Origin of the sequence: Nitrosomonas sp. (assembly GCF_022842015.1) — a bacterium.
GTDB lineage: Bacteria > Pseudomonadota > Gammaproteobacteria > Burkholderiales > Nitrosomonadaceae > Nitrosomonas.
On record NZ_JALHQJ010000024.1, the window covers coordinates 1 to 40406 of the forward strand.

The following is a 40406-nucleotide window of genomic DNA, read 5'->3' on the forward strand; positions in this document are numbered from 1 at the left end:
ATCTTATTTCGCCAGTGACGCACCCCACCGCAAGTGGCAGCAAACTAAACTCATAAAAGATTCTTCTTGTATTATGAAATAGAAAACTCAATCTGCCGATCAAATAACAGCAGTTTCTTCTTCAAATAACAATACTACTTTGCTATCACTATCCATATCAATCGTCACTTTACCACCATTGACTAAGCGTCCGAATAATAATTCGTCGGCAAGCGCACTACGAACTGTATCTTGGATTAAGCGCTCCATAGGCCGCGCACCCATTAATGGATCGAAACCATACTGCGCAAGATATTTACGCAATCTCTCGGTAAATGTTGCTTCGACTTTTTTCTCTTGCAACTGATTCTCAAGCTGAATCAAAAATTTATCAGAAACCCGCTGAATAATTTCCTGGTCCAATGCAGCAAAAGAAATAACCGCATCCAGTCTATTACGAAATTCAGGAGTAAATAATCTCTTTATATCAATTAATTCATCGCCAGCAGAATTTGATTTTGTGAAACCAATTGATGTTTTCGTAAGCGCTTCCGCACCTGCATTTGTAGTCATGATAATAATGACATTGCGTAAATCCGCTTTACGTCCATTATTGTCAGTCAATGTGCCATAATCCATAACTTGCAGAAGAATATTAAAAATATCTGAATGCGCTTTCTCGATCTCGTCCAATAATAAAACAGAATAGGGATGTTTGATCACAGCCTCAGTTAACAACCCACCCTGGTCATACCCTACATAACCAGGCGGCGCACCAATCAGCCGGGATACCGCATGACGTTCCATATATTCGGACATATCAAAACGATGCAAGTAAACGCCCAAAGCATAAGCTAACTGTCTTGCCACTTCAGTTTTCCCAACACCAGTCGGACCTGTAAAAAGAAACGAACCAACCGGTTTTCTTGGATTACCTAACCCGCTTCTTGCCATTTTAATAGCCGCTGTCAATGCATTAATCGCATTGTCTTGACCAAAAACGACCGCTTTCATATCACGCCCCAAGGTTTTCAATTTACTACGGTCGTTAGTAGAAATGTTCTGCGATGGAATTCTTGCGATCTTAGCGACCACACTTTCAATCTCTCCTTTACCAATAACTTTTCGTTTCTTCGATTTCGGCAATAATCGCTGCGCGGCGCCAGCCTCATCAAGCACATCTATAGCTTTATCTGGTAAATGCCTATCATTAATATATCGTTCTGATAATTCCGCAGCAGAAACCAGTGCACTGCTAGTGTATTTAACCTTATGATGTTGCTCATAGCGTGATTTCAAGCCTCGTAAAATAGCCACTGTTTCATCCACACTTGGCTCGTTAACTTCTATCTGCTGAAAGCGCCTCGATAATGCATGGTCTTTCTCAAAAATTCCACGATATTCACTAAAAGTTGTCGCGCCAATACAACGCAATTGTCCTGTATTTAAAATCGGCTTCAGTAAATTTGATGCATCCATAACTCCGCCAGATGCAGCACCAGCACCAATAAGCGTATGAATCTCATCAATAAATAAAATAGCCGCAGGATTATCAGTTAATTGTTTTAGTAAAGTTTTTAAACGTTGCTCAAAATCTCCCCGATATTTTGTACCCGCTAATAAAGCCCCCATATCGAGTGAATAAATCTGATGCTTCAAAAGCAATTCAGGTACATTCCCCTCAACAATTCGCTTCGCTAAGCCTTCTGCAATCGCCGTTTTTCCAACACCGGCTTCTCCAACTAGCAGTGGGTTATTTTTACGGCGCCTACATAAGATTTGTATTACACGTTCAATTTCTTTTTCACGACCCACCAAAGGATCAATTTTATTTATTAGAGCCAAGTGATTTAGATTTACTGTGTAATTCTCAAGTAGCCCAGCAGAACTTAATTCATGTTCAACATCGCTTTCACCTGCAGTTTTAGCATCACTCTCATGCGACATTTTCTTAATGTTGTGTGAAATATAATTAACCACATCCAAACGAGTCACTCCTCTTTGATGCAAGAAATAGACTGCATGAGAATCTTTTTCTCCAAATATCGATACCAATACATTAGCACCCGTTACCTCCTTTTTCCCAGATGACTGAACATGCAATATAGCACGCTGAATAACACGCTGAAAACCAAGTGTAGGCTGCGTATCAACTTCCTCATCACCTTTAATCACAGGAGTATGACGTGTTATATGATCTAACAATACTGCTCGCAAATCTTCTATATCCACCAAACAGGCACTTAATACTTCAGCTGCACTTGTATTATCTAGCATCGCCAACAACAAATGTTCTACCGTAATAAATTCATAGCGCTTCTGCCTCGACTCTACGAATGCCATATGCAAACTAACTTCTAAATCTGGTGCGATCATTTCAGTTTTTCTCCATTACACACTTAAGAGGGTGCTGATTCCTTCTGCTAAATTCAACTACTTGCTTGACCTTAGTACTTGCAATATCGCCAGGGTATATACCACACAGGCCTACTCCTTCTGTATGCACCTTTAACATTATTAATGTCGCCTGTTCTTGGCTCATGGAGAAAAACAGCTTTAGTACCTCAACCACAAACTCCATTGGAGTGAAGTCATCATTTAATAGTAAAATTTTATAAAGAGGAGGCGGCTTGTGCTTAACCTTCTCTTGTGAAAGTTTAACGGTTCCAGACTTGCTCTCCGTCATGAATGTTTCCTATTCAAACTGATAAATTTCCAATCATAAATATAGTACAAAAGACACCATTACACTAGAGACATATTTAACGATTACGACAAAAATTTCAAGTATCTTGAGACAATTAACTTTCCCTTAGTCACAAAAATGGCGTAACCGCTTGACTTTAACCTAAGATTTGCGTAAAACAGCAAATGGCGTTTGACTTTAAGTTATTTACGGATCAGTTTTATCCATAAATAACCTTAATTTCAAATAGTATCAGGGTTTCCGGCCCAGTTTTTATATAGGAAGTAGAAATGGCAACAGGCACAGTAAAATGGTTCAATGATTCTAAAGGTTTTGGTTTTATTACTCCTGATGACGGTAGTGAGGATTTGTTTGCACACTTCTCGGCAATCAATATGTCTGGTTTTAAAACCCTTAAGGAAGGTCAAAAGGTGAGCTTCGATGTCACTCAAGGACCAAAGGGAAAACAAGCCTCAAATATCCAGGCCACCTAACTCTCATAACTACTGGCCAAACAATAACAAAATTTTTCTTTTACCTCTTATATAATAGCCCCTTTGCTTTGTCGAGTTACACGTAGCAAGGGGTTTACTTTCGAATTTACTCCTTATTTTATAGCCGGATAAATAACATTCATGAGTATTTAGCTCATGGAATCAATCATGGCATTACCGAAAGCCGAGCAAGAAACTTTCTTAGCATTAGTCATTTGCCGAGCAAAATCATAAGTAACAATTCCGTTCTGAATAGTCTTTTCCATAGATTTAATAATTTTGTCGGCTGCTTCACCCCATCCAATATGTCGCAACATCATTTCTGCCGATAATATTATTGAACCAGGATTTACTTGATCTTTACCAGCATACTTAGGTGCTGTGCCATGTGTAGCTTCAAAAACTGCCACCACATCGCTGAGATTAGCGCCAGGTGCTATCCCTATTCCACCCACCTGGGCAGCCAAAGCATCGGATATATAATCCCCATTTAAATTCAACGTTGCAACAACATCATACTCTTCTGGACGAAGCAAGATTTGTTGCAGAAAAGCATCAGCAATTACATCTTTGATAACAATTCCACCCAGTGTAGAAGGTAATTTCATCCAAGGTCCACCATCCAACAATTTCGCTCCGAATTCATTGGCTGCCAATGCATATCCCCACTTTTTAAATGCACCCTCAGTAAACTTCATAATATTACCTTTGTGCACAAAAGAAACCGACTCACGTTTATTATCAATGGCATACTGAATCGCTCTTCGAACAAAACGCTCCGTTCCTTCTTTTGAGACCGGTTTAATCCCGATACCAGAAGATTGAGGAAAACGTATATTCGTCACCCCCATATCTTTAACCAAAAAATTAATTACCTTTGTTACAGATTCTGACTCGGCTTCCCACTCTATGCCCGCATAGATATCCTCAGAATTCTCACGAAAAATAATCATGTCTGTTTTTTCTGGATTCTTTAATGGACTCGGAACACCGCTAAAATAGCGTACAGGTCTCAAACAAACATATAAATCTAGTTGCTGCCGTAAAGCAACATTAATTGAACGAATTCCACCACCAACCGGTGTTGTTAACGGGCCTTTAATTGAAACCACAAACTCTTTGGCCGCCTGCAATGTCTCTTCTGGTAACCATACATCTGATCCATAAACTTGCGTTGATTTCTCACCCGCATAAATTTCCATCCACGAAATTTTTCGTTGAACACCATAAGCTTTTTCAACAGCTGAATCAACAACACTACGCATTACTGGAGTGATATCAACACCAATCCCATCGCCTTCAATAAAAGGAATTATTGGATTGTCAGGCACTTTTAATGAATAATCATCATTAACCGTAATCCGCTCTCCCTTACTAGGCACTTTTATATGCTGATACATAACATCTCCAAATATTCAAAACAAATGCAATTTGCAAGAAAAACTCTGCCAATCTAAAATAAACTCGACCATTCTATGCTATGTATTATACGTGCAAACACAATACCTTTCCATGATGGCAAGCAACCCTATCCTTGCATATAGCATTACCTCGCATTTGCATCAGCAGCAATGTGGTCATTTGCCTTACAAAACCTTTTTGGAGTGTTTCATTCCCTCACAATGAATATTAACCTTCTAATTCCAAATCTATTTTGGTCTGACACTTCGCAACCAGAAATCTATGATGGTTTATTAATGCATTCTTTAGAAACACTACTATCTAAAAGTCTCTCTAGAACAAATTCATCCCTTGAAATGGAAATCTGGCTATGTAAACAGTTTAATCTGGAACAACAACATGGGAATTGGCCTATTGCACCGGTGATGTTACACCTCGACGCACCCGTTTTGGCAAAAACAAGTAAAGATTTCTGGATGCGTGCCGATCCTGTTCATCTCCGCATTGAACAAAACCATATCATGCTAGCAGACAGTCAATCTTTCGAAATCTCCCCAGAAGAAGCGGAGCAATTAATACAAGACTTGAATCATAATCTAGGTAACCAGGATTTTATTTTTACAGCTTTCCATCCCCATCGTTGGTACATTCGAATACCCAAGGCACCTGAAATTCTGACACATACACTCAGTCACGTCACATGCAAAAACATTAATGATTTCTTGCCAGCAGGAAAAGACAGCATCATCTGGCATAAAATCTTTAATGAAGTGCAAATGCTTCTGCATGAGCACCCGGTTAACCAAGCTCGTGAATCTCGCGGCGAATTGATCATTAATAGTATTTGGCCTTGGGGAGGAGGAAACATACTTCGATCAATACATACTCCTTACACACATGCATGGAGTAATAATGATTTTTCTCAATCCCTAGCACTGGCTGCTAGTAATATCAATTATTCAAATCTACCTAGAGATGTTAACAAATGGCTCCAAACTAAAATATCAGGAAATCATCTTGTAGTATTGGATTCGCTGCGTAGTCAAGCAATATACAAGAATGCTTATGAATGGCGAGAAACTCTCAGAAATTTGGAACACAATTGGTTTCTACCCTTATACACAGCAATTAAAAACGGAAAAATTAAACAGCTCACTATAACAACATCGAATGAGTCCGCTTCACATGATTTTGTAATAACACGCTCTGATCTATGGAAATTCTGGCTATTTAGTAAACCACTCTTCACTCATAGCAGAAAAATCAACTAAAAAATACTCTATATAATAGCAACAGCGCATCTTAATTTAAGCTCTCAAGAATAAGGAATTATCGTGCCAAAAAACTCATTATTAAATAACGTCAAGCCCTATTTGACTATTTGTATTTCGTTGATTCTATTGCTCATCATTATAGCAGATGCATATGTTACCAATGAGCTCCCGCCCCATTGGCAAACTGCATTATGGTTTTCTTTACTTTTTACAATACTGATAGCAATTATTCAGTTAGCGCAAACCGAGAAAAATTCCAGAAGCCTTAGCAATCAACTCAATGTTACTAAGGAAAGGCTCGGAAATGAGATTAAACATCGGCTTTGGGCAGAAAAAACAGCCTCAGAAAACAAGATAAAATCACAATTTATCGATGAAAATTTCCCTGTTATGTTGGCCTATTTTAATACTGAGCTCCGCTGTCGGTACCATAATCGAATTTTCCGCCGATGGTTTGGGTTAAATCCAGATCAGATCGATAGTCACCTTTTAAAAGAATTCTCAAATGCCGAATTCTTTTCTGATATCCAGAATAATATTGAAAAAATCCTAACAGGAAAAACAGTACATAACGAACGAATCCTTAAATCTATCAAAGGCTTTCCCTATATTTTTACAGAGCAATATCTTCCTCATATTGACAATAAAGGAAAAACTATTGGCTTCTATACATTGCACACCCCTCGCGCACAGGAAAAAAGTCGTATACCCTCAAAAAACAATAAAGATGAAAATAAAATAAAACCAGAGTTAAAACAATCCATTGAGGCACCAACCAATAACGATATAAAGCTTCAACAAAACAATCAACCATCCACATCTAAATCAGGAATTACTGCTGCACGCATTGCTCAAGCAATTGATGGCGAAGAGTTTAATCTTTATTGTCAGAAAATAATCCCTATCAAATCTACTGATGCATCCTCCTCGCATTATGAAATTCTGATTCGTATGCATGAGGAAGAAAATAGCTTGATGCCTCCAGGATCGTTCTTACCCCTAGTGGATCAATTCAAAATGATGCCCAAGCTGGATCGATGGATCATCAACCATATCGTTAAGTGGCTATCGGTTCATCCAAAAACCAATTCGGTATTTCACCTTAATTTAGCCAAAGATACTTTAAAAGATGTAACCTTCCCTAGTTTTATTCAAGATCAGTTACAAAAAACCAAGGTCGCCGGCTCTAGTCTTTGTTTTGAAATTGAAGTTTCAGATGCAGAAGACAGTACAGCAGACACACATATCTTCACACAAAAGATTCATGAATTGGGTTGTCTGGTTTCACTCTGTAGCTTTAGCGATAATTCTGAGTCATTAAATCTGCAGAGTAAAATAAAAGTGGACTACCTGAAAATCGATGGCAGCATTGTTTGCAATATACTTCGCGACGAAGAAGATTTAGCCAAAATAATAGCTATCAATCAGATCGCTCAAGATGCTACTGTCAAAACGATTGCTGAATTAGTCGAGACGGATGATATCATTGCGAAATTACAAGAAATTGGCATCGATTATGCACAAGGATTTGGTATTGCAAAACCTCACCCCTTTAATGATCTTGAAACTTAATCCCAGATCATAAATGCCGTTCAATATATTAAGAAGGAGAACAATTGCTCGCCAGTTCCAGAAGCCACTAGTCAATGCTTTTCAGCATATCACAATGCCTTGACCATATGCTCAACGACTTTCTTAGCATCTCCGAATATCATCATAGTTTTATCCATATAGAATAGATCATTATCAAGACCAGCATAACCCACTGCCATACTGCGCTTTACAACCATAACCGTACGTGCTTTATGCGCATCTAATATCGGCATACCGTAGATAGGACTGCCTGGAACGTTTGCTGCCGGATTCACCACATCATTTGCACCTAACACCAAGACGACATCTGTATTTGAAAAGTCGCTATTTATTTCTTCCATTTCCTGGACTTGCTCATAAGGAATTTCAGCTTCTGCCAATAATACATTCATGTGCCCAGGCATACGCCCGGCTACTGGATGAATAGCAAAGCGAACATTAACTCCTTTTTTATGCAATACCTCAGCCAATTCCTTAACTGCGTGCTGCGCCCTTGCAACTGCCAAACCATATCCTGGAATGATGATCACACTATCTGCATTACCCATCAAAAAAGCTGCATCTTCTGCGCTCCCGCTACGATGAGTCTTCTGGGCACCATCCGTAGATACGATTGCTCCACCATCGCTGCCAAAACCACCCAATATGACAGATAAAAATGGCCGATTCATAGCTTTACACATAATGTAAGACAGAATAGCACCCGAACTACCCACCAAAGAACCGGCAATAATCAACATCGGATTACCTAACGAAAAACCAATGCCTGCTGCAGCCCAACCAGAATATGAGTTAAGCATCGATATCACGACCGGCATATCAGCGCCACCAATAGGAATAATAATCAGAAATCCCAATACGAAGGCAATTGCAGTCATAGCAATAAACGCGGTCCAGTTCGTCGTCTCACTAAAAAAGAACCACAAACCAAATCCAACCATGGCAATTGCCAGCAATAAATTCAGTATATGCTGGCCACTGAAAACAATAGGTGTGCCGCTCATGCGGCCAGACAACTTCAGAAATGCAATAACTGAACCAGACCAAGTCATTGCGCCGATAAAGGTGCCCAAGAACAATTCTAGTTTACTACCTGCCGGTAAAATCGCAGGTAACCCGAAAGAAACTGGATTATTGATCGCTGCAATCGCAATAAATACTGCTGCCAGACCAACCAATGAGTGCATAAAGGCAACCAATTCGGGCATTGCAGTCATCTGTACGCGTTGAGCCACAATCGCACCGATAGTACCTCCCACCGCAATACATCCCAAAATCAAGAGCCAGTTCTGCGTAAGCGTCAAAGTTGTGGCAACCGCAATCGCCATTCCCACCATACCAAACAAATTTCCACGACGCGCTGATTCAGGCGAACTTAGGCCTTTTAGTGCAAGTATAAAAAATACTGAAGCAACTAAATATGCAAGTGCTACCATATTGGCTGACATTTACGCATTTCCTTTTTTATCTTTTCTCTTGAACATTTCCAGCATCCGTTGACTCACCAGAAACCCGCCAAAAACATTGATTGCTGCCAGCGTAACTGCAACAGCACCTAACCAAACGCCCCAGTCGGTCTCCGTTGGCCCTGCAGCCAACATTGCACCAACAAGAATAATACCGGAAATAGCGTTAGTCACTGACATCAGAGGGGTATGCAAAGCCGGTGTAACATTCCACACAACATGATAGCCAACAAAAACTGCCAGCACAAAAACCGTTAGATTGATAATAACCGGATCAATTTCACCAATCATATTTACTCCTTTATAATTTGTTAACTGTACTTTCTCTATGCAGCAACTGATAAAGCGTCTTTCTTAGTTATCGTTGAGATTATGACTTTCCGATGACTTCCCCACCTGCACATAGCAATGTTCCCGCAATAATTTCATCTGAGCGGTCTATTTTCAATGCATCATTTTCCTGATCAAGCATCAAATTAAGAAAATTCATCAGATTTCGTGCATATAATGCACTAGCGTCGGCCGCCACCAAACCAGGAAGATTCGCAATTCCAATCAGATGCACACCATGTTTAAACACATTCTTATTTAATTCGGATAATGGACAATTACCACCTGCTTCAACTGCCATGTCAACAATAACCGAACCTGGCTTCATCACTTGCACGGTTTCCTCTTTGACCAAAACGGGCGCTGGGCGCCCCGGAATTAAAGCGGTTGTAATAATGATATCTGCCAAAACCGCGCGCTCATGGACCAAATCTCCTTGCCGCCGCTTATAATCATCCGACATTTCCGCCGCATACCCTCCCGCTGTTTCAGCTTTGGCTTTTTCTTCATCACTAAGTGGCACTTCCACAAACTTGGCCCCCAGACTCTCTACCTGCTCCTTAACTGCTGGTCGCACATCGAAAGCTTCAACCACTGCACCCAATCTCTTGGCGGTTGCAATGGCCTGTAATCCAGCAACACCTGCACCCAGGACTAGAACTCGCGCCGCTTTTACAGTACCAGCTGCCGTCATCAGCATAGGAAAAAATTTTTGGTAGACATTTGCCGCCACAATCACCGCTTTGTAGCCCGCAATGTTTGCCTGTGACGACAAAACATCCATATTTTGCGCACGAGAAATACGTGGTAATTTCTCCATCGCAAATGCAGTTAATCCATGCTGTGCAAGTGCATCCACGCCTTCCTTTTGATGCGGCGACAACAGCCCCAACAATACCGCATCCTTACGCATCATCGCTAATTCGCTGGATTCCGGACCACGCACTTTGAGTACAATTTGTGATTGCGCATACAATTCAGCCACATCAGCCACTATCGTTGCACCCGCCTCTTGATAGGCTGAGTCCGGTATACTGGCACCAGCGCCAGCACCTAGCTGGACTGAAACCTTATGAACACCCTTGGCAGTATATTTTTTCACGGTCTCCGGTGTGGCTGCCACACGCGTTTCTCCACCGCAAATCTCTGCTGGTATGCCTATATGCATTGATAATCTCCCTTTTCTTACCTATCTGCTTGCAGATAAAACTAACATTGAGTTTAAATTTTTTAATGAATAGCGGATTATAAATCAATTTGCGCGCAATGCATTAAATGGATCAGGAAAAACTTGATATGGCATGATCTTAGGTTATACAGACAATTTCTTGCAGCGATTAAGCTCAAACCCAATAAAAGGATCAAGATGCATAAGTATATATCCAATTACTATGCTTCTTATCAAGTTCTCGGTAAAGAATTTTTTGAATCGTCGAAGCAAAATGCTCAGCAAGGTTATCCGCCTAGCACCTTATTCGCTCAATTCATTAAATTCATTTTCTAGTTGTTGTGTAATCCGCTTCAACAAAAGCGGAATCTTTGCCAGCAATGTTTCCGCATCGGACCAATTATTATTGGCGCTCGCTTTCTCAAGCGCCTCACATAAATCAGCGAAACTTAAGGCGCCGATTGTTCTTGCTGAAGATTTTAATTTATGACCTAAACGACCCAGCGCTGGAAGATTCTTTTCAGTCTGTGCCACTTCCATTTCCGAAAGCGTATCATTGGCAACCTCAATAAATTTAAGACCAAACTTTCGTACTAGCACAGAATTGTCATGAAACATCAGGCGCATTTTTGCGATATCAACCGGCAATGACGCATCCGGCAACGATTCTTCTTCTGCTTCATTAGTCACTACAGCTCAGACTCCGTTTTTTAAACAACGGTCAACCCATCGATTTGTTAGTTTTTCTTGCACAGTATTTTGGCGCAAACGTGTATTCAATCCCGAAAAATCTACTTGATCCAAAGGTTGATCTTGATTGAAGCAGGAAAATACATACGTAATCTTTCCTGTTTCCGGATCCTGATGCGGTTGCAGACATTGTGCGCATATCTCCTTCATCATGCACTGCATAGGCGAATTAATCGAACCAATTGCAAAATGATCTGCTTTCAAGTAAGGTTTCAACTGGTTATGACGAGCTAAACCGACAGCAGCCATCATGCGATCTGAACCAATTGCAATGATATGATCGGCTTCAGTCAATGCCACCGGTTGCACACCTAATTCACCGCTGGCATAAGCCACCATTGCTTGCACGATATTTCCCACATAGCTTTTATCCTGAGGGCGCGTGGCTGTAAAACCTGGCGACTCATCGCAGCACCATATGACAATGTCTGCTGCAGCCTCGATTTCAGCCACTTTATATCGATCGACCAATTTCTTATAACCAGCAAAATATAACACCTTCGATCCGGCCGCACGCGCGGCTGCACCAATAGAAAACAACACCGCATTGCCTAAACCACCACCCACTAACACCACAACCTTATTCTCCGGGATCTCTGTCGGTGTTCCGGTAGGCCCCATCAGCACAACCGGCTCACCCGGTTTCAGCATCGCACACAAATTAGAGGATCCGCCCATTTCCAAAACAACGAGTGAAACCAGTCCGCGCTCGATATCCACCGATGCACCCGTCAACGCCAAACCCTCCATCGCCAGCCTAGTATCTCCGGCAATTGTTGCTAGCGTTGCATAATTCTGAAAGCGATAAAATTGACCAGGCTGAAAATGCTCTGCTGCCATTGGAGCATGTACAACCACTTCAATGATATTGGGAGCAAGCCTCTCTACTTTAGAGACTGTTGGACGTAGCTGATTATTCAAGCCTGTAAAAAACTGCTGTATCGACTGATTTAACTTTGGTTTAACACGCTCCAATACCCGATGCACCACGGGATAGCCCTGCTTTGCACTCGACATCGCCTTCACTACATTCCCAGAATAAGATGGATGCAAATCACCAAAAAAACTGATAAAGCGGCCATCCTGACCATCCCGATAACGACTGAGCAACACCATCGGTGTTTCTGGTTTGGGATTACCATAGGCGGGCTGCACTGGATTCCCTTCCTCATCGCAAGCTGCAAAATAACGACCGTTGAGTTTGAATAGTTTTTCATCTTCCCGCGCCAGCACTGTATTAGGCTGGGTACCAGCAGCAACCAACAATGCACGCGCTGGTAACTCTACATTGCCCGTATTTTGCCATTGTCCGGTTTCATCCCGTTTTTGCACTCCAAATTGCACCGATTGCGTGTGCCCCCATTGATCAATATTAACACGCTCTGGCACCATCCCCTCAGCAAACCAAATGCCTTCTTCCAGCGCCTTTTCCACTTCCTCATGATTCAATGTATAAGAAGGGCTATCAATCAAACGCTTCCGGTAAGCTATTGTTGCGCCGCCCCATGCTTGTAGCAAATTGATAATACGCGGTGCACGCCCTTCCTTTTCTGCACTCCGACGTTCTGCCCGAATGGCTCGTGCATGATTAAGAAGCTCATCAGCAATTTCTTTCTCCTCGTCATCCCACGCTTCACGAATCGCAGCGTCACCTTGCATCACCGCCATTATTTCATAGCGCTGCAGAAATTTTTCCACCTGAACTGGATAATATGCCAGTGCTTCAGTTGCTGTATCAATAGCCGTCAAACCACCACCAATCACTACTACAGGCAAACGTAATTGCATGTTCGCAATCGAATCACTCTGCGCAGCACCCGTAAGTTGCAAGCCCATCAAGAAATCCGATGCGGCACGCACCCCACGCGCCAACCCGTTCGGCATATCCAGCACGGTGGGGCGTCCAGCCCCTGCAGCTAGAGCAATATGATCAAAACCCATAGCAAATGCGTCATCGGCAGTTAACGTGCCACCAAAACGCACACCTCCAAACAGTGCAAATTCTTCTCTGCGCTCCAGCAACAACCGAATCAATTTGAGAAAGTTTTTATTCCAACGCACAGTAATTCCGTATTCTGCCACCCCACCGAAACCACCCGGCATACGCCGATCCAAGTTTTCTTCTAGCGTACTGGCCAGTCGGATCGCCTGAAATGGCACCCGTTCACCCAGTGAATTCACCCCTGAGATCTCTTCCGGTAAAAATTCAATCTTAAGCCCGTCAATGCCCACCACCGTGTGGCCTTCATTCATTAAATGATGCGCCAGCGTATATCCGGCCGGTCCCATACCGACCACCAGCACCTTGCGTCCGGATGGCGGTTTCGGCACCGGCCTATGTAAATTCAACGGATTCCAGCGCGTCAATAAACTATAAATTTCAAATCCCCATGGCAATTCCAGCACATCTTTCAGTGTTCGTGTCTCAGCTTGAGGGATATCAACCGGCTCCTGCTTCTGATAAATGCAGGATTTCATGCAATCGTTACAGATGCGATGACCGGTTCCGGCACACATCGGATTATCTAGCGCAATCATAGCCAGACTACCTACTGCGACACCTTGTGTTTTGAGTTTATGAAATTCGGAAATGCGCTCTTCCAGCGGACAACCCGCGAGCAGCGCGCCCAATTCGCTGCGTTTGAAAGCAAGGGGCTCATCCGGCGATTTAGATTTATGCATCAAACCCTTAGAGCATGAATCCTTACCTTGCTCATGACACCAGATGCAGTAATTTGCCTCATCAAGCGCCCCCATCAGATCCGTTCCATTATCGGTCAACGCAAAACCATTGCGTTCACGCACATGACCAAGCCGATGCACCGGATACCCTGCCGACTCATCCGTTTCCAGCGACAACAGATGCTGGAAATCCAGTTTGGCAGGTGACTTAAATAAAATACCTTGCTGCGTACGTTGCTGTCCGGCCGGTGTTCGTAGTGCCCAAGCAGCATAGTGAAGCGCTTTGTTCAACCGGGATTCATTATCCGCTTCTGCACCCATCCACTGCGTTACTTTAGTAGCAAAAACCAATTCAGAGAAAGCTTCACCAAATTCTGCAGCAAGTTCCTTTTCAAGAACCAATCCGTCAATACCAGCCAACTCTTCATCACTAACTTTTCCCTTCGCTCGGCGTTGTACAAATTGCCGCTTGCAAAAATACAGTGGAGCTAGTTCATGATGCTGTACCGCCAATTGTTGCACTTCATTCTCAATGTTAAATAATCGAGCAACAAAGTCTTCCAACCAAGGCGCAATCTCAATTAACAATGCAGATTCGTCTTTAGGTAACAAATCACTAGGATGCGCACGCGCAAGCACCAGTTTTTCATATAATGCCTCATCACCGGTGCGAAGAAAACCCAGAAATACCTCATCCAATCTTACCAAGCCATCGCGACGATAAAGATCAGCGATTGTGAAATCAAAGTTAAAATTTGATAAAGTAGTCATTGCTTCCTGTCGAGTGTGAAACGTTGCATCCATTTTTGTCATAATTCCAGATATTTATTAATTATTTTATTACAATGGGAAAATAAATCATCATGATCTGCAGCAATATTGCCCGCCTAAATTCAAAATTTTGAATTTCTATAACCGTTCATTCTGGTAGCAGCCACCACTTTAATATGATTCTGACTAACTGCTCTGGATCAATTGGCTTGACTAAAAAGTCATTCATACCAACGCTCCGACACGAATCTTTGTAAAGCTGGTCTACATGAGCCGTTACCGCAATAATCGGCATATTGGACCACTGCGGATTAGTCCGAATCATCTTCGTAGCCTCCAAACCATCCATAACAGGCATTTGAATATCCATCAATACGCAATCAAAATTTTCCTTACTCAACTTATCCAGCGCTTCTTGTCCGTTACCTGCAATAGATACAACAGCCCCATTATATTCAAGTAGCTCTTGAGCCACTTGTTGATTCAATTCATTATCTTCTACCACCAGAATAGTGCATCCATTTAGTTTCAGATCTGAATGATTAATTATATTCATATTGCGCTGGCTTGATTTATTATTTTCCCAACAGTTTCCATTGTATCAACAACATAATGTGTTTTATATGCGTAGATCAGGAATAGAGAAAATCTACCAGATCTATCTTGCACAATCGCCACGGCTAAGTATGGAATCCTACCAAGATTAGCCAATTAACCAGATAGGCGCGATGACTCATTCGCTTTTTCTCAACAAATAAAAATCTGTGCAAATCCTAGATAGATTGCTCTGACAAAAATAGATAGGGCGTTGCTAATAAACGCAGTTATTTTGATTGGATTACCTTACCGGCATGCAATCCGCATTCCTTGGTTTCCGGAGCTTCCCACCACCAGCGCCCGGAGCGTATATCTTCTCCTGGTGTAATAGCGCGCGTACAGGGAGCGCACCCGATACTGGGATAAAATCTGTCATGCAGTTTGTTATAAGGCACTTCATAGTGTTTAAGGTACTCCCAAACTTCCGCATTAGTCCATTCCAGTAATGGATTAACCTTTTGCATGCGATTGTCCATATCGTAAGCAGACACTTTCAGGTTCGCCCGGGTTGATGCCTGTTCACGCCTAATTCCGGTGACCCATGCCCGCTTGCCCTGCAAGGCGCGGCGCAATGGTTCCACTTTACGGATGTAGCAGCAATTTTTACGTAAATCAACGCTCTGATAGAAACCATTGACACCATGCTCTGCAACGTATGTTTCAACCTGTTTCACGTTGGGAAAATAAATACGCAACTTAGTTTTGTAGCGCTCTTGCACAGTTTGCATCAAATCATAAGTTTCCTGCGGCAAACGCCCAGTATCCAGACTAAACATTTCGATCTCGATATGATGTCGATCAATGATGTCTGTGAGCACCATATCTTCAGCACCCATGCTATTAGCAAACGCTACCGGTGCATAATCACGCACGGTTTCAGTCAGAACCGCAACAACCTGATCGACTCTATGCTGCAAGTTACTCATTGAACGTGCCTGCAGTCGAATTCCCTTTGCGTTGCGTGCACCGGAATAGTGGTAAGCCTGGATCAAAAGAAGTCTGATAAACCTCAGAGAAATCACTGAGACCCTTTATTGCATCTTCTATTTTTCGATCCGGGCGCGGCGCAAAAGCATTAAAACCGACGCGTTGCATGTAAAACAATTGATCGCGCAGCACATCGCCGATCGCCCGCAATTCTCCCTTATACCCGAGCCGTGCGCGCAGATTATAAGCAATGGAGTACCCTCGGCCATCTGAAAACTTCGGAAAATCAACTGCAATCACAGCGAACTTGTGCACATCATCCTTTAAATCTTCCGGACGCTCATCACTAGCCAGCCAAACGCCTATGTCTTTTCGCTGCTGTATCATTTCGCGTTGGATTTGCCATACTTTTAGCGGAACAATGACTTTCCCTGGCGCAACTATCGCGCTCTCAGCAGTATCTTGCTCCTGTAACCGCAAGACCGTCCAATCGTCCGCAACGATAGTTTTATTTTTTATGATCATCTCGATTAAAACCTTGGTGAATAATAGGGAACCTCGTACTGAGCAGGCTCTACGCTATGCTTGTCAGCAACTTTTTCTTCCTGAGCCATAAAGTCAGTAGCGTATACATGTTCTTTAAATGGTGCATGGCCAATACGACGAACCGTATCGATAAAGCGCTCAGTTTCTGTACGTTCGCGTAAATATACATGAATCAAACGTTCGATAACTTCAGGTACCTGATTAAAAGTAAATGACGGGCCAATAATTTTGCTAATCGAACTGTCATTGCCTTCCGCACCACCGATCGAAACTTGATACCACTCATCGTGATCTTTCTTTTCCACGCCCGTGATACCAATATTGCCAATATGATGCTGCCCGCACGCATTCACGCAACCCGAAATATTCAAAGTAATCTCACCGATATCATGTTGATAGTCAAGATCTTCAAAACATTCGGAAATCACCTTTGCCAGCGGTATCGAACGAGCATTGGCAAGCGTGCAAAATTCCGCGCCGGGACAACTAATAATATCGGTCAACATGCCAATATTCGGTGTGGTCAATTCATGCTCGGTTGATTCTTGCCATAAGTGGATCAAATCTTTCTGTCTGACGTCCGCCAATACCAGATTTTGCTTGTGCGTGATGCGTAACTCACCAAAGCTATACCGATCCGCCAGATTTGCAACCGCTTCCATTTGCTCAGCCGTAGCATCGCCAGGAGCCTCACCGGGTTTTTTCAACGACAAAACAACTATCGCGTAGCCGGGAATGCGATGAGGTTTAACGTTGCACGATAGCCAGTTCGAAAATGAACGGCTGTCTGCTTTGAATTCGTTTAATTTTGAATCATGATCGGTTAGTGTTTCATAAGACGGATCAACAAAGAAAGAGGCGACACGATTGACTTCATCAGAGGTTAGTGTGCCATGACCATCTTTGAGATCAGCCCAATCAGCCTCCACCTTACGCCTGAATTCATCAACTCCAAGCGCTTTCACCAGTATCTTGATGCGTGCTTTATATTTGTTATCACGACGACCATATTGGTTATACACGCGCAAAATAGATTCGACATAAGTTAAAATGTGCTGCCATGGTACAAACTCACAAATTTCACTACCAATGATCGGTGTTCGTCCCAATCCACCGCCAACCAATACGCGGAAACCGACTTCTCCTTGTGCATTCTTTGTCACCGCCAGTCCGATGTCATGCGCATAAATAGCAGCACGATCCTCTTTTCCACCGCTGATGGCGATCTTAAATTTTCGCGGCAGATAAGCAAATTCGGGGTGGAAAGTGCTCCATTGACGCAAAATCTCTGCATACGGACGTGGATCAACCACCTCATCCTGCGCCACGCCAGCAAATTCATCCGACGTAATATTACGCACACAATTCCCAGAGGTTTGAATGGCGTGCATTTCCACAGATGCTAAATCCGCCAGAATATCCGGTGTATCTTCCAATTTAAGCCAGTTAAACTGAATATTTTGACGTGTTGTGAAATGACCATAACCACGGTCATATTTACGTGCAATATGAGCAAACATACGCATCTGCCTAGAAGATATCAAGCCATACGGCACTGCAATACGCAGCATGTAGGCATGAATCTGCATATATAACCCGTTTTGCAGCCGCAAAGGGAGAAACTCCTCCTCGGTCAATTCCCCTGACAGGCGCCGACGCACCTGGTCACGGTACTGCTTGACACGTTCATTCACTATTTGTTGATCATATTCATCATAGCGATACATATTTAATTTCCTCGCTTATTTGTTCGAAGATACCCAAAAAGTCTTTAGGATTCTTGGGAATAATGCTTAGATACTGGCAGCAACAATGCCGCATCCAATGGAAATTTGGCGCCATACTTCATAATATGGTCCACATCATCGTCTTCATCATGCTTTAACGCCACGCCAATATAAGCATGCTCACCGCTTTCACCCACCACTATACCAATCCGCCCGCCACAGCCATTAAACCAGCTCACTTGTTTAGGTTTATTCTCTACATTCGTACTCATCAATCAATCCTTGTTTCATTAATGGAAAATTGCCAAAATCTGCTCACAAATAAGCAACTCACCACCCGTTTGAATTTTTTCAAGCCTGATCATATCGATCAGTGACCGTTCAGCATTCCAGCGTCGTTGATACACTCACAACCAACACACACAGAATTGCAAATTCGTTATTCTACCAAAAACTAACGATAATCGCCTTTCGCGTGTTAATAGCAACCGATTAAGCAGTGTGAATAAAGTTGATCAGAGAACCTGACAGAATAGATTTAGTAACTGCCTTCCAATTTCCTTTTCTAGTCGTTTATTATGATAACAATACATTTTTATAAATCAAAATAATATTATATTAGATGTATATAACCATTTATTATTACTAGGCAGGCCCATGAAACTTCAACAACTTCGCTATTTGTGTGAAACAGCTCGTCAGGATATGAATTTGTCCAAAGCGGCCAAAAATCTGCACACCTCCCAACCAGCCATCAGCAAACAAATTCAGATGCTTGAGCACGAACTCGGAGTCGATATTTTTTTGCGCAATGGCAAACGCATTGTAAAAATCACCCCTCCCGGACAATTGATTATTCAAACTGCCACTCGAATGTTACGCGACGCTGACAATCTAAAAAAAATTGCGCAGGAATTTACTAACGAAGCGAGCGGCACTCTTACTATCGCAACTACTCATACTCAGGCTCGCTACGCGCTACCGGTAGTAATCAAGCGTTTTACCACGCGCTATCCAAAAGTTAAACTTATCCTGCGCCAAGGTAGTCCGATGCAGATCTCAGCTTTAGTAACTTCCGGCGAAGCGGATGTCGCAATTGCTACGGAAGCCATTGAACAATTCCATGAACTTGTCATGCTGCCATGCTATGTATGGAATCGATGTGTCATTGTACTACCCAAGCATCCGCTCTTGAAGGCAAAAAAACTCACGTTGGAAGCAATCAATCAATATCCTATTATTACTTATGACTTCGCTTTCACTGGCCGCTCAAAAATCAATCAGGCTTTTGCAAACCATGGACTAGAACCTAATGTAGTATTAACAGCAATTGATTCAGACGTAATCAAAACTTACGTGGAATTGGGATTGGGCGTTGGCATACTAGCTAATATGGCTTTTGACGCCAAGCGTGACAAGAACCTAAGGTCTATTGATGCCAGCCACCTGTTTGAATCCAGCACAACGCGTATTGGTATAAGTCGTCATAGTTATTTGCGCGGTTATATTTTCGATTTTATCGAAATGTTTGCACCACATCTAAATCATGCAAGCATTAAAGCTACACTGGAAAGCAACACGAGTAATGACATAGAAAATTCTGCAACATCTATAACTACAAGTTCACACAATGCAAATTGATTCCCACTAAAATTAAAAGTACTATGGGGAAAAAGATTGTTGTACGTTGAAACTAAGCACAGGATATTTTTATAAGGCCATAAAATGAAAACAATTCTTAGTCTTTTACTGGCATCGCTCATACTGGCAATTATTGCTCTTGGATCAGGAGGTTACAATATGGCAGCCACAGAAAAACACTGGGGCATCACTGAGAAGATCATCGAATGGGTGCGCGAAAGTTCCATTGAGGCGCGCGCCAAGAACCTGACAGTACCTTCACTGGAAGATACGGAACTACTCGCTCAAGGCGCCGTAGACTATAGCGCCATGTGCATAGATTGCCACTTAGCGCCCGGCATCAAACCGACAGAGCTCTCAATCGGCTTGTATCCTCAGCCACCCATATTTCATCAACGCGAACCTATCAACGATCCAGTCAAACAATTGGAGCGCGCCAGATCACATTTTTGGGTAATAAAGAACGGATTAAAAATGACCGCCATGCCAGCGTGGGGCTTAAGCCATGATGATCAGGCTATTTGGGGAATGGTGGCCTTTGTTCTGAAGTTAAGTCACATGACACCTGAACAACACCAAGACCTCATGAAAGCCGCGCAAGATCACGGCCATAATCATGGTCATAGTCACGATCAAGATCAAGATCAAGATCACGGTGATCATTAATAAGCTCTTATGTTTATGCAGCGTTATGTACGCTGTCATTGAAGCCAACGACATTGATCCGATCATTGCTGGCTAAGAGCTTTATCACCAGCTACCTTAACACGCACTATCAGGTTGGGACCGGCCCAGATGCAATTGTCCTGCGCATCGGCCAGCATTCAAAACCACTCACCAAACTTCTTGAGACACTTAAACAATCCTTCGCTGCGATAATCAGTGCGTATAATCCATGCAGCCGACTCGTAAGCAATGAAATGAACTTAATTGCACACGAATTACTCAGGAATTATTTGAATCACCATGCTTACGCGATGATTGAAAGCCTGAATGTAGATCCATCTGGCAAATGGCCGTCTGAGAAAAGCTTTTTTGTTCCTGGATTGGATCTCAATACCGCCCGTTCAATCGGACAGAAATTCAATCAAAATGCGATTGTATGGATTGATAGTGAAGCAATTTCTCGCCTAATATTATTGCGCTAAAAAATCAGATTCTGTACTTTTTGCAAAAAAAGACCGCCCTCAAAATTTACTTAGCTGAAAATTCAGTGTGGCTGGCAACACAAACCCGATGCTATACTCAACGCTTTACAATATAGTTGGAAGATCATTATGAAGCGAACACTCACCTTTCTGACTTTAGCTATCTTCAGTTTTGGCTTACTTGCTTTTGATGCGGAAGCAAAACGCATGGGCGGTGGCAAAAGTTTCGGCAAACAACGTCAATCCGTTAATCAGCAACAAGCTGCACCCGCTCCTCAACAAACGCCTGCTGCGGCACCTGCAGCCGCTGCGGGCGGCAGTAAGTGGGGTGGCGCATTAGCCGGCTTGGCCGCTGGTGGTTTATTGGCTGCACTCTTTATGGGAGGTGCGTTTGAAAACATCAACATGATGGATATCGTAACTATGCTGTTACTCGTAGGCGCTGTGTTTTTCATCATCCGCATGTTGCGTAAACCCAAGGCCGAACAATCGCCTTCCATGCAATACTCGGGCATGAATACCAACACACGCGATAACTTCAATACTTCAGCCTTTGCCCCGCCTGCCGGAACCACAACTGCAGGCACTCAAGCAGCTTATCGGCAACCCAATATTCCCGCAGATTTCAAAGTAGAGCCATTTTTGCGTAATGCAAAAGCTTCATTTATGCGCTTGCAGGTCGCTCACGACCATGGTGATATCAATGAAATTCGTGACTACACAACACCGGAGATGCTGGCAGAAATTAGCACACAAATCAATGAACGGGGTGACGCACAACAAAGAACTGAAATCCTGTTCATTGATGCCAATTTGCTAGAAGTTGAAACAACCGATGACATGGCCATCGCAAGTGTTCGCTTCACCGGTCAACTGAAAGACTTACCTGATGGCGAACCAGAAGTATTTGATGAAATCTGGCATGTGCAGAAAGACCTCAAGGATCCAGATGCGACATGGTTATTAGCCGGCATTCAGCAAGTCTCCTAATTTGTTGCATCCTATCCCAGCTGGCCTGCCGCTGTTTGAATAGCGCTGGCCAGGATTAATAAATTACCTCAAGTATAAACTGCATTATCACTTCAACCATCATGTACACGCGATTGTCAAAAACTATAATGGTATTGGCTTTTGCGTTGTACACGTCGCTGGTAGCATTCAATAACCTCACCGATTACAACTCAAATTTTTCCATCACTGCACATGTCCTGTTGATGGATACGACTTTTCCTGATAATCAGGGTCTCTGGCGGGCAATCAAATCTCCTTCTCTACATCATGTGGCGTATGGCCTGATCATTGCTACTGAAATTCTGATTGCTGGGCTATGTTGGCTGGGTGGCTTGCGTTTATACCAGAACATCAGAAATCCATCATCTTTCAATCAAGCAAAAAGCTTGGCAATACTCGGCCTCACTCTCGGTTTCTTGCTGTGGTTCACCGGATTTATGACCATTGGCGGGGAGTGGTTTTTAATGTGGCAATCGGAAACCGCCAGTGGTCAGCAAGCTGCATTTCGTTTAGTGATGATTACTGTCGTCACCCTCATTTACCTGATCCAGGTAGACGAAGATAAGCATAGTCACAGTTAAAGATTGTTACAAACACCCATTTCTTCTCTGAAGAAGTAATGCAAGTTCATAACCACATCAACACACGTGAGATCTTTAGCAAATTTTTAGCATGGAAATCAAGACGGCAACGCATCAATTCCAGCCTGAGCTACCTGTGCATCCTGGAAAGATCTTACACCACTGACCCCGATTGCACCGACAAATTGATCATTCACAATGATCGGCAGTCCGCCTTCAATCGGCAAGGCGCCGGGTAAGCCCAGGTAACGCAATTGCCCTTCCGCAATATTTTCTTCCCATACTTTGGTCGGACGGCGAAAGGCTATTGCAGTACGCGCTTTTTTAATCGCCACATCAATACTGCCATACTGCACATGATCCAAACGTTGCAAGAAAAGTAAATGACCGCCATCATCGACAATAGCAATGACAACCGGCCATCCATTCCGCATCGCTTCCAATTCTGCACCTATCGCCATTTTCTTGGCATCGTCCAGTGTGAGAATTACTTTGTCAGCAGTCATGTGATTCCTAAAATGTCAAAAAAGCCCGTTGAAAAAACTCCCTGCATTGCCGCTGCGGTATTAAAAACTGCTCAAAATGCTCATTTATTATATGAATCCAGCAGCATTTAAATCCCGGCGCCGTCTTCAAACACTTCCTGACGCATCTGTGCCTGAGAAATATTACTGCCCGGTGGAACGCTTCGCGTCAGCCATACATTACCACCGATCGTCGACCCCCGTCCTATGGTAATACGTCCCAGAATCGTTGCTCCAGCATAGATCACCACGTCATCTTCCACAATAGGATGACGCAAATTGCCTTTCACCAACGTACCATTCTCATCCACTGGAAAACGTTTAGCACCCAGCGTAACTGCTTGATATAAGCGAACATTATGCCCAATGATTGCAGTCTCTCCAATCACCACACCGGTGCCATGATCGATAAAAAAACTGCCATTGATCTGCGCGCCTGGATGAATTTCTATACCGGTCACAGAATGCGCAATCTCAGAAATCATACGCGCGATCAGAGGCACCCCCAATCCGTGCAAAACATGCGCTAGCCGGTAATGCGTAATCGCCATAATACCAGGATAACAAACCAGCACCTCATCTACATTCCGTGCCGCCGGATCGCCTTCATACGCTGCCTTAATATCAGTTTCCAACAAACTCCGGATCTCCGGCAAATATTTTGCAAACGCCTGCGTAATTGCTACCGATTGCGCACGATCTTCATCGCTAAGAACTTCCAAACCAGAGTTATAGTGCAACTCATGCTGAATCTGCACCATCAACTCACGCAATGTCATATTCAGCGTATGTCCAACATAATGATCGATACCTTCATCAGCCAATTCAGATGAACCCAATCGATTAGGGAACATAGCCGCACTCAAACCCTCCGCAACACTGGCCAGAATCCTACGCGACGGCAACCTGGGCGGGCGATCATGCCGGTTACGGCTTTCTAATGAGGCCATACGCAATGCACGCAATTCAGCTACGATACTGTCCACATCCAGATGTGTGCTGCGCAGCAAAAGATCGCGCGTTCTCTTGGTAGTATTCACTATGCTGTCAAACCTTGTTCATTAAACATACCTTCAAACAATACACTGCTTAGGTAACGCTCAGCGGAATCAGGCAATATCACTACGATGGTTTTCCCCGCATTCTGAGGATGCTTAGCATGACGTACTGCCGCCGCCACAGCCGCACCGCAGGAAATACCAGCTAAGATACCCTCCTCGCGCGCTAAGCGCCGTGCAAATAGTATCGCCTCTTCATTGGTAACTTGCTCGATTTCATCCACCAGTGAAAGATCCAGATTATCAGGCACAAAACCAGCGCCAATACCTTGAATCTTATGTGGACCAGATGCCAATGAAATTCCAGCGCGTTTTTGTGACAATACTGGACTCGCCGTGGGCTCAACTGCCACCGAAGTAATAGCTTTACCTCTGGTTTGTTTGATATAGCGAGAAACGCCAGTAATCGTGCCACCTGTACCCACGCCTGCTACAAAAATATCAACAGCACCATCCGTATCGTTCCATATTTCCGGTCCGGTGGTTTTTTCATGAATTTCCGGATTGGCTGGGTTCTTGAACTGTTGCAGCAACACATAACGTCCCGGATCAGAAGCAACAATTTCTTCCGCTTTTGCCAAAGCTCCGTTCATACCGCGCGCGCCTTCGGTTAATTCCAGCTTGGCACCCAATGCAACCAACAACTTACGTCGTTCCACGCTCATCGTTTCCGGCATCGTCAAAGTCAACGGAATTCCTCGCGCGGCTGCCACGAAAGCCAACGCAATTCCCGTATTGCCGCTCGTAGGCTCAATAATCTCTTTCCCTGTCCCCAGTAACCCTTTACGCTCGGCGTCGTCAATCATAGCCACACCAATACGACACTTAACCGAATACGCCGGATTACGCCCTTCAATCTTTCCCAACACAATTGCCGGCGCACCGTCAGTCACCCGATTGAGACGCACCAATGGAGTTTGTCCAATGGATAATGAATTGTCTTTAAACCAATTTGCCATGATTGCCCTTTATGAATTTGATACAGACCTCAGACCAAATTCACACTATTAATCTATTAAATAAAACACCAAATCAATCAATAACACACAGAATCTGATCGACTCTACATAAATAATGTATAACTCTGAAATTTAGAATCTAGCGCAACATCTGAATCAAAGTATTCAATATAGTGCATTCACTCCAAAGCCGAAAGTACACAGCTTGTGACAGGCTATTGAGTCATAATATTCGTAAACTTATCGATGGTTAAGTTGTACTGTACAGGAATAAAAAACAGAAGAAAAAAGAAGTGGCTTAGCTGATAGCAGCGGAAAAAAACTATCCTATCCACTCCTTGTGATAGCTCTGAAAAGATTAGCCATTAAAAACCGATTCTTGCCCATAAGAATGGTGGCGAATCAGGGATTTGAACCCCGGACCAACGGATTATGATTCCGCTGCTCTAACCACTGAGCTAATTCGCCACGCGCTTAAAACACAAGGGACGCATTTTGCCTTTGAGGGGATGGCTTGTCAAGATCAAAAATGTGACATGACAAGGGTTTATGCGTGTTCTCAGGGTATTGTGCAATGTTTACCGATACTTTAGAGGTGAATCAGTAGCTTTGATTTATTGATTGAAAATACACGACTGCTCGTTGAATTGGACAACCATAAATTTGCTTTCAACGACGATTAACTTTGTGTTACCTGTTCATACCAAAGCATCTGTATAATCAATTCCATGAAATTCGATATCATAGTAATCGGTGGTGGACTCGTCGGCGCAAGCTTGGTGGCTGCGCTTAAAGACAGCAGTCTAAAAATAGCCTTGATAGAACCACATAAATCCACGCCGGTACCTCAAGATGAAAGCTGGGATAGCCGGGTGTATGCAATTAGCCCGGGCAGCGCCGCTTTTCTGCAAAAACTGGGGGCATGGCAGCTAATGAAAGCTGAGCGAGTAGCGTCAGTTTATGAAATGGCGGTATTTGGCGACGACAATACTGCACATATTAATTTCAGTGCGTACGAGATTGGTTTGCCCGAATTGGCATTTATTGCTGAAAACCGCCAGTTGCAAACAGCTGTCTGGCAAACACTCAGTTCTTCAAGAGAAAATATACAAATATTCTGCCCAGCAAAATGTACCGCAATCACTTGGCATGACACACATGTTGATGTGCAACTGTCAGACGGAACCCTAATTGAAACTGCACTAATAATAGGCGCAGATGGCGTAAATTCGTGGGTACGTAAACAGGCTGAGATTGAGGTATCGCGGCATGCTTACCATCAAATTGGCGTAGTAGCCAATTTCAGCACGGAACTATCTCATCGCCAGATTGCCCATCAATGGTTCAGGCGAGATGGTGTACTGGCATTACTCCCGTTACCGAGAAAGCGCGTATCTATGGTTTGGTCTACCACTGAGGATCACGCGATTTTCTTACGCAACTTGCCTGCGGAGGAACTCTGTCAGCAAGTAGAAGAAGCTTCTTCACACGCAGTGGGTGCAATGCAGCTGATTTCGCCGCCAATAGGTTTTCCATTGAATTATGTACATGTAAAAAATTTGGTTAAGCCTCGCCTGGCGCTAATCGGCGATGCTGCGCATGGCATTCATCCGCTGGCCGGCCAAGGTGTCAACCTTGGATTGCGTGACGCACAGGAACTTGCGGCTATACTGAACACGCAAAACGCGTTGACGGATTGTGGCAATTATATGTTATTGCGGCGTTACGAGCTGGCACGCAAGGAAGATATTCTGGCTCTGGAATGGGTCACGAATGGTTTACAAAAATTATTCAATAATCCAAATCCGACATTAGCCCGCATACGCAATTTAGGGCTTGAAATAACCAATCACTTGCCATTGATTAAAAATCGATTGATGCGGCACGCTTTGAACTAAATTTCTTTTTTAAATTGGAGTTGTCATGGCTACACACTTAAAGCTTTTCATTTTAATCCTATCATTAAGTTTTTTTTCCGGAACGCTCTGGGCTGATGAAGAAGCTGTTAAGAAGGCCGTTCAACCCCATTTCGAAGGCCAGAAAATTGACAGCATAAAGAAAACGCCTTTTTCAGGTCTATACGAAATCGTTATAGGCGACGAACTTTTTTATTCCGATGACAAAGCAAATTATCTCTTTTTCGGTCACGTTATCGATACCAAAACCCGGGCTAGCATGACCAATGAGCGTATCCAAGAAATTAAGGCTGCACGACGCGTACCATTCGACACGCTGCCTCTGCAACATGCCATCAAAGCAGTCAAAGGCGATGGCAAACGCAAAGTGGCCGTTTATACGGATCCCAATTGCCCTTACTGCAAACAACTGGAAAAAGAGTTAATCAACATCACAAATGTCACCGTTTATAACCTGCTTTACCCGGTGCTTAACGGCTCAATGGAATTGTCAAAAAAAATCTGGTGCGCTGAAAATCAAATCAAGGCGTGGGAGGATTTTATGTTGAAAGGTACCGCACCAGCAGAAAAAGACTGCGAAACGCCACTGGAAACTTTGGTAAAATCAGGCCGTGAGAATAAAGTTTCCGGCACGCCGACGCTAATTTTCGCTGATGGCTCGGTTGTTGGAGGAATGATTCCTGCTGCAGCCATTGAGGAAAAGCTGGAAAGCACGAGCAAGGACAAATAAAACCTAAGAAACTTAAAAAGCTTGCTGATAAATTACAGCAAGCTTTTTATTGCTGCGTAAGCGTAACTGGCTGATATTCCTGCGGCATTAGTATCCACATTTTTCCCGCCTGCTTCATTTTTCCCGCCTGATTTCCGGCTTCATGGCCAAATCCCCAAAAGAAATCCGCGCGTACTCCACCTTTTATCGCACCACCGACGTCTTGCGCCACCATGAGCCGGTTCAAAGGTTTATTCGTATTGGGCCAAGTGGTTGCCAGAAACACTGGCACACCCTGCGGGATTGACAGCGGATCAATAGCGATACTTCTGCCGGCAGTTAATGGCACGCCCATAGCACCGATGGGACCGGATAAATCGGATGGCAATTCGCGGAAAAACACGTAGCGCGCATTTTGCTGTAACAACTCTGCCAGCTTACTAGGGTTTTGTCGCCCCCATTGCTTGATACCTTGCATGGATGCTTGCTCCAAAGGCAGTTCACCACGTTGCACCAGAAGCTTACCAATTGAGTTATACGGGAAACCGTTTTGATCGGCAAAACCTATTTTCATCACTTCGCCGTTATCGAACACTATTCGCCCGGAGCCTTGCACATGCAGGAAAAACAATTCAACCTCGTCTTCCACCCATAACAGCTCGTATCCATTCAATAATTTCGGATTATTCATAATATCCGCTCTACTGTAATAGGGCACCACTTTACGACCATTCAAACGCCCGCGCAAACGTAGATCTTTAAGCTCCGGATAGGCTTCGCCTAATTCGATGGTTAACAATTCATCGGGAGCGGCATAAACTGGAAAACGATAATGTTTTGAGTATGCCCGACTCCCTCTCAGCAAGGGCTCATAGTAGCCAGTAACCAAACCTTCCTCAGTATTATCGGCATTAATAACTTGATAAGGAATGAAATAAACTTCAAAAAAGTTTTTTAACGTTGAATTGCTGGGATGATGCAGTGATGCGGCAATTTTGCAATTTTTCTGCCAAATGGGTTGTTTACTTAAAACTCTACAACTTTGCAAAAAAGCCTGCCATGCCGGAAGTAGATCATCGCTATTCCAATCGGTCAATGCAGACCATTGCGCGCGCTTATGGATAGACTTTGCCAGCGGCTTCTCAGGCGAAGGCGGTGCTATAGCTTCATCAGACTGTGTCGGTGGCGGTGTTGGACTGATACTTCCGGTAGTGCAGGCGGCAAGCCATAGAAAAGAAGTAATAACGACAAAACTTAATTGGTTTTTCATCTGATTTTGGTTAAAGTAGTAGCTCGATTCAATTATGAGATAGCAATCTTAAATTATGTGGTTACTGATAGTCGAGGCAGCTGTGGCATTGGGTTTATTTCTTTTTATTATCTGGTGGACCATGTTTTCAGGAAAAAAAACGAAAGAAGATAAAAACAAAGATGAATAAAACCAGCATCAGAATTATCGCAATATGAATTCGATGTCAATTTTACCCATTACACCGGATTTTCAACATCAATAAATTGATGCTGTATTCCAAATTTCTGCGCAATGTAATTGCCCAGTGCTTGTACACCATAGCGTTCTGTCGCATGATGTCCCGCGGCGATAAATGCAACACCCGATTCACGTGCAGCATGAACGTTTTGTTCTGAAATCTCTCCCGTCAAATACGCATCAACGCCTTGCAGAATCGCCGCGTCAAAATAATTTTGCGCTGAACCGGTACACCAGGCGATACGTTGAATGGTTTTATCAAGGTCGCCGATTATCATTGGCTTACGCAATAAGGTTCGCGATATTTGTTGACCCAATGCAGCCAAACTCATGGCTTCTTTGAGTTCCCCCTGCATCATGATATCCTGGCCGCCGAAACGGCCGTTTTCAACAAACCCTAATTTTTGCCCTAATTGCGCATTATTGCCAAATTGCGGATGTCCATCCAACGGCAAATGATAGGCAAATAAATTGATTTGATGATTCATCAGTAAAGCGATGCGACGGTTCTTTATACCAGTGATTCGCATATCTTCACCACGCCAGAAATAACCGTGATGAACTAGGACCGCGTCTGCTTTAGCTGCCAACGCTGCCTGAAGCAGATCAAGCGAAGCAGTTACACCACTAACAACCGTATGAATATCGCTGCGCCCTTCCACTTGCAAGCCATTTGGGCAATAATCTTGAAAGCGGGGTATATCCAGTAATTGATTCAGATGATTTTCCAGCTCATCTCGATTCATTGATTTCCTCCTTGGTTCCTTATATTGCATCGCAATATATTCATTGCTACGACTATTTTATTGTGGGGTAATACTTTGATATACAGACTTTGGTTGATTTTTGCACAAACTGCAACAGTGTTGCTGGCTATTTTTTTTGTCGTATCTACATTGCGACCGGACTTACTCTCCTGGAAACCACGGGGAGAAATTGTAACCGTAAGAGAAGTTGCGCCTGCGGTTACATCAGAAAGACCAGATAGCTATGCCAAAGCAGCCGAAATTGCCATGCCATCTGTCGTCAATATTTTTACCAGCAAAGAAGTCAATGAGCCTGTCCATCCTTTGCTGAACGATCCTACGTTTCGCAGATTTTTCGGTGACCAGTTGGAATCCAAACCAAGACGCACTTCAAGCTTGGGCTCGGGAGTTATTGTCAGTCCTAATGGTTATATATTGACTAATCACCATGTCGTCGAAACCGCAGACGAAGTTGAAGTTGCTCTGGTTGATGGCAGAAAAACTAAAGCCCGCTTGATTGGTTCCGACCCTGAAACAGATCTGGCAGTACTGAAGATAAATTTGAAAGATTTACCCGCTATAACCTTTGGCCAGTCACAACAGGTTAAAGTGGGTGATGTCGTGCTCGCTGTGGGCAATCCCTTTGCCGTGGGTCAAAGTGTTACTATGGGAATTGTTGGCGCACTGAGCAGGAGTCGGGTGGGAATTAATACCTTTGAAGATTTCATTCAAACCGACGCGGCGATTAACCCGGGCAACTCTGGTGGAGCATTGACCGACACCGCAGGCAACCTCATTGGAATTAACACTGCAATTTATTCCCGCAGTGGCGGCTCGCTCGGCATCGGTTTTGCGATTCCGATACATATTGCCAAGCAGATTATGGAACAAATTGTGCAGTCTGGTGGCGTAATCCGTGGCTGGCTAGGGGTCAGCATGCAAGATATGACTGATGAACTGGCAGAGTCATTCAATCTGGATAGTCCATCAGGAGCCTTGATAGCCAGTGTTCTCAAAGACGGCCCAGCTGATAAAGCTGGAATAAGGCCAGGCGATATACTGATTGCAATCGAGGGCAAATCACTTAAAAACTCATCGGAAATGCTCAATCACGTAGCCGCATTACCACCTGGAGCAACGGTAACTGCCACAGTCATTCGCAATAAACAAGAAAAATCTTTCCCAGTACAAATCGGTGTAAGACCCAAACAAAAGTAACTACATTTAGAAATCAAACTCATGAAGAATCTATTTCCGGAAAACGGCTTTCTATCCGTAATATCACAATGGTTTAGTGCCAATATTCTTGCCCTTGGACGTGAAATGCGGTTGTCTTATTTACCACCGTTAATGGTATACGTCGCCGCCGGCATCTCGGGTCTGACAAGTATTGTTGGCACGTTCTACGTCAAGGAAAAACTTGGGCTTTCCGCCGAATTTCTGGCCATGCTAGGATTCTGGATGATGTTGCCGTGGGCACTCAAAATGCCGATGGGTCATTTGGTCGACCTGATCTGGCGCTGGAAGAGCTTGCTGGTATATTTAGGTGCCAGTTTAATCATGTTAAGTCTGTTGATCATGATTGGCTTGCTTGGACATACGGAGACCATGACCGCTATGGCTTCTGTTGAAGCCTGGTTTGTAACATCAGCCTTACTGGCTCCGATCGGTTATGTTTTACAGGATGTGGTTGCCGATGCCATGACCGTTGAAGCAGTGCCGCGTGTCGATGAAAATGGCAACAAGCTGAATTTAGAGAAGCGTAAGCTGATGCATGTCACGATGCAAACCCTGGGACGAGTCGCCATTATCGGCGGTGGTGTGCTGGTATCCGTTATCAATGTTTTTATACTCCGCGATGCTGGATCACTCCCGGAAGCGGAAAAAGAAGTCGTATATTTATTGGTGTATGAACTCGCCTTGATCATTCCGCTTATCTCAATCTTTGGCGTTGTTTTTGCATCCTGGCTACGTCGGCGCGAACGTAAACATTTTCTCGCGCAAGGACATAGCTACCAGGAAGTCGATAGGTTGCTGAATATGCACTCGGAAGCACCGGAAGTAAACTGGTGGATTTTGGGAGGAGGATTGGCCTTTACAATCATATCCTTGAGCGTCGGACTGAGTCGCATGCCTGGCAGCGAGGAGATCATTTTTGTCATCTCCATGGTAATTGTCATATTTTTGATGTGGCGATTAACCGGCGAGCTTGAACCCGAGGCCCGCAACGTGCTAGTGGGCACGGCTGTGTTGATATTCATATTTCGTGCCATTCCTGGACCCGGTGCCGGTTCTACCTGGTGGATGATTGACGAACTAGGCTTTGATCAGCAATTTCTTGCCGTTTTGTCATTGGTGGGCGCCACATTAACGCTATTCGGCATGTTCATTTTCCGCCGTTTTATGGCTGAGCGCTCTATTGCCTATATCATTGGCTTTCTCACTATCGTAGGGACATTTCTCTCACTACCGATCATAGGTATGTATTTTGGTCTACATCAATGGACAGCAGCTATGACCGGCGGAGTGGTCGATGCCCGCTTCATTGCATTGATTGACACCGCACTGGAATCGCCGCTCGGCCAGATTGCCATGATCCCGATGCTGGCCTGGATTGCCAACTCCGCACCGGAAAAACTTAAAGCTACTTTTTTTGCCGTGATGGCGTCATTCACCAACCTGGCATTATCTGCTTCGCAACTCGGAACCAAATATCTCAATCAGTTTTACGAAGTGAAACGTGAAGTAAAAGATGCAGCGACCGGTCAAATCACTATTCCTGCAGATTATAGCGAGCTGGGACAGTTACTGATTACCGTCACCATCATTGGTTTTGTTTTACCACTGATCACGATTTTAATTGTCAAACATTCACGCTTTCGTAATGCCTGATTTATTATGTGAATCTGGGAGGTAAAACGCTTCAGTTAACTTGAACCTTTTTAAATTATTTTAACTATAACTAAAGGTTGCCCATCCTGGCTACTCGAGAAGAACTTTCAGATTTCCTGATTAAAACCGAGAGACGCGCATATAAACAAGCACTGTTTTCGGTTCGTGATGAAGATACGGCATTGGACATCATTCAAGATTCCATGACAAAGCTCACGGTAAAATATGCTGCGAAGCCAGTTGAAGAACTGCCACTTTTGTATCAGCGAATTTTACAGAACACCATTAGAGATTACTACCGGCGACAGAAAACTCGCTCATTATGGACTACGCTGTTTTCAGCATTTACGTCGAATGCTCCGAATAAGGATCAAGAAGATTTCGATATTCTCGAAACTTTACAGATAAAACAAGAATCCAATTTTGGCAAAGTACCTGATGCAGAGCTTGAAAGGAAACAGCTGATTGATTTAATAGAAGAAGCTATGAAAATTCTTCCAATGCGTCAACGTGAAGCCTTTATACTGCGTTATTGGGAAGAGATGAGCGTAGCGGAAACTGCAATGATTATGAATTGTTCTGAAGGAAGTGTAAAAACACACTGTTCAAGAGCAGTGCATACATTAGCTACAATACTGAGAGAAAAAGGAGTTAAATAAATTATGAGTGAGCATGAATTAGGAAAAAAAGTCTCTAAGCTATTGGATTTAAGCGCTAATGAGAATATTAAACAAAGTACTTTGTATCGATTGCAATCTGCTCGCCGGGCCGCTCTGGAAAATTGCCAGTCTATGGGAGCAATTAATTCAGGTAGCAGCAGCGCTTCTTTTTTTTATGGTAGGCCCGAATGGCAGCTTTATGCTGGAAAACTGATATTACTATTGGCTGTATTACTTGTTCTGATGAGCATAACTTTTTCTAAGCTTTGGGATAATGATCAAAATGCAATTATAGACACGATGATACTGGCTGATGATTTACCGATAGATGCTTATCTTGATAATGAGTTTGAGAAATGGCTGAATTCCGATTAATTATTATCGTTGGAGGTTTTTTTTTATTTTCCTTTGATGTTTTAGCAGACAAGCCTCCATGGAAAGAATTAAAGCCCCAGCAGCAGAAAATTTTGGAACCGCTGGCACAGAATTGGAAGGACATGGATTCGGCAAGAAAGAAAAAATGGCTGAATATTGCAAAACGCTATTCAAAAATGAATTCTGAGGAACAACAGCGCATTCAGTCGCAAATGCAGGATTGGAATTCATTGACCACTGAACAACGTCAGGTGGCGCGTAAAAGGTACAAGAAAATGGAGCAATTGCCAGTCCGGAAACGCCAAGAAATCAAACAGCGATGGAATGAGCATGAGCAATTCACGGAAAAATCTAGTGAGAAAGCTTTAGAACCTTAATATTAACGAGCATAAGCGTGGAATATAATAAGTGTTTATTTAATATGCAAAAGTTGCGCCTACAAGTAAATTTCTTAAATGACTGACTTTAAGCTTCTGTATTTACTTCATTATAAATCGGAAAAATTCTTATTTTATTCGTTCTTGTAGCTTATTAAATGCCGTCACTTTTTCATTTATCACTTAATAAGCAACCCCATGGCAAGATCGCGAGTTATTACAAGCTGACACAGTACTTCTTTCGGTTTGCCCTAATAGTTCTCAGCCGTACTCCAATTCTTTTCCTCCACAGTCGCAACATAATAGCCATCCGTCCAATACTCACCACCCCACACTTCAGCCTGTGATAAGAAATCCATGCGCCTCCTCAATATGGACACTGTTACATCTATGGCGTTTTGCAGAACCTTATAAGGTGGCAATGTAGTCGATTTTCAACGCCTGCTAACTGCTTACTCGGATGGTAGCCAGTACTGCACTTATGGCTATCAGAAACCATTGAAGCAATCGGACATGATCGCTCCCATGAATCGCAAGAGGAACTGCTATGACATTGCTCCGATGAAAAGCTTCTGGGAAATACACAAAAACAAGCTGGTGCACACCATCGAAAATTCAAGATACAACTACAAGCAATTCAGGAAATTACCAAGTGTATTGAAGTCTTTAATAACCGACAGCGTAAGCAAGATAGATTAGACTTTCTGTCACCAACGAAATATACGCAACGATACTCTGAAATTTAGCCGCCGCTTAACTGCTACATGGGCTCCCTTTTGTCAGCTCTTATTAGTCCGTGCAGGACGTCAAATAAAGTGGTGCCCGTCCATCCAAATAAAATAGTTCAACAATGTGTCAACCGAACTCCCGGACTGGCGTTAATGTGCATAGTTTCAGTTAATTTATATGCTTCATTACATCAATTGCTTGAGTTTCTAGGATTTTTATAAAGTTCAACTATGCAAAGACTCAATATCGCTTATACCTGCAATATTAGAAAGCCGGGCATGGAAGATGAGCGCTATGGTGAATTCGAAAGTCCAGATACTATCGCAGCAGTAACTACAGCGCTGGAACATGCGGGCGCGAATGTGGAAGTGATTGATGTGGGTGCGGATATCTATCATCAGCTTGAGAAACGTAAAGACAAAATCGATCTGGTGTTCAATAACGCAGAAGGTTTGGATGAAAAGGAACTACGCGAAGCTATTGTTCCATTCTTTTGTGAGCACTTGGGTATTCCATATACCGGTAGCAGCCCCAAGACCTTTATCAACAAAATGGATAAGGCAACGGCAAAGCGGATCGTTGCGTATGAAGGTGTGCCAACAGCGAAATTTCAACTCATGATGCCGGGTGATCAGCTCAAGAATCTATCTTTTCCGCTGATGGTTAAACCATACAGCGAGGGAACCAGCATCGGCATCAGCCAGAAAAGTAAAGTACATAATGAAGCAGAGCTCAATGAAGCCCTTACAGCGATTTATACGCAGTTTGATCAAGCTGCGCTGGTCGAGGAATTTCTCCCTGGAAATGAATACACGATTGGTTTGATTGGAGACTATGTGTTGCCAATTTTGGAGATTAATTTTGCGAAGCTTCCAGGTCATCCGCAACTGCGTGATCCGCACGTAAAAGATATGGAGAATCCCTACATTACTCACCTGAACTGGACCGATCAGGCCAAAAGCTTTGCCAAGATGGCGGTCGCGGCACATGAGGCACTTGAGGTTCGCGACTATAACCGTATGGATTTTCGCATGCGCGGAGGCAAGTTATATTTTCTCGAAGCCAATGTCATACCCGGTATTCATCCGACCGAAGCGGACCTAACCAGCATGTGCCGGCACGTTGGAATCGCGCACCAGTGTATGGTTGCATTGATCCTGGATAGAGCGGTGAAACGGCTGGCTGTACGTTATCCCGAACGTTTTCGGGGAAAGGTCGAATTAATCGAGGAATTAGCGATCTCGGTCATCAACAAAGTGCCGAAAGCCGGTTTTCTTACTCATCATGGGCGGATGTATAGCCTGCTCGGAAAATCAACCCAATAATAAATGAAATCATGATTGTACCCATTTCTAAAGACTTGTTTCCTGATCTTGTGAAGATTGCCTTGCAAGATATTGGTTCGATGTATCAATCCGCAGTTCACGATGAGCTGGAGGATATTGCAAGTGGCCGGTGTTTTGGGCTTTGTGCCGTGAGTGAAGGCAATCCGATTGGTTATGTGATAGCAAAAAAAACGGTTGACACCTATCACTTAATGACAATCGCAGTGGATGAGCGTCATCGCGGCAAGGGATATGGCTCACTGTTGCTGGACGGCATTTTTGCCGAGATCGCGCAGCAAGGGGGAAGAATACTGAATGTCATTACGGACGCAGATGCAAGCGAAAGCCTGCGTTTTTATCTCAAAAATGGTTTTTTTCTGACCGGCATTGTACAGGATGAATTTATCTCGGGAGTAGCCCAGGTACATCTGACCAGAAGGATGGGATATAGGCCTGAGCTCGAAACAAGACCTGTTTTTTCTACTACTTAACTTTGGAAAGGGCCTAAAGCAATGAGAATCATGGCGACAAAAATGGACGGTTGCGGCAATTCGTTTTTACTGGTTGATGAAGTGAAAAATCCTTTGTCCGGATTCGATCGGGCGCGGATTTCAAATGCCCTGGCAACGCAGCATGATACCGATGGAATTCTGTATGTCGATCAACTGCAAGGCATGCCCACGATGAAGATTTTTGATCGGGACGGCACCGAAGAAACCATGTGCGGAAATGGGCTGCGCTGTGCAACACGCTATTTCCGCGATACCTATGTGAACAATGATGTGTTTAACATCATGACTGACGATGGCATGAAGGAAGTGGTGGTCGATAACGAAAGTGTTGAGGTTAATCTGGGTGCCGCGCGGGATTACCGGCAAATCGATCAGAATCTGCATTATGTGTACACCGGCGTGCCGCATGTCGTGGTCATCGGTTCCGAGATCAGCCTAGAAGTTGCAACAGCGCATGGACAATCGTTACGCAATGATAAACCCCTGTGTGAACTAGTTGGTCACCCGGAAGGCGTGAATGTGAATTTTATCTGGCGCACTGCGGAAGGCATTGCTTTGCACACTTTTGAGGTAGGTGTGGAAAACGTAACACAAAGTTGTGGCACCGGCAGTGCGGCAAGTGCTTATGTGGCAGCTAGGGTGTTTGGAATCGACTTGCCGATCATGACGAGCTCCTCGGGAGGCAGTTTGCACGTCAGAAATGATAACGGTGGGTTGTCGATCAGCGGTCCGACGCGTTATCAGGGGAAAGTAATTGGATTTTCCAATGCCGTCTTTGCCAAATCCGTGGAACCGGTCAATTACTGGCAACGCAATTATGCCTGGCAAGGGATGTGAATCGCCTTTTAAGCATCTGAAGTTGAATCGTTGTGTCAGTTTTTGCCGTGGTTGTTACGCTTGCGGCATTGTTAATGCTGGATTGTTTTTTATGAGGCAATAGTATGGAATTCTCATTGGTTACTTTTTTTCTAATCATGGTTGCCATGACGGTTTCTGATATTTGTTTTACACTTTACTTTATTGACGTGGAAGAAAGAAGAGCGCACGGGGCCGCCTTCTGGTCAGCGATGATCATTCTGGTTACCGCATTTGCCGTCACCAATTATGTCGAAAACAAGATTTATATTGTGGCTGCATTTATCGGTGCATACGTAGGCACTTATGTCACGATCGAGTGGAAGAAACGAATTGAATCAAGGTTAAAGCCTGAATTGGTTGAATGAATTGCCACTGCAATCATCCCACGTAGCTGTCGCGAAAAATTGAGTCAGAAACCACGGCTATCTTTAACTTGCGATTCCCCGCATTCTTGCCACGGGGTTGTTTATTAATGGCTATGTAACAATTAACTATTGATTTTTTCTGCCCTCTGATGGTAAATGATTTTTTGATTGCCAAAAAACGACATAACAAATTATTTATAAATAATGTGGTTGTATAAGTCATTTTCAATAATCAATTGTGACATAGCCTACTTATTTTTATTTTCAAATGCTTGGGCGTATTTCAGGGGTGGCTACTTACAATCCCATACCACATGCGTCAGTCTCTGGTAATCTTTCATTTGATTCTCCTAGCTTTTGGTCAAGCCAAAAAAATCAAGGTGACCGCTTCTCTCGGTTAAATCTTTTTCAGTCCCCCGTAATAACTAGGTGATTACCTTATTATTTACCCCCTAAATTAATTTCAACATAATCCGATATCACTTTGACCTGCGTGCATGGCAATGTATGCATTCAGGTATTTTTTAATCCACAAAAACTGAAGCGCTTACTTTGTTGTGTGCATCAGTATTTGTTTTGATAAAGGAGATATTATGCGGAAATGGTTTCTACTGATGGCTCTGGTGTTCTTGTATACTGGCACTGCATTCGCAGCGGTCAATATCAATACAGCTTCACAAACTGAGCTTGAATCTTTACAAGGAATTGGTCCTGCTAAAGCAAAAGCGATCATTGAGCATCGCGAAAAAAGCGGCACCTTTGCTTCCGTTGATGATTTAGCGAAAGTAAGCGGTATTGGTCAGGGAACTATCAAGCAACTTCGCGATGCAATTACCGTCGAAGGTGAGAAAGCCACAGAAGCTCCGGCCAAACAGGAGTAGTTTTTGTAGTGGATTAATTTACCCTCTCTGAATTATCTTCAGAGAGGGTTTTTATTTGCGTGATTACTTTGTTTCAATACCGTTAGCTTATGCGATAATTGATGCATCTATGGTAAAGTTTGCATCATGCACAAAACGATTGAAAATTTTGTTGGTAATACGCCTTTAGTCAGACTCAAGCATTTACCCGGAACGACTTCCAATACCATTCTTATCAAGCTAGAAGGTAATAATCCTGCTGGATCGGTCAAAGACCGTCCGGCATTGTCGATGATTTCGCATGCGCAACAACGCGGAGAAATTAAACTAGGCGATACACTGATTGAAGCTACCAGTGGCAATACCGGAATTGCGTTGGCGATGGCTGCCGCCATGATGGGTTATCGCATGATATTGATCATGCCGGAAAATTTGAGCATTGAACGACGGCAGTCCATGAGCGCATACGGCGCAAAGATTATTCTGACACCGAAATCCGGCGGTATGGAACAAGCGCGGGATGTAGCTGAAAAAATGCGCGATGAAGGTCAAGGCATCATTCTGGATCAATTTGCAAATCCAGATAACCCACGGGCACATTATGAAGGCACGGCACCAGAAATCTGGCGCGATACACAAGGAAAAATCACTCATTTTGTCAGCAGCATGGGAACTACAGGTACGATTATGGGTTGTTCAAGATTTTTTAAGGAACAGCAAACACCCATCAAAGTCATTGGGGTACAACCTGAGGATGGCGCACAAATACCCGGTATCCGCAAATGGTCCCCAGCGTATTTGCCTAAAATTTTCGATGCGAAACGGATCGACGAAATGATCTATGTGAACCAGTCTGAGGCTGAAGATATGACGCGCAGATTGGCGCGTGAAGAAGGAATCTTTGCGGGCATTTCATCGGGCGGCGCTCTGGCGGCAGTACTTAAAGTATCCGATCGGGTTGAAAACGCAACCATAGTTTTCATCGCGTGTGATCGAGGAGATCGCTATTTATCGACAGGGGTTTTTCCTGCTAATGATGTACGATCAGAATAAGACTTAGCGTCATTCGTTTACTATGTTAACCAATTACTTTTCACTGCCGGTTCGTGTCTATTATCAGGATACAGATGCGGGTGGAGTGGTATATCATTCAACCTACCTGAATTTCATGGAGCGGGCACGCTATGAATGGCTTAGAGAACTTGGATTTAATGCCAATACATTGGTTGCAACCTCTAAAGTCTTGTTCATGATCCGTTCAATTGAGGTCGAGTATTTCAA

Annotated in this window: 41 protein-coding genes and 1 tRNA gene; 22 read left to right on the plus strand and 20 right to left on the minus strand. The window is 43.5% G+C overall.

Annotated elements, in window-relative coordinates; genetic code table 11:
• Positions 1 to 99 precede the first annotated feature (99 nt).
• Both clpA and clpS read right to left on the minus strand, forming a co-directional pair.
• Positions 100 to 2355, minus strand: coding sequence for an ATP-dependent Clp protease ATP-binding subunit ClpA (clpA, locus tag Q0C11_RS06060; RefSeq protein WP_293006640.1), 2256 nt, complete (start codon positions 2353 to 2355; stop codon positions 100 to 102).
• A 1-nt stretch (position 2356) separates the two neighbouring features.
• Positions 2357 to 2665, minus strand: a complete 309-nt coding sequence (clpS, locus tag Q0C11_RS06065) for an ATP-dependent Clp protease adapter ClpS (protein ID WP_293006642.1) — start codon at positions 2663 to 2665, stop codon at positions 2357 to 2359.
• Between the two features lie 290 nt (positions 2666 to 2955).
• Here clpS and Q0C11_RS06070 point away from each other — a divergent pair, with 290 nt between their 5' ends.
• Positions 2956 to 3159, plus strand: coding sequence for a cold-shock protein (locus tag Q0C11_RS06070; protein WP_013646657.1), 204 nt, complete (start codon positions 2956 to 2958; stop codon positions 3157 to 3159).
• 149 nt (positions 3160 to 3308) lie between these two features.
• On the opposite strand, the gene icd is transcribed toward Q0C11_RS06070, so the two are convergent.
• Complete coding sequence (gene icd / locus Q0C11_RS06075; RefSeq protein ID WP_293006646.1) at positions 3309 to 4559, minus strand: NADP-dependent isocitrate dehydrogenase; 1251 nt, start codon at positions 4557 to 4559, stop codon at positions 3309 to 3311.
• A 357-nt stretch (positions 4560 to 4916) separates the two neighbouring features.
• Between icd and Q0C11_RS06080 the strand changes: the two genes are divergently transcribed.
• Positions 4917 to 5831, plus strand: coding sequence for a phosphoglycerate mutase (locus tag Q0C11_RS06080; protein ID WP_293006648.1), 915 nt, complete (start codon positions 4917 to 4919; stop codon positions 5829 to 5831).
• Between the two features lie 63 nt (positions 5832 to 5894).
• Positions 5895 to 7406: an EAL domain-containing protein gene (locus tag Q0C11_RS06085; RefSeq protein WP_293006649.1), complete on the plus strand. Its 1512-nt coding sequence runs from the start codon at positions 5895 to 5897 to the stop codon at positions 7404 to 7406.
• A gap of 89 nt (positions 7407 to 7495) precedes the next feature.
• On the opposite strand, the gene Q0C11_RS06090 is transcribed toward Q0C11_RS06085, so the two are convergent.
• The 10 genes from Q0C11_RS06090 to Q0C11_RS06135 all read right to left on the minus strand — a co-directional run bounded on the left by Q0C11_RS06090 (position 7496) and on the right by Q0C11_RS06135 (position 18663).
• Entirely contained in the window at positions 7496 to 8875 is a 1380-nt protein-coding gene (locus Q0C11_RS06090) for an NAD(P)(+) transhydrogenase (Re/Si-specific) subunit beta (RefSeq protein WP_293006651.1), read from the minus strand.
• A complete protein-coding gene (locus tag Q0C11_RS06095) occupies positions 8876 to 9184 on the minus strand; it encodes an NAD(P) transhydrogenase subunit alpha (RefSeq protein ID WP_293006653.1) in 309 nt (102 codons plus the stop codon).
• A 79-nt stretch (positions 9185 to 9263) separates the two neighbouring features.
• The gene (locus Q0C11_RS06100; protein ID WP_293006655.1) at positions 9264 to 10391 is read right to left on the minus strand and encodes a Re/Si-specific NAD(P)(+) transhydrogenase subunit alpha; all 1128 of its coding nucleotides are present in this window, start codon (positions 10389 to 10391) and stop codon (positions 9264 to 9266) included.
• A 303-nt stretch (positions 10392 to 10694) separates the two neighbouring features.
• Complete coding sequence (locus Q0C11_RS06105) at positions 10695 to 11081, minus strand: Hpt domain-containing protein (RefSeq protein WP_293006657.1); 387 nt, start codon at positions 11079 to 11081, stop codon at positions 10695 to 10697.
• A gap of 6 nt (positions 11082 to 11087) precedes the next feature.
• On the minus strand, positions 11088 to 14627 hold the full coding sequence (locus Q0C11_RS06110; protein WP_293006659.1) for an FAD-dependent oxidoreductase: 3540 nt from the start codon (positions 14625 to 14627) through the stop codon (positions 11088 to 11090).
• Positions 14628 to 14742: 115 nt separating this feature from the next.
• A complete protein-coding gene (locus Q0C11_RS06115) occupies positions 14743 to 15150 on the minus strand; it encodes a response regulator (RefSeq protein WP_293006661.1) in 408 nt (135 codons plus the stop codon).
• A gap of 268 nt (positions 15151 to 15418) precedes the next feature.
• Positions 15419 to 16117, minus strand: a complete 699-nt coding sequence (locus Q0C11_RS06120; protein ID WP_293006663.1) for a phosphoadenylyl-sulfate reductase — start codon at positions 16115 to 16117, stop codon at positions 15419 to 15421.
• Positions 16110 to 16643: a DUF934 domain-containing protein gene (locus Q0C11_RS06125; RefSeq protein ID WP_293006665.1), complete on the minus strand. Its 534-nt coding sequence runs from the start codon at positions 16641 to 16643 to the stop codon at positions 16110 to 16112. The genes Q0C11_RS06120 and Q0C11_RS06125 overlap by 8 nt, the downstream gene beginning before the upstream one ends.
• Before the next feature lie 5 nt (positions 16644 to 16648).
• Positions 16649 to 18391: a nitrite/sulfite reductase gene (locus tag Q0C11_RS06130; protein ID WP_293006667.1), complete on the minus strand. Its 1743-nt coding sequence runs from the start codon at positions 18389 to 18391 to the stop codon at positions 16649 to 16651.
• Between the two features lie 44 nt (positions 18392 to 18435).
• Positions 18436 to 18663, minus strand: a complete 228-nt coding sequence (locus Q0C11_RS06135; protein WP_292919246.1) for a hypothetical protein — start codon at positions 18661 to 18663, stop codon at positions 18436 to 18438.
• 385 nt (positions 18664 to 19048) lie between these two features.
• Here Q0C11_RS06135 and cysB point away from each other — a divergent pair, with 385 nt between their 5' ends.
• The 5 genes from cysB to Q0C11_RS06160 all read left to right on the plus strand — a co-directional run bounded on the left by cysB (position 19049) and on the right by Q0C11_RS06160 (position 22772).
• A complete protein-coding gene (gene cysB, locus Q0C11_RS06140) occupies positions 19049 to 20032 on the plus strand; it encodes an HTH-type transcriptional regulator CysB (protein WP_293006669.1) in 984 nt (327 codons plus the stop codon).
• Positions 20033 to 20116: 84 nt separating this feature from the next.
• Positions 20117 to 20698: a cytochrome c gene (locus tag Q0C11_RS06145; RefSeq protein ID WP_293006670.1), complete on the plus strand. Its 582-nt coding sequence runs from the start codon at positions 20117 to 20119 to the stop codon at positions 20696 to 20698.
• Between the two features lie 38 nt (positions 20699 to 20736).
• Complete coding sequence (locus Q0C11_RS06150) at positions 20737 to 21180, plus strand: DUF3293 domain-containing protein (RefSeq protein WP_293006672.1); 444 nt, start codon at positions 20737 to 20739, stop codon at positions 21178 to 21180.
• Positions 21181 to 21309: 129 nt separating this feature from the next.
• Positions 21310 to 22170 carry a Tim44 domain-containing protein gene (locus tag Q0C11_RS06155; RefSeq protein ID WP_293006674.1) on the plus strand — a complete coding sequence of 287 codons (861 nt, stop codon included), beginning with the start codon at positions 21310 to 21312 and terminating at the stop codon, positions 22168 to 22170.
• A gap of 113 nt (positions 22171 to 22283) precedes the next feature.
• Complete coding sequence (locus tag Q0C11_RS06160; protein ID WP_293006676.1) at positions 22284 to 22772, plus strand: DUF2165 family protein; 489 nt, start codon at positions 22284 to 22286, stop codon at positions 22770 to 22772.
• A gap of 98 nt (positions 22773 to 22870) precedes the next feature.
• Here the strand turns inward: Q0C11_RS06160 and Q0C11_RS06165 are convergent, their stop codons facing one another.
• From Q0C11_RS06165 to Q0C11_RS06180, 4 genes are all read right to left on the minus strand, one after another.
• Positions 22871 to 23278 (minus strand): heme-binding protein, encoded by a 408-nt coding sequence (locus Q0C11_RS06165; RefSeq protein WP_293006678.1) that lies wholly within the window; start codon positions 23276 to 23278, stop codon positions 22871 to 22873.
• Positions 23279 to 23385: 107 nt separating this feature from the next.
• On the minus strand, positions 23386 to 24246 hold the full coding sequence (gene epsC, locus Q0C11_RS06170) for a serine O-acetyltransferase EpsC (protein WP_293006710.1): 861 nt from the start codon (positions 24244 to 24246) through the stop codon (positions 23386 to 23388).
• A gap of 89 nt (positions 24247 to 24335) precedes the next feature.
• Positions 24336 to 25313, minus strand: a complete 978-nt coding sequence (cysK, locus tag Q0C11_RS06175) for a cysteine synthase A (RefSeq protein ID WP_293006680.1) — start codon at positions 25311 to 25313, stop codon at positions 24336 to 24338.
• A gap of 392 nt (positions 25314 to 25705) precedes the next feature.
• Positions 25706 to 25781: transfer RNA gene (locus tag Q0C11_RS06180), tRNA-Met, on the minus strand.
• A 260-nt stretch (positions 25782 to 26041) separates the two neighbouring features.
• On the opposite strand from Q0C11_RS06180, the gene Q0C11_RS06185 reads away from it, so the two are divergent.
• Positions 26042 to 27211 (plus strand): UbiH/UbiF family hydroxylase, encoded by a 1170-nt coding sequence (locus Q0C11_RS06185; protein WP_293006682.1) that lies wholly within the window; start codon positions 26042 to 26044, stop codon positions 27209 to 27211.
• 25 nt (positions 27212 to 27236) lie between these two features.
• The gene (locus Q0C11_RS06190; protein ID WP_293006684.1) at positions 27237 to 27959 is read left to right on the plus strand and encodes a DsbC family protein; all 723 of its coding nucleotides are present in this window, start codon (positions 27237 to 27239) and stop codon (positions 27957 to 27959) included.
• 46 nt (positions 27960 to 28005) lie between these two features.
• On the opposite strand, the gene Q0C11_RS06195 is transcribed toward Q0C11_RS06190, so the two are convergent.
• Positions 28006 to 29208, minus strand: a complete 1203-nt coding sequence (locus tag Q0C11_RS06195) for a murein transglycosylase A (protein ID WP_293006686.1) — start codon at positions 29206 to 29208, stop codon at positions 28006 to 28008.
• 218 nt (positions 29209 to 29426) lie between these two features.
• A complete protein-coding gene (locus Q0C11_RS06200; RefSeq protein WP_293006688.1) occupies positions 29427 to 30173 on the minus strand; it encodes a Nif3-like dinuclear metal center hexameric protein in 747 nt (248 codons plus the stop codon).
• A 78-nt stretch (positions 30174 to 30251) separates the two neighbouring features.
• Here Q0C11_RS06200 and Q0C11_RS06205 point away from each other — a divergent pair, with 78 nt between their 5' ends.
• The 5 genes from Q0C11_RS06205 (at position 30252) to Q0C11_RS06225 (ending at position 34476) form a co-directional block, all read left to right on the plus strand.
• Positions 30252 to 31391 (plus strand): Do family serine endopeptidase, encoded by a 1140-nt coding sequence (locus Q0C11_RS06205; RefSeq protein ID WP_293006711.1) that lies wholly within the window; start codon positions 30252 to 30254, stop codon positions 31389 to 31391.
• Between the two features lie 21 nt (positions 31392 to 31412).
• Positions 31413 to 33065, plus strand: a complete 1653-nt coding sequence (locus Q0C11_RS06210; RefSeq protein WP_293006690.1) for a hypothetical protein — start codon at positions 31413 to 31415, stop codon at positions 33063 to 33065.
• Positions 33066 to 33151: 86 nt separating this feature from the next.
• On the plus strand, positions 33152 to 33724 hold the full coding sequence (locus Q0C11_RS06215; protein WP_293006712.1) for an RNA polymerase sigma factor: 573 nt from the start codon (positions 33152 to 33154) through the stop codon (positions 33722 to 33724).
• A 3-nt stretch (positions 33725 to 33727) separates the two neighbouring features.
• Positions 33728 to 34099: a DUF3619 family protein gene (locus tag Q0C11_RS06220; protein ID WP_293006692.1), complete on the plus strand. Its 372-nt coding sequence runs from the start codon at positions 33728 to 33730 to the stop codon at positions 34097 to 34099.
• The gene (locus tag Q0C11_RS06225; RefSeq protein ID WP_293006694.1) at positions 34081 to 34476 is read left to right on the plus strand and encodes a DUF3106 domain-containing protein; all 396 of its coding nucleotides are present in this window, start codon (positions 34081 to 34083) and stop codon (positions 34474 to 34476) included. Before Q0C11_RS06220 ends, Q0C11_RS06225 begins: the two co-directional genes overlap by 19 nt.
• A 251-nt stretch (positions 34477 to 34727) precedes the next feature.
• Here the strand turns inward: Q0C11_RS06225 and Q0C11_RS06230 are convergent, their stop codons facing one another.
• Positions 34728 to 34898, minus strand: a complete 171-nt coding sequence (locus Q0C11_RS06230; RefSeq protein ID WP_293006696.1) for a transposase — start codon at positions 34896 to 34898, stop codon at positions 34728 to 34730.
• 537 nt (positions 34899 to 35435) lie between these two features.
• Here Q0C11_RS06230 and Q0C11_RS06235 point away from each other — a divergent pair.
• The 7 genes from Q0C11_RS06235 to Q0C11_RS06265 all read left to right on the plus strand — a co-directional run.
• Positions 35436 to 36530 carry a hypothetical protein gene (locus tag Q0C11_RS06235; protein WP_293006698.1) on the plus strand — a complete coding sequence of 365 codons (1095 nt, stop codon included), beginning with the start codon at positions 35436 to 35438 and terminating at the stop codon, positions 36528 to 36530.
• Positions 36531 to 36541: 11 nt separating this feature from the next.
• Positions 36542 to 37021 carry a GNAT family N-acetyltransferase gene (locus Q0C11_RS06240; protein ID WP_293006699.1) on the plus strand — a complete coding sequence of 160 codons (480 nt, stop codon included), beginning with the start codon at positions 36542 to 36544 and terminating at the stop codon, positions 37019 to 37021.
• A 30-nt stretch (positions 37022 to 37051) separates the two neighbouring features.
• The gene (gene dapF, locus Q0C11_RS06245; protein WP_293006701.1) at positions 37052 to 37879 is read left to right on the plus strand and encodes a diaminopimelate epimerase; all 828 of its coding nucleotides are present in this window, start codon (positions 37052 to 37054) and stop codon (positions 37877 to 37879) included.
• Positions 37880 to 37983: 104 nt separating this feature from the next.
• Complete coding sequence (locus tag Q0C11_RS06250) at positions 37984 to 38265, plus strand: hypothetical protein (RefSeq protein WP_293006703.1); 282 nt, start codon at positions 37984 to 37986, stop codon at positions 38263 to 38265.
• A 593-nt stretch (positions 38266 to 38858) separates the two neighbouring features.
• Positions 38859 to 39146 carry a ComEA family DNA-binding protein gene (locus Q0C11_RS06255; RefSeq protein ID WP_293006705.1) on the plus strand — a complete coding sequence of 96 codons (288 nt, stop codon included), beginning with the start codon at positions 38859 to 38861 and terminating at the stop codon, positions 39144 to 39146.
• A gap of 126 nt (positions 39147 to 39272) precedes the next feature.
• Positions 39273 to 40178: a cysteine synthase CysM gene (gene cysM, locus Q0C11_RS06260; protein WP_293006707.1), complete on the plus strand. Its 906-nt coding sequence runs from the start codon at positions 39273 to 39275 to the stop codon at positions 40176 to 40178.
• Between the two features lie 22 nt (positions 40179 to 40200).
• A partial coding sequence (locus Q0C11_RS06265; protein WP_293006709.1) for a YbgC/FadM family acyl-CoA thioesterase occupies positions 40201 to 40406 on the plus strand: 206 nt, incomplete at its 3' end.

Excerpts from the sequence above, each read along its gene's own strand:
- clpA (WP_293006640.1), bottom strand. The coding sequence starts at position 2,355 with ATGATCGCACCAGATTTAGAAGTTAGTTTGCATATGGCATTCGTAGAG.
- clpS (WP_293006642.1), bottom strand. The coding sequence starts at position 2,665 with ATGACGGAGAGCAAGTCTGGAACCGTTAAACTTTCACAAGAGAAGGTT.
- Q0C11_RS06070 (WP_013646657.1), top strand. The coding sequence starts at position 2,956 with ATGGCAACAGGCACAGTAAAATGGTTCAATGATTCTAAAGGTTTTGGT.
- icd (WP_293006646.1), bottom strand. The coding sequence starts at position 4,559 with ATGTATCAGCATATAAAAGTGCCTAGTAAGGGAGAGCGGATTACGGTT.
- Q0C11_RS06080 (WP_293006648.1), top strand. The coding sequence starts at position 4,917 with ATGGAAATCTGGCTATGTAAACAGTTTAATCTGGAACAACAACATGGG.
- Q0C11_RS06090 (WP_293006651.1), bottom strand. The coding sequence starts at position 8,875 with ATGTCAGCCAATATGGTAGCACTTGCATATTTAGTTGCTTCAGTATTT.
- Q0C11_RS06095 (WP_293006653.1), bottom strand. The coding sequence starts at position 9,184 with ATGATTGGTGAAATTGATCCGGTTATTATCAATCTAACGGTTTTTGTG.
- Q0C11_RS06100 (WP_293006655.1), bottom strand. The coding sequence starts at position 10,391 with ATGCATATAGGCATACCAGCAGAGATTTGCGGTGGAGAAACGCGTGTG.
- Q0C11_RS06110 (WP_293006659.1), bottom strand. The coding sequence starts at position 14,627 with ATGGATGCAACGTTTCACACTCGACAGGAAGCAATGACTACTTTATCA.
- Q0C11_RS06115 (WP_293006661.1), bottom strand. The coding sequence starts at position 15,150 with ATGAATATAATTAATCATTCAGATCTGAAACTAAATGGATGCACTATT.
- Q0C11_RS06120 (WP_293006663.1), bottom strand. The coding sequence starts at position 16,117 with ATGAGTAACTTGCAGCATAGAGTCGATCAGGTTGTTGCGGTTCTGACT.
- Q0C11_RS06125 (WP_293006665.1), bottom strand. The coding sequence starts at position 16,643 with ATGATCATAAAAAATAAAACTATCGTTGCGGACGATTGGACGGTCTTG.
- Q0C11_RS06130 (WP_293006667.1), bottom strand. The coding sequence starts at position 18,391 with ATGTATCGCTATGATGAATATGATCAACAAATAGTGAATGAACGTGTC.
- Q0C11_RS06135 (WP_292919246.1), bottom strand. The coding sequence starts at position 18,663 with ATGAGTACGAATGTAGAGAATAAACCTAAACAAGTGAGCTGGTTTAAT.
- cysB (WP_293006669.1), top strand. The coding sequence starts at position 19,049 with ATGAAACTTCAACAACTTCGCTATTTGTGTGAAACAGCTCGTCAGGAT.
- Q0C11_RS06145 (WP_293006670.1), top strand. The coding sequence starts at position 20,117 with ATGAAAACAATTCTTAGTCTTTTACTGGCATCGCTCATACTGGCAATT.
- Q0C11_RS06155 (WP_293006674.1), top strand. The coding sequence starts at position 21,310 with ATGAAGCGAACACTCACCTTTCTGACTTTAGCTATCTTCAGTTTTGGC.
- Q0C11_RS06165 (WP_293006678.1), bottom strand. The coding sequence starts at position 23,278 with ATGACTGCTGACAAAGTAATTCTCACACTGGACGATGCCAAGAAAATG.
- epsC (WP_293006710.1), bottom strand. The coding sequence starts at position 24,246 with ATGGCCTCATTAGAAAGCCGTAACCGGCATGATCGCCCGCCCAGGTTG.
- cysK (WP_293006680.1), bottom strand. The coding sequence starts at position 25,313 with ATGGCAAATTGGTTTAAAGACAATTCATTATCCATTGGACAAACTCCA.
- Q0C11_RS06185 (WP_293006682.1), top strand. The coding sequence starts at position 26,042 with ATGAAATTCGATATCATAGTAATCGGTGGTGGACTCGTCGGCGCAAGC.
- Q0C11_RS06190 (WP_293006684.1), top strand. The coding sequence starts at position 27,237 with ATGGCTACACACTTAAAGCTTTTCATTTTAATCCTATCATTAAGTTTT.
- Q0C11_RS06195 (WP_293006686.1), bottom strand. The coding sequence starts at position 29,208 with ATGAAAAACCAATTAAGTTTTGTCGTTATTACTTCTTTTCTATGGCTT.
- Q0C11_RS06200 (WP_293006688.1), bottom strand. The coding sequence starts at position 30,173 with ATGAATCGAGATGAGCTGGAAAATCATCTGAATCAATTACTGGATATA.
- Q0C11_RS06210 (WP_293006690.1), top strand. The coding sequence starts at position 31,413 with ATGAAGAATCTATTTCCGGAAAACGGCTTTCTATCCGTAATATCACAA.
- Q0C11_RS06220 (WP_293006692.1), top strand. The coding sequence starts at position 33,728 with ATGAGTGAGCATGAATTAGGAAAAAAAGTCTCTAAGCTATTGGATTTA.
- Q0C11_RS06225 (WP_293006694.1), top strand. The coding sequence starts at position 34,081 with ATGGCTGAATTCCGATTAATTATTATCGTTGGAGGTTTTTTTTTATTT.
- Q0C11_RS06235 (WP_293006698.1), top strand. The coding sequence starts at position 35,436 with ATGCAAAGACTCAATATCGCTTATACCTGCAATATTAGAAAGCCGGGC.
- Q0C11_RS06240 (WP_293006699.1), top strand. The coding sequence starts at position 36,542 with ATGATTGTACCCATTTCTAAAGACTTGTTTCCTGATCTTGTGAAGATT.
- dapF (WP_293006701.1), top strand. The coding sequence starts at position 37,052 with ATGGCGACAAAAATGGACGGTTGCGGCAATTCGTTTTTACTGGTTGAT.
- Q0C11_RS06250 (WP_293006703.1), top strand. The coding sequence starts at position 37,984 with ATGGAATTCTCATTGGTTACTTTTTTTCTAATCATGGTTGCCATGACG.
- Q0C11_RS06255 (WP_293006705.1), top strand. The coding sequence starts at position 38,859 with ATGCGGAAATGGTTTCTACTGATGGCTCTGGTGTTCTTGTATACTGGC.
- cysM (WP_293006707.1), top strand. The coding sequence starts at position 39,273 with ATGCACAAAACGATTGAAAATTTTGTTGGTAATACGCCTTTAGTCAGA.